The sequence below is a fragment of the Streptomonospora sediminis genome (assembly GCF_054778995.1).
Window position 1 is genome coordinate 1 of sequence record NZ_BAAGYZ010000030.1, and the last position, 55589, is coordinate 55589.

The following is a 55589-nucleotide window of genomic DNA, read 5'->3' on the forward strand; positions in this document are numbered from 1 at the left end:
CCGGCGGATTTCCGTTCGCCTTCCGTTTGGAAGGCGGCGGGCATCCGCTCTTTGTTATGTCTCCACTTTATCAGGCTCCCCGCACCCCGCCAAATCGGCGAATTTGCGGTTCAATCTGAAAAACTGCGTTGCCGCCACACTACACGCACTTTCCGCGTTCCGTGACGCCCTTGCCGAATACGGCGAGCACATCCGGACCGGGTCCGGCTCACTGCCGCCGACATGGCCGACTGCATCGGATCGGACCGCTGACAAGTACTGGGAGCACGCCCCTGCGGGCCGTGTTGTCCGTGTGTCGGACCTGCCGATACGCCCATCCGGAAGGATGTTCGGGTCTCGGCTGCGTTGCTCTGCCCAGCCTACCCGCTCGCAGCGATGACCGCGAACGGAGTTCCAAGGGAGTGCGGACCCTCGCACGGTGGTGGGCTCTGGCTTGCGCCAGGAGCACCGCCGTTTGGTGTTGTCCGCTTCAGCCCTTTACTTTAACCCCGCGCGCGAGGCGTATGCAAACCGGAGCCGGCCGCCCCTACTCGAACGCACCGCGGCGCTCGCCCATTCCCGCCGACCCCGGTGCGCAAGCCCGGCGGCACCCGTGCAGGCCGCAGCGGCCTCGACCGCTCGCGGTCGCCGGGTGCCGCCGGCGGCGCGGTTCAGAAAAGTTCGCCCAGCCGCTGCGCGATCCTGCGGAAGGCGATGCCGCGATGGCTGATGGCGTTCTTCTCCGCCGCGCTCATCTCGGCTGTGGTGCGGGTCTCGCCGTCCGGCACGAAGACCGGGTCGTACCCGAAACCGTTGCCGCCGCGGCGCTCGCTGATGAGCCTGCCACGCAGCACGCCTTCGGCGACCTCCTCGATCTCCTCGCCGGCGGCGGGTGCCGCATCGCGGGGGACGACCAGGGCCGCCGCCGCAGCGAACTCGGCGCCCCGGCGCTCCTCGGGCGTATCGGCCAGCTGGTCGAGGACGAGGTCGAGGTTGGCCGCGTCCTTGTCGCCGGTCTGCGTCCCGAAACGACCCGACCAGCGGGCCGAGAGCACCCCCGGCATCCCGTTGAGGGCGTCCACGCGCAGCCCGGAGTCGTCGGCGACGGCCGCCAGCCCCGTGTGGCGGGCTATCGCGCGGGCCTTCAGCAGTGCGTTGCCGGTGAAGGACGCCTCGGTTTCGGCCACCTCAGGGGCGTCGGGATAGCCGTCGAGCCCGACCACGTCCGCGCGCAGCCCGGCCGCGCTGAGGATAGCCTGCATCTCGGGCAGCTTCTTGGCGTTGCGGGTGGCCAGCACAACGGTGATGCGGTCGCTCATCCGGCCAGGGCCTTCTTCTGCATTTCGGTCAGTTCGGCGCAGCCTGTGACGGCGAGGTCGAGCAGGCTGTCGAGTTTGGCGCGGTCGAACGGAGCGCCTTCGGCGGTGCCCTGCACCTCGACAAAGGTGCCGTCGCCGGTGACCACCACGTTCATGTCGGTCTGGGCGACCGAGTCCTCCAGGTAGTTGAGGTCCAGCCGCGGCTGGTCCTGGATGACCCCGACACTGATCGCCGAAACCGAACCCTTCAGCGGGTTGTTCTTCAGATTGCGCTTCTTGCGCAGGAACTTGAAGGCGTCGGCCAGGGCGACGTAAGCACCGGTGATGGCCGCGGTGCGGGTGCCGCCGTCGGCCTGGAGCACGTCGCAGTCCAGGGTCACGGTGTGCTCGCCCATCGCCTTGAAGTCGATCACGGCGCGCAGTGAACGCCCCACGAGGCGGGAGATCTCATGTGTGCGGCCGCCGATCTTGCCCTTGACCGACTCCCGCGCGCCGCGGGTGTCGGTGGCTCGGGGCAGCATCGCGTACTCCGCGGTGACCCAGCCCTCGCCGGTGCCGCGCCGCCAGCGGGGTACGCCGTCCTCAACGGACGCCGCGCACAGCACGCGGGTGTCGCCGAATTCGATGAGGGCGGAACCTTCGGCGTGCCGCAGCCAGTTCCGGGTGATGGTCACTGGTCGTAGTTGGTTCGGAGCGCGTCCGTCGGGTCGTGCCATGCGCGAAAGCCTATCCGGGCGCGCCACTCACCGCGCCCGGCGGCGTACATGGAGCGCCGGCGCGCCCGAAGTATCCCTTGGCTTACGGTCCTGCCGCCGTGCGCCGGTAGGCGTCCGGAAGGTGACACCATGGGAGGCGCCGACGCGGTCCCCGATCGCGGGCGTCCTGAGTACCGACGGCAGGTAGAGGGTCACCACGCGATGAAATTCGTTCCGAGATACGTGTCCCGGACACGGTGGGCGGTCGCCACCGCCGCCGTCGCGCTGGCGGCCTCCGGCTGTACTTCGGCACCCGGCGCGTCCCCGGACGAGTCGCCCTCGGCCAGCCGCTCCGCGCCCGCACCCGGCTGGGCCGACGTCGGCGGCAAGCCGGTCGCCAGCCCCTCGGCCGAGACCGGCGCGGCGAACGCCGAGGGCGCTCCCTCCCCCGATACCGAGCCGGCGCCGCTGCCTGCGTCGTGCGGCGCAACGGGCATCGAAGACCACATGTCCGGCGTCCTCGCCCAACTCGACGATCCGGAGTTCACCGAGGTCCGCACGGAAAAGCGGCTGGAGTGCTCCTGGGCGGGGTTCGACGCCGAAGAGGGCAGCGAGGTCGTGATGGTGACGTTCGCCCCCGAGAAGAGCCTTGTTTCCTACCCCGGCCACATACCGGTTCAGGCGCAGCGCGACCCGTCCTTCTTCACCACCGAGGCGGTGGCCGAGATGGGCGGCGTCGCCAAGTGGGACACCGGCGAGATGTTCTCCGGGGTGAACCTGCACCTGCCGGGGCTGCTGGTGTCCACGACCGGCAATACGCCCCGGGTCGAGACCGGCGACCTGCTCGAAGCTGCCACGGCGGCCGCGCAGGAGCTGACCGAGGGCGGCACCGGCGGCTCCACCGGGTCACCGGCGCCAGCGGACGCCGCCGATCCGTCGCCGACGCTCCAGGCCGACAAGGGCTGACGCACTTGCCGGACGCTTGCGCAGCGGCGCCGGACCGGCCGCCGCCGCGCAAGCGTCCGGCGCCCTCGTGAAGCAGTCGGCCCACCTCGTTGCACGGGTCGGCTACACCGGGTTGAGCGCCGCCGCGCTGCCGACCTCGTAGACCCCGCCGGAACGGGCCAGGTCGATCGGGCCCGTGTAGGTGCTGCGTGCCTCGCCGAGCGTGCGGTCGTCGTCGTTCCAGGGCACCAGGTGGGTGAGCAGCAGGTGCTGCGCGCCGGCGCGTTGGGCGTGCTCGCCGGCTTCGCTGCCCGTGAGGTGCATGTCCTTGGGGTTGTCGCGGTGGTCGTGGAAAGAGGCCTCGCACAGGAAGAGGTCGGTTCCGGCGGCGAGTTCGACCAGCTCGTCGCAGGCACCGGTGTCGCCGCTGTAGGCGAGACTGCTGCCCTGGTGCTCCAGGCGGATGCCGAATGCGTCAACGGGGTGGTTGACCCGGCCCAGGCGCGCGGTCATCGGGCCGATGGCGGTCTCGCCGGGCGCGAGCTCGCGGAAGTCGAAGGTCTCGCGCATGCCCGGGTCGGGCTCCAGGCCGTAGGCCGCGGCCATGCGGTCGGCCACCCCCGGCGGCCCGTAAACGGGTATGGGGGGTTTCGGACCGCCTTCGGGATAGGTGCGGGCGACCCAGTATGAGCAGAGGTCGAAGCAGTGGTCGGCGTGCAGGTGGCTGAGGTAGACGGCGTCGATGCCGTAGATGTCGACGTGCTGCTGCAACACGCCGAGTGCCCCGTTGCCCATATCCAGCAGGAGCCGGAACCCGTCGGCCTCGACCAGGTAACAGGATGCGGGGCTGGCCGGGCCGGGAAAACTGCCCGAAGAGCCGATGATGGTGAGTCGCACGGTGCATTGCCTTTTCGCTGGGGTGCCTCCGCGGAGACGCACACGTGAAGCCGGTGTATCGCGAGGTGGGCCGCTGCGTGTTCTCCGTGTTACGGGTCTACCCCAATGACTCCACCGGCGGTACCAAATGTGGCCCGAGTCTCACGCGTGTTGAGTCACATGTGAACGCTTCACATCTGGCAACCGCTTCCGTTTTGCCAGGTCAGGACAGTGGAGTCGGATTTCGCGCCGCGTGTCAGCGCCCGCCCCGCGCCAGCTGGCGGCTCTGCGCCACGAGCGTTCCCTTCACATCCCACATATCCACGGTCTCGTCGAACCAGCCGTCGTTGACGGCGTCGGCGCGCACCCGGAAGGTCAGCGGGCCCGGTTGGGGGACGGCGCGCATGTGCCAGGTCAGCTCGACCGTGGGCGCCCAGCGCCAGGTGCCGAAGACGGTGACCACGGGCGGCATGGCGTCGACGGCCAGCGGCAGGAACAGGGCCGGGTCCTCGGCGGCGGGACCGCCGTCCTGCTCGCTGATCTGCACGTGGCCGGTGAGTTCGGGGACGGGGTCGGCGATGCGGCCGAGGAGCCGCTGCCAGGACTCGTCGGTGTAGAACTGGGAGACGCGGCGGGTGAACTCGGGGGCGTTTTCGACATCGGCGCGGGGATCGTAGGTGCGGCATTCGGCGATCGGGGGCACCGAGGGGGCGGCGGCCGCGTATTCGGGTACGGCACCGGTGTCGAGGGCGGCGGTGGCGATGGTTCCGCTGACGCACTCTTTGCCGTCCTGGCGCAGTGCGATGCGCACGGTGGCGACGGTGCGGCCGGCTTTGAGCACGGTGGCCTCGACGTCGGCGGGCCCGGCCGCGGCGGGGCGCATGAAGTGGAACGACGATGACACTGCGTGCGGGTGCGGGGAGGCCTCCAGCGCGGCCCGCTGCATGACGGCCATGAGGTATCCGCCGTTCATCGCCTTGCCGATGAGGTATCCGGGGTCGAGATCGGCGGTGTAGTGTCCTTCGCCTGCAGCGGCGACCGCGGTGGCGGTGTCGAATCTCGTCATGGCACCCATTGAACCGAATGCCGTTCCAGTACCGGACACCCGCCCCTGCCGGCCCGCACCCATGCCGGCTCCGCCAAGTGGGTGAACGCCTGCGGGCGGGCGCCCGGTGGGGTCACCGGATGCCCGCCCGCGTGCTGCCGGCCGCGGGTGGTGCGGCCGCGGGCCTCAGGCCCAGAGTTGGCCGTCGAGCCGTTCCTCGGCCTCTTCCAGGGTGCCCTCGTAGGCACCGGTGGACAGGTACTTCCATCCGGCATCGGCGATGACGAAGGCGATGTCGGCTTCGTCGCCCGCCTTGGCCGCCTTGGCCGCCATGCCCATGGCCGCGTGCAGCGCCCCGCCGGTGGATACCCCCGCGAAGATCCCCTCGTTCTCCAGCAGCTGCCGGGTGCGTTTCAGCGCGGCATCGGAGGGCACCGAGAACCGCGTGGTGAGCACCGACTCGTCGTAAAGCTCGGGCACGAACCCTTCGTCGAGGTTGCGCAGTCCGTAGACGAGTTCGCCGTAGCGGGGTTCGGCCGCGACGATGCTGATGCCGGGCCGCTGTTCGCGCAGGTAGCGGCCCGCACCCATGAGCGTGCCCGTGGTGCCCAGCCCGGCCACGAAATGCGTGATCTCGGGCAGGTCCTCCAGCAGCTCGGGACCGGTGGTCTCGTAGTGGGCACGGGCATTGGCCGGATTGCCGTACTGGTAGAGCATCACCCAGTCGGGGTGCTCGGCGGCCATGCCCTTGGCGACCCGCACCGCCTCGTTGGACCCGCCCTCGGCCGGGGAGAAGTGGATCCGGGCACCCCACATCTCCAGGAGCTGGCGCCGCTCGGCCGAGGTGTTCTCGGGCATCACGCAGACCATGCTGTAGCCGCGCAGCTTGGCGACCATGGCCAGGGAGATACCCGTGTTGCCGGAGGTGGGTTCGAGAATGGTGCAGCCCGGCGAAAGCCGCCCCTCTTTCTCGGCCTGCTCGATCATGTAGAACGCGGTGCGGTCCTTGATCGAACCGGTGGGGTTGCGGTCCTCCAGCTTCGCCCACAGCCGCACACCGGGCGAAGGCGACAGCCGGGGCAGGCCCACCAGCGGGGTGCGGCCCAGGGAGTCCAGCAGGGAGTCGAATCGCATGGCGGTCAGCGCATACCGCCCGCGACCGCGGGCAGGATCGTCACGGTGTCGCCGTCGGCCACGGGCGACTCCAGCCCGCCGAGGAAACGGACGTCCTCGTCGTTGAGGTAGATGTTGATGAACCGGCGCAGCTTGCCGTTTTCGACCAGGCGCTCCTGCAGGCCCGGGTGGCGCTTGTCGAGATCGGTGATGAGCTCGCCGAGCGAGGCGCCTTCGCCCTCGACGGCCTTTGCGTCGCCGGTCAGGTTGCGCAGGATGGTGGGGATGCGGACCTCGATGGCCATGAGCGTTTCTCCGTAGCGTGTGGACGTCTGCGTCTGTGTGGTGCGCCGCGCGGGTGCGGTCGCCGGCCGCATGGCCGCGGGTGGAGCCACGCGCGCACGCGCGCTCCTGCTCGCCTTTGGTTTCCAACAGGCGGCGCCGACCGGTGATTCCGCGCCCGCCTGCGGCCTGGTGGCCCGGTGGCGCCGCGCCGTGCCGGCCGCCGGTTCTACGCGGTGGGCTCGCCCTCGTCGGCGGTGATCTCGACCGGCTCCTCGGTCACCACTCCGTCCACGATGCGGTAGGAGCGGAACTCCTCGGTGTCGGAGTCGCGCGTGGAAACCAGCACGTAGTGGGCGTTGGGTTCGGAGGCGTAGGAGATGTCGGTGCGCGACGGGTATGCCTCGGTGGCGGTGTGGGAGTGGTAGATGACCACGGGCTCTTCGTCGCGGTCGTCCATCCCCCGCCAGACCTTGAGCTGCTCTTTGGAATCGAAGCGGTAGAAGGTCGGGGAGCGTTCGGCGTTGGCCATTTCAATGAACCGCTCGGGCCGGTCGCTGCCTTCGGGGCCGGCGACGACGCCGCACGCCTCGTCGGGGTGGTCGCGGCGCGCATGGGCGACGATCCGGTCGTAGATCGCCCGGTTGATCCTCAGCATGGGGCTCAGCCTAGCCGAGGAAATTTCCATACCCACTCACTGGGTATGACTTATCCGGCCCGCCCGCGACCGGTGTTCACGCCCCCGGCCGGTGCCCCTCGAACAGCGCTTGCACCAGGCTCTCCTGCAGCACCCCGAGCCAGTCGTAGAGGTGCATCGCGGTGGCGTCGGCCTCGGGCACCGCGGCCTCGCCGCGCAGGTAGGCGTCGTGGGCCTCCTGATCGATGCCCATCCGGGTGCCCAGGGCCAAGCGGACGTCGTTCAGCGATTTCAGCCACGCGTGCGCCCCGGCGCGGTCGAGTTCGATCCGCCCGCCGCCGGAGGCGGGCAGGGCGTCCATCAGCGACCGGGCGTTCTCGCGTTTGTGTTCCCGCAGGGTGTCCTCGGTAAAACGCCGGAAGTCGCCGGAGGCGTCGGCGTGGTCGCCGCTGTATGCGTCGGGGAACAGCCGCGCCAGCACCGGATCGTCGGGTTTCTCGGTGCTGTCGCCGATACCGAGGATGCGCTCGAACTCGTCCTTTTCCGGGGGCGGCTCGACGAGCTCCAGTACGAGCCCGGCCATGGCCCGCAGGATCTCGGCGTCGTCGGAGGAGAGGTCGATCGCCACTCCGCCGCCGACGGCTCGGAAACCTCGTGTCATCTGGAAAATCCGCCGTTCCGCCTGCCGTTGTGTTCTCGGTCTCCCGGGCGCCCGCCCGCAGCGACAGGCGCCCCGCGGCGGCACCGCGGGGGCGGGCGCGCCGGGTAAGGGCTATTTGTCCTGCTGCAACGTGGCCCACAGGCCGTACTCGTGCAGGATGGAGACGTCGCGCTCCATTTCCTCCCTGCTGCCGCTGGACACTACCGCGCGGCCCTTGTGGTGCACGTCGAGCATGAGCGAATGCGCCTTGCTTTTCGGGTAGCCGAAGACGGTCTGGAAGACATAGGTCACATACGACATCAGGTTGACCGGATCGTTCCAGACGATGGTCACCCATGGGAGGTCGGGCCGCACGTGCTCCTCGGTCTCCGGCCGCTCCAACTCGACCGGTGCCGTGCTCAAGGGTGGTTCACCTACCTTGCGTCCGCCGTTTCCGGCCTGCGTGCGATGCATTCGGCCGCCGCGGAGGGCGCCCGCTGAGGGCGGTGCGCCGCCGCGGCGCCTCTGCGGGGACAACGTGCGGCCGCCGCCGCGGGTTTCCGCCCGCTCACTCCATGGTGCCACTGTTGCGGAGCGGCTCTCGTGGGCAGTGTCATAGCAGGCGACCCATTTTGGTACCGGAAGACACAAACTAGGGTTGTGCGCTATGACCGATGATCCCAGCAGCGCGCTCCTCACCGACAGGTACGAGTTGACGATGCTGCAAGGCGCCCTGCAGAGCGGGGCGGCCGACCGGCGGGCCGTGTTCGAGATGTTCGCCCGCCGCCTGCCCGAAAACCGCGGCTACGGCGTCGTCGCCGGCACCGGGCGCTTCCTGGACGCCCTGGAACGTTTCCGTTTCGATACCGCGGCGCTGGACTACCTCGCCGACGCCGGCGGCATGGACGACACCACGCTGAAATGGCTCGCCGACTACCGTTTCTCCGGCGACATCTGGGGCTACGGCGAAGGCGACTGCTACTTCCCCGGCTCACCGATCCTCGTCGTCGAGGGCACCTTTGCCGAAGCGGTGCTGCTGGAGACCATTGCGCTGTCGGTCTACAACCACGACTGCGCCATCGCCTCGGCGGCCTCGCGCATGTCCCTGGCGGCCGGCTCCCGGCCCCTCATCGAGATGGGCTCGCGCCGCACCCACGAGATGTCGGCTGTGGCGGCGGCCCGGGCCGCCTACCTGACCGGCTTCGCCTCCACCTCCAACCTGGAGGCGGGGCGGCGCTACGGCATCCCCACAGCGGGCACCAGCGCGCACTCGTTCGTACTGGTGCACGGCACCGAGCGCGAGGCGTTCGAGGCGCAGCTGCGCGCCCTGGGCGCCGGCACCACCCTGCTGGTCGACACCTTCGACGTCGACGCTGCCGTGCGGACCGGCGTCGAACTGGGCGGGCCGACCCTGGGCGGGGTGCGGGTCGACTCCGGCGACCTCAGCCGCACGGCCTTCCGCGTACGCGAGCTGCTCAACGACCTGGGCGCCGCAGGAACCCGGGTCATCGTCACCGGCGACCTGGACGAGCACGCCATCCAGGCGCTGGCCGTCGCGCCGGTCGACGGCTACGGGGTCGGGACCGCGCTGGTGACGGGGTCGGGGGCACCCACCGCGTCGCTGGTCTACAAGCTCGTCGCCCGCGCCGCCCCGGACTCCGACGGCGAACTCGAACCGGTCGCCAAACGTTCGGTGGGCAAACCCAGCAAGGGCGGCCGCAAGTGGGGGTCGCGGCAGTTGGACGACTCGGGTGTCGCCACCGCCGAACTCGTCCACGAGCGCCCGCCCCGCGAGGAGCGGCTGCAGCGCCCGCTGCTGCGGCGGCTGGTCGCCGGCGGCGAAATCATCGGCCGCGAGCCGCTGGAGGCGGCACGCAAGCGCCACGCGGCGGCCGTCGCCGAGCTTCCGGAGTCGGCCCGCCGGATGCACCGCGCGGAGCCGGTCATCCCCACCCGATTCGAAGGCCGCGAAGAGGTCTGATCCCGGCCTGCCCGGGCAGGAACACGATCACAACCGGGTGCGGCGCGCGCCGGACGGGCACCGGACGCGATCGGCGCCGGAACCCGCGCCGCGCGCTGCGCCTCGGCGGAAGGAGAGCAGCAATGCGGGCATTGATCATCGTCGACGTGCAGAACGACTTCTGCGAGGGCGGCAGCCTGGCCGTGGACGGCGGGGCCGGGGTCGCCGGCGCCGTCTCCGCCTACGTCGCCGAGCACCGCGGGGAGTACGCCGGGATCGCGGCAACCCGCGACCACCACATCGACCCCGGCGCGCACTTCTCCGACAACCCCGATTTCGTCGACAGCTGGCCGCGGCACTGCGTCGCGGGCACGCCCGGCGCCGACTTCCATCCGCGGCTGTCGACCGGCCACATCGACGCCGTCTTCCGCAAGGGCCAGTACAGCTCGGGCTACAGCGGCTTCGAAGGCGAGGACGACGGCGGGACGCGCCTGGAGCAGTGGCTGCGCGATCGGGGTGCCACAGCCGTGGACGTCGTGGGGATCGCCACCGACCACTGCGTGCGGGCGACCGCCCTGGACGCGGCGGCGGCCGGGTTCGCCACCCGGGTGCTGCTCGGACTGACGGCGGGAGTCTCGCGGACGAGTACCGACGCGGCCCTGGCGCGGCTGGCCGAGAACGGGGTGGAGCTGGAGGGCGAGCCGGTCGTGGCGGCTTAAGCTCCGGCGGGGGCGGGCGGCGCACCGACCCTGCGGAAATGCCCAGATATCACAACTGAGACCGGCATTTCTGCATGATCAGCAATGGCGCACGAGCACCCCGCAACTAGCTCGGCCGGTCGGCCGTGAACAGGTAGTTGCGGTGCCCCTCGCGCACCCGGTCGGCCGGGCGCCAAGCCCGCCCCACCCACACGCGCATCCGGTAACCCAGCCCGGCGAGCCGCTCGGCAAGGTCGCCGGCGCGCGCCCCGTACTTGGCCAGGTGCCGGTCCTCGATCTCCAGCAGCAGCGCCGGCCGGTGGGTGCGCAGGGTCCGCTGCGCGCCGTCGAGGACCGCGAGCTCGGCGCCCTCGACATCGGCCTTGACGAAGTCGACCCGGCCGAGTCCGAGTTCGCCGGTGAGGGAGTCCAGCGCGGTGGTCCGCGCGGCGACACTGCGCTCGCCGGCGAACTCGGCGTTGGGGCCGACACCCTGCGCACCGGTGGTCAGGAAGGCGCGGCCGTGCACCGGAAGGCCGCGGCGCAGCGGCACACTCAACGTGCCCGCGCCGTCACCGGCGCCGACCGCGCGCTGCAGGACGCGCACGTTGCCGGCGTTGAGCGTGCGCGCAGCCGAGCGCAGGAAGGCGGCGGGCCCGGGCAGCGGCTCGACCGCGTAGACCCGCCCGCCGGCACCGGTGAGGCCGGCGAGCGTGAACGTGTAGAGGCCGAACTCGGCACCGATGTCGAGGCAGACGTCGCCCGGCCGGACGATTTCGGCCAGCCCGGCGACCTCGCGTTCCAGAAAGAACGTGTGCGGGGCAAGGCCGCGCAGCGCCGCCGACACCATTCGCACCCCCGCTGCCGCAGGCGGCCGCCCCGGCCCGCCGGAACGGGGTGTCCGGTTTGGTCCAGTGGTCATGCACGCTCACCTGCCCAGGAGTGACTACCGTGCGGAAACGGCCCGAGCAGGCGACTGTTCCGGGCGGTTCCGCACGAACGGCGTTGTGCGAAGCGACGGCGTTGTGCCGGGCGCCGCGGGTCAGTCGATACCGACCGCGGCGCGGACCTTGGCCAGGGTTGCGCCGGCGCGGGCGCGGGCACGTTGGGCTCCGGCCTCCATGATGGTGTCGAGTTCGCTGCCGGGCGCCATGAGTTCGTCGTAGCGCTCCCGCATGTCCCCGAACGCGGCGTTGAGCACCTCGAACAGCTCGTTCTTGAGCTCGCCCCAGCCCATGCCGCCGGCTTCCAGGCGCTTGCGGACGCCGTCGGTGTGCTCGGGGTCGGCGAAGCGGGCGAGCAGCTGGAAGGGGACCGAGGTGTCGGGGTCCTTGGGGTCCTCGACCGGGGTGGAGTCGGTGGGGATCCGGCGGACCAGCTTCTTCAGCTTGTTCTCCGGCATGAACAGCGGGATGTGGTTGTCGTAGGACTTGCTCATCTTGCGGCCGTCGGTACCGGGCAGGATGCTGCCTTCGCCCTCCGGGTAGGCGCCCTCGGGGATGGGGAAGCTGTAGTTGGCGCCGTAGACGTTGTTGAACGCGCGGGCGATGTCGGCGGTGTACTCGATGTGCTGGGCCTGGTCGCGGCCGACCGGGACGATATCGGCCTCCATCACCAGGATGTCGGCCGCCATCAGGATGGGGTAGTTGAACAGCCCCATGTTGATCCCGGCGTCCAGGTCGGTGCTGCCCGCGGCCTCGTTGCGGTCGCGCGCGGCCTTGTAGGCGTGCGCCCGGTTCATCAGCCCTTTGGCGGTGACGTTGGCCAGGATGGCGGTGAGCTCGAAGACCTCGGGAACACTGGACTGGCGGTAGACGATGGTGCGCTCGGGATCGAGCCCGCACGCGAGCCAGGTGGCGGCGACCGACCGGATGTCCTCGCGGAGCCTCTCCGGGTCCCTGACCGAGTTCAGCGAGTGGAAGTCGGCGAGGAAGTACAGGCTGTCATTGGACTCGGCCGCCGCCAGCGCGGGCCGGATCGCGCCGTAGTAGTTGCCGATGTGGGGCATGCCCGTGGTCTGGATGCCGGTGAGGTAGGTCTTGGTCGCTGCCATGCCGCCGAGTTTATCGGCGGACGGCACGGCGACCGCCGCCGCGCCGCGGGCACACCGGGCCGGCGAGCCCGATGGGCGGCGGACTAACCACCCGTCTCCGCCTGCGCCAGAATCTCGTTCAGCTCCGGCAACCCGATGTTGTCGACCACGAGGATGCCGGAGTCCGGCAGCAGCCACAGGCGCTGGAGATAACTGGACTCGGGACGCCCGCTCCCCTCCGAGCATGGCACCGCGTACTCGTTGTAGTAGGCGTCCAGACTGCCGATGGGGGCCAGCTCGGGCTCGTTCGGCTGCTCCGCCGCGCTTTGGTCGTAGGGCTGGAGTGCGGCTCCATCCGGACAAAGCGGCAGTTGCGAACTGGGGACGTAGTAGGTCTGCGGGTCGATGGGCGCGTAACCGGGGCCGCCCAGCTCGATCCCCTCGGGCCCCAGGATCTTGACGTGCTCGCAGCCCGCGGCACTGACGGTGGTCCAGGTCACTTCGGTGTCGCAGGAGCCGCCGCCGGGGAAGGCCGCCACCCATTCCCCCGGTCTGCCGCTTTCTCCTGCGGCGCCGAAGTTCTCCTGGATGCGCTGCACGTTCCAGTCGGCGGGGAAGCCGATCTCCATGGAGCGGAACCCCACCGACTGCGGGTAGTCGGACGGGGTGGGCGATTGCTCGGGAGCGGGCGGCGGCTCGGAGGTCCGGGCCGGTTCCGAGGACGGTTCCCAGGACGGTGACGGATCTTCCTGAGCGACGGGTACGACGGGCTGGTCGGTGAGCAGCCGGCCGACGGCCCAACCCCCGGCAACCACGGCGGTGGCGGTGATTCCGGCGACGACAGCGGTCACGCCCTTGCTCATCCCGAGGACGGTGCCTGCGCCGGCAGTGCCTGCGGCTCCCGCGCCAGCCGCTGCCGCTCCTCCGGCCGGGGCGGAGCCCGCGCCGGCACCCGAACCCGCCGTCGACAGCATGGCGGCCGCCGCGGTCCACGATCCGGCACCTCGGCCGCTCGCGGCGAACCCGCGCCAGGTGTCACCCAGCAGAGTGCGCAGCCGCGTCCGGGAATCGGGGCGGGTGGCGTCGGGCTCGGCAGCCACCGTCGCCAGGACGCCTTCCAACGCCTCGGCGGCCGTGGGCCGTTCGCCGGGGTCGACGGCCAGCGCGCGCTCCACCAGCGGCAGCAGTTCGTCGGGGACTCCGTCAACGTCGGCCCGGCCCTCGCGGGTGCGACGCAGCAGCGCGGCGGCCTCGCCGGCACCGAAGGGGTTGCGGCCGGCGGCGGCGTAAGCGACCAGGGCACCCCAGGCGAACATGTCGGCCGCGGTCGTAGCGGTCTCACCGCTCAGGCGCTCGGGAGCGATCCAGCCCGGGGTGCCGTAGACGCCCTCTTCGGGTGTCGCATCGGCGACGTCCCTCGCAATGCCGAAGTCCAGCACGCGGGGGCCGTGCGGGCCCACGATGATGTTTGCGGGCTTGATGTCGCGATGGACGATCCCGGCGGCGTGCACGGCCGCCAGCGCCTCGGCCGTCCCGGCTGCGAAAGCGGTAAGCGCCGCTCCGCTGAGCGGGCCGTATTCAGAGGTGTGGTGGCGCAGTGTGTCGCCGTGGACGAACTCCGTGGCCAGCCACGGCTGCGGGCCGGTGGTGTTGGCGCCCACGAAAGCGGGGGCACACTCCGCGTCGACCCGGCTGAGTAGGTCGGCCTCGCGGGCGAAGCGGGCCCGGTAGGCGGGGTCCAGGGCGTTGCCGGGGTGGATGACCTTGACCGCGGTGTGGTATCCGCGCCCGTCCAGCGCGCCATAGACGGCTCCCATGCCGCCCGCGCCGATGCGGCCCACCAACTGGAACGGACCGACGGCCGTGGGATCGTCGTCCCGCAGCGGAGCGAATCCCGCGGGGAGCGGAGTCTCCTCGGGCTGCGGGGAAGTGTCGCCCGGCGAGAAGGGGGGAAGTGGGACTGTCATGGTGATCCGTGGTACTAGCGGGTAGGGGGCGGCCGGCGCACGTCGCCATACCAGCCGGTACGGCGATGGCATACCCGGCGGCGGGCAGCCGCCTCGCGCCATGACCGGTATCGGCCGCCGGCAGCCGGAGAAGGCGCCCGACTGCCGCTACTCTCCCAGACCGCAAAGGCCGCATCGCCAACGCGGGCCGCCCCACTGGGTTTCAACCGACACCGGCAGGGGCGGCGGCACAGCTGCTCCGCATCCCCTACCGGCTCCACGGGCCTGGACTAAGCCCTGTTCGATAAGCCCTGATCGATCGGGACCGCCCGCATTCCGGTACCTGCGCGGCACACCGACCCTGCGGAAATCCCCAAAAATCAACGCTGAGACGGTCATTTCAGCATGATCATCAAGCCGCCGGCGCCGCCTGGGACTTGCCGGCGCGGAAGGCCGTCCAGTTTTCGTCCATGCGCGTGGCCTGCCCCTCGGTGAAGTGGTTCAGGCAGGCGTCGTCGCTGTAGTCCATGAAGTTGTGCACCGGGTCGTCACCGGCGCGGTCGGGGCAGGTGTCGCGGCCCTCGGGACAGCCGGACGCCTGCTCGCCTTCGTAGGGGGTGTCGTCGACGTAGTCGCCCGGCTCTTTGCAGCCGTTCTGGAAGGTGTGGAATAGGCCGAGCCAGTGCCCTGTCTCGTGGACGGCGGTATCGCCCTGGTTGTAGCCCTCCTGGCTGCCGCCGGGCAGCGTGCGGTAGTCGACGACCACCCCGTCGATCTCGGGATCGGAGGAGTAGTCGGCCGGGAAGGTGGCCTGGCCGAGGTAACCCTCGCCCATGTTGGTGACGTAGAGGTTGAGCGTGTCGGCACCGCCCTGGCGCAGGTTGCTCTTCATCTCGTTCTCGTGCGCGCCGTAGTCGTTGAACCACGTGTCGTTGGCAGTGCGGGTGACGTCCTCCAGGCGGAAGCCGAATCCCGTGTCGGCGCCGGCGAAGCCGCCGCTGAACGCCTTGTTCAGCACCGCCATCTGCTCGTCCACGGTGTTGTCGGAAACTTTGCCCGTGCCGTCCTGGGCGTGCACGTTGTGCACCACGACGGGCACCGTCGCGGCCCGGGCCTGCTCCGCCTGCGACGGCCCCTGCCGCGACCCCTCCTGTTCCCGCAGCGCCTCGCGCAACTGGCGTTCGTAGGCGGCGGCCTCCTCGGCGGTGAGGTGGTCGTGCGCGTCGCGGCGGGGAGCGCCATCCGCCGCCGCGGAGTCGCCGGGCGGGCAGTCGGCCGCGCGGTGGGCGGTGGCCTGTGCAGCGGCGGCGGGTGCGGCGGCCACCGCACCCGCGGCCGCGACCGCACCCGCCCCGGCCAGCAGTACGCCGAGCAGCCGCACCCCCGCGCCCGGTTTGCCGTCCTTCGTGGTCCTCAGGGTCTTTGCACCGTGTTTCATGCACACGGACAGTAGTTAGTTGATGGCGCCGCATCGTAGGCGGCATGCCCGCCTTGCGAAGTGTTTGCCGGTCCTTGCGCCCACGTTGCGCAACCCCGCCCGGTCGCGGCCGAAGACCATACGCGGCAGGCCCGGCCCCGGCCGCCGCCGGCCGGCGCACCGGCCCCGCCGCTACCGCTACTTGCCACCGGTCGCCCAGGTGCGGATCTTGGCGATGCGCGCCCGCACCTGGTCGGCGCTCGCCTGGGCGATCGGCGGGCCGCCGCAGACCTTGCGCAGCTCGGTGTGGATCATGCCGTGCGGCTGGCCCGTGCGGTGGTGCCACGCGCCCACCAGGCTGTTCAGCTCCTTGCGCAGCTCGGCCATGACCTCGTGGGCGGGCGGACCGGAGTCCTCCTGGCGCGGGGCCTTGCGCTCGTTGGCCTGCTGGTCGGCTTTGCGTTTGCGCAGCAACTGGTTGACCTGCTCGGGCTCCAGCAGCCCGGGCAAGCCCAAAAAGTCCTCTTCCTCCGGTGAGTCCGGCGTGCCGCCGCCGAACTCCGAGCCGTCGTAGAGCGCCCGATCGAACTCGGCTGAGGCCTCCATCGTCTCGAAGGGGAGCTCCTCGCCGGCGTCGGGCGTATCGCGCTTTTTGCGGGCCTCGTCGACCATGTCCTGCTCGGGGTCGAGGCCGTCCTCGTTCAGCGGGCGGTCCAGCGCGTGGTCGCGCTCGCGCTCCATCTCGCCGGCGTACTCCAGCAGCGTGGGTACTGAAGGCAGGAACACCGATGCCATCTCGCCGCGCCGGCGCACCCGCACGAAGCGGCCGACGACCTGGGCGAAGAACAGCGCCGTACTGGTCGAGGTGGCATAGACCCCGACCATCAGCCGCGGTACGTCGACCCCCTCCGAGACCATACGCACCGCGACCATCCACCGGTCGTCGGACTCGGCGAACCGCTTGATCTTCTTGCTCGCGGTGGGGTCGTCGGACAACACCACTGTGGCGCCGCGCCCGGTGATCTGGCGCAGGATGCGGGCGTAGGCGCGCGCGTTCTCGTGGTCGGTGGCCACGACCAGGCCGCCGGCGTCGGGGTGGCTGTGGCGGACCTCGGTGAGTCTTCGATCGGCGGCGGCCAGCACCCGCTTGATCCAGTCGCCCTTGGGGTCCAGAGCGGCCCGCCACGCCTGGGCCAGTGCGTCCTGGGTCAGCGGTTCGCCCAGCCGCGCGGCGAGTTCGTCGCCGGCCTTGGTGCGCCAGCGCATCTCCCCGGAGTAGGCCATGAACATGACCGGCCGCACGACCCCGTCGGCCAGCGCGGGCGCATAACCGTAGCTGTAGTCCCACGCGCAGCGCCGCACACCGTTGTGGTCCTGGACGTAGTCGACGAACGGGATCGGGTTGACGTCGGAGCGGAAGGGCGTGCCGGTCAGCGACAGCCGCCGCGCCGCCGGCTCGAACGACTCGCGCACCGCCTCGCCCCAGGAGAGCGCGTCGCCTGCGTGGTGGACCTCGTCGAAGATCACCAGCGTGCGGCGGGCCTCGGTGCGGTTGCGGTGCAGCATGGGGTGTGCCGCGACCTGCGCATAGGTGATGGCGGCGCCGATGTACTGCTTGCCCAGAGCGCCCTGGCCGTTCTTGAAGTCCGGGTCGATCGCGATGCCGAACACGCCCGCGGCCTCGGCCCACTGCTTCTTCAGGTGCTCGGTGGGGCAGACGATCGTGATCGACCGGATGGTGTGGCGGGCCAGCAGTTCGGCGGCGAGGGTCAGCGCGAACGTGGTCTTGCCCGCGCCCGGCGTGGCGACCGCCAGGAAGTCGCGCGGCTGCCTGCGGAAGTACTCCTCGAACGCTTCGCGCTGCCACTGCCGCAGACCGCTGAGCCGGTCTTCGGTATCGGTGTCGACAAGCGTCATGCTGCTGTTCCCCTGATGCTCACGGGAATGAGCGTATCGGCCCCGGTTGGCGCGCAGGCGGCGCGGCGTGGGGTGCGTTCGTCACGTCGGGGCCGGCAGCGGCCCGCTGCGCCGCCCGTGGTCAGCCGCCCGTGGTCTCGACGGCCCCGTCGTTGAAAGGCATGTAGGGGTCGATCGCCGGGAAGACGTAGAACCACAGCCCCGCCGCGGCTCCGGCCACCAGCACCAGCGCCAGCAGCAGTTTCACCGGCCACGGGCCCGGAAGGATGCTCCAGATCAGGCCGTACATCAGCGGGTCACGCCCCCTCGTCCTGGGTCTCCGGGGCCATGTCGGCGATGTTCTCCGGCATGCCCTCGTCCTTGGGCCGGGTATCGGTCAGCTCGGCGTGCACGATCAGCCGGTGGGTGTTGTTCAGCTTGGGCGCGCAGGTGGTCAGGGTCAGCAGCGAACGCTGGGGGTCGTCGTTGTTCTCGGCGTTGAACGGGTCGGGGTCGACCACCTCGACGTGGTCGGGCGTGACGGTGCGCTCGTCGATGACCTTGTAGGTGTAGAAGTTCTCGGCGTCCTCGACCACGATCTCGTCGCCGTTCTCGACCAGGTTCAGGTCCCAGAAGATGCCGGGCGTGCGGTGCCCGGCCACGGAGTAGTTGCCCTGCTCGCCGGCTGCCGCGGCGTCGCCGCCCGAGACGTCGTCGTCGCCGTAGTGCCCGGGGCTGTAGCGGATGTCCTCCTGGGAGACGCCGTTGACGACCACCCACTTCAGATCCAGCTCGGGGATGTAGAGGCGGCTGTTGGCCGCGCCGGGCATCGCGCCGGAGTCGGGACCGCGGTCCTGCTGCTCGGACTGCTGGGCCCAACTGTCCTCAAGGCCCTGCGAGAGCTGCTGCTGTTGCTGGTCGGTCTGGAACTGCTTGCCGTAGACCTCGTAGGCGGCGAAAAACAGCATCAGGATCCCGGCGGTGAACAGCAGTTCGCCGAATCCCCGCACGATTCCGCGGGCGAGGCCGCCGCCGCTGCCATTGCCATCACTGCGGCGCTGCGGGGGTTTCCTGCGGCGCCCGCGGGCTTGGCTCCGTCGCCCGGCGTGGCGCGACTGCCGCTCACTAGTGGAGACCATGTGACCTACCGTTGGTTGCCGCCGCACCGGCCGGCCCGCACACGGCGTGCGGGTGGCGTGCCGCGATCCTTCGGGGGCGGTGGGGCGGGTGTTGGAGTCGGGTGACCTCGGCGGCGCATTCGGCACGCGCGAACGCGTTTCTCCCCGTTGGGCCGAATACGGCGATTGGTTCACAGTGGAGGGTACCGCGCCGGGAGCCCGCACACATCAGGCATTGCGAACACGGCAGCGGGAATCCGCACCTGTTTCCCGTGTTTCCCGTACCGGATTCGCGCAGCGGCGAAAGGGCCGCGCGCATTGCCGCACCGCCCGATCGGAGCCGGGACGTGAGGAGGGGCGCAGGGCAGCGCGCTGCGTCGCGGCCGGCCAAGGCGGTGCGGCCCCGCGGCCCCTGGATCGCAAGGCCGATCGGCCCGCGAACCGCGCTACTTCATCATCTCCGCGTAGATCTCCTTGCACTCCGGGCATACCGGGAACTTCTTCGGGTCGCGGTTGGGCACCCACACCTTGCCGCACAGGGCGATCACCGGGCTGCCGGTGATGGCGCTCTCGGTGATCTTGTCCTTCTGCACGTAATGCGCGAACCGTTCCCGATCGCCATCGTCGTGCGAAATGTCCGGCTCAGTCTCACTGTCCGGAAGCACCTTGCTGTTGACAACGTCCATTGCCATGGGCCCTCACACCTCCTCCTTGCTCGTTCCACGGTATCCGGCGGAGCCCGCACTCAGTTCAGTGTCGGGTCGTCGGGAAAGGTCGATACCAAGGCGAGATCCCCGCCCTGGCGCCGCAGCACACGCGGCCACAGCGAGTCGGGGGCGGCGGAGAACACGTCGTCGGCCACCGCCGGAACCACATACCACGCGCCCTCGCTGATCTCGCCGGTGAGCTGGCCCGCACCCCACCCCGCGTACCCGGCGAAAACCCGGAGCCGGCCGAGCGCGCCGCCGAGGATCTCCGGCGGGGTATCGAGGTCGACCACGCCGAGGCCGTCGACCCGCGACCCCTCGTGCGGTGCGCCCTCCAGCGGGCGCCAACCCAGCGGGGAGTGGTCGCCGCCGGGCATGCCCAGCGCCAACCCCGCCCCGGTGCCCACCGGACCGCCGGAGAACATCACCGCGGGCTCGGTGGCGAAACCGCTCCAGTCGACCAGCACCTCGCCCACGGCCAGTTCGAGAGGGCGGTTGACGATCACACCGAGTGTGCCCTCGTCAGGGTCGTCGTCGACCACGAACACGACCGCCCGCCGGAAGTTGGGATCCTCCAGAAGGGGGGTCGCCACCAGGAGGCTCCCGGTCAGAGTCGGCTCTTCCATGCTCCACGTTTACCCGCATCGCCGCCCGGAATCCAGTGCGGCCGGACACGGACCGCGTCCAAAACGGGGGCCCGGCGCACATCCGGCCCGGCGCTCACTCGCCCGGGTGGGAGACGCCGGCGCCCGCTGCGCGCCCGGTGCGCCGCGCCTGCTCGCGCAGCGCCGCGTCGCGGACGGCGGTGGACACCTGCTGGGACAGGTCGGGCTGGAAGACGCTGGGGATGATGTAGTGCGGACCGAGTTCGTCGTCGGTGACAACGTCGGCCAGCGCCTTGGCGGCGGCCACCATCATGTCGGAGTCGACGTGGTCGCTCTGGGCATCCAGCAGGCCGCGGAACACCCCTGGGAACACCAGCACGTTGTTGATCTGGTTCGGGTAGTCGCTGCGTCCGGTGGCCACCACGGACGCGTGCAGGTGCGAGACCTCGGGGTCGACCTCGGGGTCGGGGTTGGCCAGCGCGAAGATGATTGAGTCGTCGTTCATCTCGGCGATGTCGGCGCCGTCGAGCACGTTGGGGGCCGAGACACCGATGAACACGTCGGCGCCGTTCACCGCGCCCGGCAGGTCGCCGGAGTAGCCCTCGGGGTTGGTGTTCTCGGCGATCCAGGCCAGCGTGGGATCGAGGTCGCCGCGGCCGGTGTGCAGGGCACCGTGGATGTCGCAGACGACGATGTGCTTGGCTCCGGCGTGCATGAGCAGTTTGAGGATCGCGGTACCGGCCGCGCCGGCACCGGACATCGCGATGCGGACCTCGCTGAGGTCCTTGCCCACCACCCGCAGCGCGTTGCGCAGCGCCGCCAGCACCACGATCGCCGTACCGTGCTGGTCGTCGTGGAAAACCGGGATATCCAGCAGGTCGCGCAGCCGTTCCTCGACCTCGAAGCAGCGGGGAGCGGAGATGTCCTCCAGGTTGATGCCGCCGAATCCGGGCGCCATGAGCTGCACGGTGCGCACAATCTCGTCGACGTCCTGGGTGTCCAGGGCGATGGGCCAGGCGTCGATGTCGGCGAAGCGTTTGAACAGCGCCGCCTTGCCCTCCATCACCGGCATGGCCGCCTGCGGTCCGATGTTGCCCAGCCCCAGCACGGCCGAACCGTCGGTGACCACCGCGACGCTGTTGCGCTTGATGGTCAGCCGCCGCGCGTCGTCGGGGTTGGCCGCGATGGCCTGGGAGACCCGCGCGACCCCCGGCGTGTAGGCCATGGACAGCTCGTCGCGGTTGCGCAGCGGCACCTTCGACTTCATCTCGATCTTGCCGCCGAGGTGCAGCAGGAAGGTGCGGTCGCTGACCTTGTGCACGATGACGCCCTCTATCGCGCCGAGGGCGTCGACGATGGCCTGGGCGTGGTCGGTGTCGCGCGCAGCGCAGGTGACGTCGATGCGGATGCGCTCGTGGCCCGCAGAGGCGACGTCGAGGGCGGTGATGACGCCACCCACGTGCTCGACGGCATTGGTGAGGCTACCCACCGCGCTGCCGTGTCCGTCGAGTTCCAGACGAATCGTGATCGAGTAGGAAACGCTGGGAAGGGTGGCCACGAAATGCTCCTCATGCTCCTGTCGAACCGCGGACCTGCCGCGGAGGCCGCCTTGGCCTGCCGCTGCGGCGGGGGAAGCACGGCGGAGGCAGGGCCGCGGTCATGGCTGGCGCCGGATGGCCGGATGGCCGGCAGGCGCCGGCCCCGAGGCGCAGCGGCGGGCGGCCGACCGGGCGACGCACCGGGGCGCACCCCTCATAGTGCCATCACCAATGATCTCTCGGTGCGGTTCGGCCGTGAGAAAACGGACACGGGCATCGTATGGCGTATCCGGCGCGCGCCGCGAGCGGGCCCATCCGCCGGGTCCGGCCGAGTGGATGGGCCCGGACCGGGCGGCCGGGGTTGCGGCAGGGACCAGGTGGCCCGGTGGGCGCCCCGGCGCCGGACCCGGCCGCCGCCGGGCCCGTTCGAAAAGCACACCTACCGGGCGCGTTCGCGGGCCAGCCGCTCCAGCAGGTCGGCGCAGGTCTCCAGCGCGAAGGCGGTGGAGTCCAGCACCACGTGGTACAGCGAGGGCGATGCCGGATCCACCCGGTAGAAGCGGCGCACATAGGCCGTGCGGGCGCGGTCGTTGCCGCGCAGGTCGCGCGTTGTAGGCGGATGCCACGCCCCGCCGGCGGCACCTGTATCGGCCGCGTCCTCGGCGGTGTCGGCCGCGTCGGAACCGGCGGCCTGCTCGCGCAGCCCGGCCGCCTGGGCGAGCCTGCGCTCGGGCGGGCCGTCGAGCCGGACGTGCAGCGCACGGGGGTCGTCGGCGAGCACACAGGCGCCCGCGCGCCCCAGGACCACTCCCCCGGCCTCGGCGACTTCGCGGATGACCTGCTCCGTGCGGTCCACGAACTCCTGGTCGAACAGCAGCTGCCCGCTGCCTTCGGTGGCGCGGACGTAGGTCATGTCGATGCTGCCGGGCGTGACCGCGGGCAGTCTGGCCGCGCCGGCGAGCAGGCGCTGGAACCCGCTGGGTGCGCGGTCGTCGTGTTCGAGCACGTCCTGCAGAGAGCACCCGATGCCGCGGGCGACGGCCGCGGGGATCGCGCGGTCGACGAAGGCGACACCGAGCCGCTCGGCAAGGGCCGGACCGACAACACTGCCGCCGGCCCCGAAGGGCGCCGATATCGTCACCACGTACGTCATCGTTCTCACCGCCCGGATCGGCCCCGGTGCCGGCGGTATCCGGCACCCGTGCCCCGGTGGTACCCGGCGCGGGGCGCCCGGCCACCTGGACCGCCGAAGCTCTTGGCGGCGGCGCCCGCCGCGGGGGTCGGCCGGCCCCGCCGAACGCACGGTCCGTGTGCAACGCACGGCCGGTGGTTCGGCGGGGCCGGACCCGCCGCTGCGCCCGGAGCCGCGGCTCCGGGCGGGCGAGCGGCGGCGCAGCCTGTACGGCTCTGTTCCGGCCCGGCGCCCGCCGGACCGGACCGGCTGCCGGCCCCGGTCTAGAACAGGGCGGAGGTGAGCGCGCGCCGGGCCTTGGCGACCCGCGGGTCGCCGGGCGGCAGGACCTCGAACAGCGACAGGAGGTGCCGGCGCGCGGTGTCGCGGTCGTCGCCGCTGGTACGGCGCACCGTGGAGACCAGGCGGTCGAAGGCGTCCTCGATCTTGCCGCCGTAGAGGTCGATGTCGGCGACGTCGATCTGCGCCTGCACGTCCTCGGGGTTGTCGGCCGCGGCCTGGCGGCGGGCGTTGGCGTCGAGCGAGCGGACGCGGCCGACCAGGCGGATGTGGGCCAGCTTGAGCTTGGCCTCCTCGTCCTTGGGGTCGGCCTCGACCGCCTTGGCGTAGACGGCCTCGGCGGCCTCGAAATCGCCGCGCTGGAGGGCTTCCTGCGCCTCAACGTCGGCGGCGGTCTGCTCGCCGGCGGGCCCGGCCCCTTCCTGCTCTTCGCCGCCCTCCTGGGGTTCGCCCAGGCCTTCGTAGTCCTCGGGCAGGACGCCCTGCTGGCGCAGGCCGTCGAAGATCTGGACGAGCCACTCGCGCAACTGGTCGTAGGTGGCCGGACCGCCGGGGCCGGGCACGACCTGGCCGCCGATCACCATGGCGACCGTGGGCACCGCCTGCACCCGCATGGCCTGGGCGATCTGCGGGCTGGCCTGCACGTCGACCTTGCCGACCGCCCACCGGCCGCCGGCCTCGATCGCCAGGCGGTCGAGGGCCTTCTCGACCTGGTCCGACTGCTCGGAACGTGTCTGGAGCACCGCCAGGACGACGGGCGCGTTCATCGAACGCTCAAGGAGCTCCTGCTGGAAGTTCTCCTCGTTGATGTCGATGGCATAGGGATTTACGTTGCCGGACGACGCCTCGGCCTGCCGCTTGGCCTCGCGATCCAAGGCCGCCTTGCGAGCTCCGAGGTCGACCGCGCTCTGCATGGAGAAGTCCGAAGGCTGCATGCCTCCATCCTGCCGCATTGCCGACGGTGCCGGTGAAGGATCGCCGCCGCCCGCCGCGGCCGGAGACGGCCGCGATCGGGGCACACGGCCCGGGTGGCGCCCGGCGGCCCCGGGGCCCCACTGCGGCTGCCGGGGCGCCGGGGTTACCACCGTCACATGCGCGGGTTCTCGGTGTAGGTGCCGAACTCCGCACCCATGGTCCAGCAGATCTCGCTGAGGGTGGCTTCGGCGCGGGCGGCCTGCAGGATGACCGGGATGAGGTTGGGGCGTTCGGGGTCGCGCACGGCGGCGAGCAGGTCGGCCAGTGCGGTGTCGACGGCGGCCCCGTCGCGTTCGGCGCGGCGCTCGGCCAGGATCCGTTTCTGCTCGCGTTCGATCTCGTGGCTGATGCGCAGGGTCTCGACCTCGCCGGTGACCGAGGCGGTATGGCAGTTGACACCGACGATGCGTTTCTCGTCCTTCTCCAGCGCCTGCTGGTAGGCGAACGCCGACTCGGCGATCTCGGAGGTGAACCAGCCGTTGTCGATGCCCGCGAGGATGCCCGAGGTGATGGGGCCGATGGCGTGTTCGGCGCCGGCGCCGCCGCCCATGCGCTCGATGCGTTCGAACGTGCGCTCGGCCTCGTCCTCCAGGCGGTCGGTCAGCGCCTCGACGTAGTAGGAGCCGCCGAGCGGGTCGGCGACGTTGACCACGCCGGTCTCCTCCCGCAGCACCTGCTGGGTGCGCAGCGCGATCTCGGCGGAGCGTTCGGTGGGCAGGGCCAGGGTTTCGTCCAGGGCGTTGGTGTGCAGCGAGTTGGTGCCGCCGAGCACCGCCGACAGCGCCTCGACGGCGGTGCGCACCACGTTGTTGTAGGGCTGCTGGGCGGTCAGCGAGACACCGGCCGTCTGAGTGTGGAACCGCAGCCACTGGGCGCGTTCGTCGGTGGCTCCGAAGCGGTCGCGCATCCAGCGCGCCCAGATCCTGCGGGCGGCGCGGAACTTGGCGGCCTCCTCGAAGAAGTCGATGTGGGCGTCGAAGAAGAACGACAGGCCGCGGGCGAGCCGGTTGACGTCCAGCCCGCGCGACAGGCCGAGTTCGACGTAGCCGAAACCGTCGGCGAGGGTGTAGGCCAACTCCTGGGCGGCCGTGGCCCCGGCCTCGCGGATGTGGTAGCCGGATACCGACAGCGGCTTGAACGCGGGGATGTGTTCGCCGCAGTACTCCATCAGGTCGCCGATGAGGCGCAGGTGCGGCTCAGGCGGGTAGAGCCACTCTTTCTGCGCGATGTACTCCTTGAAGATGTCGGTCTGCAGGGTGCCGTTGAGCTTGGTGGTGTCGGCCCCTTGGCGCTCGGCGGCGACCAGGTACATGCAGAAGACCGGGATGGCGGGGCCGCTGATGGTCATGGAGGTGGTGGTTTCGGCCAGCGGGATGCCGTCGAAGAGGATGTCCATATCGGCGGCGGAGTCGACGGCGACCCCGCAATGGCCGACCTCGCCCAGCGCAATGGAGTCGTCGGAGTCGTAACCCATGAGGGTGGGCATGTCGAAAGCCACCGAGAGCCCGCCGCCGCCGGACTCCAGGATCATCCGGTAGCGCTCGTTGGTCTGGCGCGCGTTGCCGAACCCGGCGAACTGGCGGATGGTCCAGGGCCTGCCGCGGTAGCCGCTGGCGTACAGGCCGCGGGTGAACGGGAACTCCCCCGGCCAGCCGATCCGCTCGAAGCCGGGGGCCTCGGAATCTTCCGGCGGGCCGTAGACCGGCTCGACCGGTTCGCCCGAGAGGGTGGTGCGGGATTCCGGAGCGGTGCTGCCCCGCCCGCCGGATCCTGGGGTGCGCGCGGCGTCGTAGCGCGCCTGCCAGCGGGCGCGGCCCGCAGCGATGTCTTCAGGCTTGGCCATACCTCAATAGTAGGACGTCCAACTAAACCTGCATAGTGGTTCCCGGGCGGTGTGCGCCCGCTCCCGGGGCGCCGGCGGGTGCCTGCACTGTCTGCACCGCCTACTCCGCTCCGGTACCGCCGGAAGCCGGGTCGGGCCCGGTGGCGCCGGAACCGCCGCTGCGCTCGGCGGGGAAGTCGCCGAACTCCACGCGGAGCTTGGCCAGGACCGAGTGGATGTGCCATGCCTCCTCGCCGGAGTAGCAGTCCAACCCGAAGTCCATGGCGATCAGGTCGCGGGTGGCCTGCTCGACGACCTCGCGGCCGCTGGCGCTGATCTCGGCGAGCGTGCCGCGGCCGTCGCTGGGGTTGGGCCTGCGGTGCACGAACCCTTGGCGCTCCAGCCGGTCGATGGTGTTGGTGACGCTGGTGGGGTGGACCATCAGCCGCTCGCCGATCTTGCCGAGCGGCAGCGCGCCCGTCGAGCTGAAGGTGAGCAGCACCAGCGCCTCGTAACGCGCGAAGGTCAGCTCGTAGGGCTTCAACGCGGTGTCGAGCTGGCCGATAAGGATCTGCTGGGCGCGCATGATCGAGGTGACGGCGGCCATCGACGGGTTGGCTCCCCACCGCCGCGACCAGTTGTCGTGCGCGCGCTCGATGGGGTCGAACGGAAGATTCAGCGGGTTACCCACGCGGCTACTGTACCGACCTGCGGACCGCGACTGATCGTGTGCTCAAGGCCACCATCCGCCGGTGCCGGGCCGCCCGCCCTACCGGTTCTCCAACGCCGCCAGCACCGTATCGGCGGCCGCGTACGGGTCTCCTCCGGCGGCCACCTCATCGGCGAGTTTGTCCAGCGCGGCGTGCCCGCTCACGTCGGCCAGCCGCCGGGTGAGCACCTCCATGGCGATGCCCTCGATCTCGCGCCGGGCGCGGGCGCGGCGGCGCGCGTTCAGTCCGCCGGAGGTGTCCAGGTGGTCGGCGTGCTCGTCGAGGTGGGCCAGCAGATCGGCCACGCCTTCGCCATCGGCCGCGGCCATGCTCACCACCGGCGGCTTCCATTCGTGGGGTTCCCGGTCGACCTGGGCGACCATCTGGCGCAGGTCGCGGACCGCGGCCCGCGCGCCCTCGCGGTCGGCCTTGTTCACGGCGAGGATGTCGGCGACCTCCAGCACCCCGGCCTTGCCCGCCTGCACACCGTCGCCCATGCCGGGCGCCGACAGCACGACGGTGGTGTCGGCGTGCGCGGCGATGTCGACCTCGGCCTGGCCCACCCCGACGGTCTCGACCAGCACCACCGCGAACCCGGCCGCGTCCAGCACCCGCAGCGCGTGCGGCGCCGCCCAGGACAGCCCGCCCAGGTGGCCCCGGGTGGCCATCGACCTGATGTAGACGCCGGGGTCGGTGGCGTGCTCCTGCATCCGGACCCGGTCGCCGAGCAGGGCGCCGCCGGTGAACGGCGAGGAGGGGTCGACAGCGAGCACCGCGACGCTGTCGCCGCGTGCCCGCAGCGCCTTGACCAGTGCGCTGGTCGAGGTGGACTTGCCCACCCCGGGCGCGCCGGTCAGCCCGACGATGCGCGCGCGGCCGGTGTGTTCGGCGAGCCCGGCGACGATCGCGCGCAGCTGCGGCGCGGAGTCCTCCACCAGGGATACCGCCCGCGCCAACGCCCTGCGGTCGCCGTGCAGCACCCGCTTGACCAGGTCTTCGCCCTCCATCGGGCTCCCTTCACACTTGCCGCCGCGCCGCTTGGGCATCCGAGTATCCCAACCCCGGCCACCGGACGCACCCGGCGGCCCCGGGTTGAACGGGAAGCGGCCTGCGGGGGAACGGCCGCACGGCGCCCCCGATCAGCGCCGCCCTCCCGCGGGTAGCAGGTGGCAGATTGCAGGTAGCAGCAGCGCGGGCCGGCGCCGGACAGCCGGAACCATGGACCCCCGGATAAGGGAAAGAGGCGCACCCATGGCGTTCACCGAAGAAGAGGCGGCGTATCTGCATTCGCACCCGATGGGCCGCCTGGCCACCGTGGCGGCCGACGGCCAACCCGACGCCGTTCCGGTCGCGGTCGAGTTCGACGGCGACCGTTTCTGGGTCGGCGGCGGATCGACCGTGACCCGCACCCGCAAGTTCCGCAACGTTGCCGCCGGCTCCGACCAAGTCGCCCTGGTGATCGACGACATGGTGTCCTTCGACCCGTTCGCCGCCCGCGGGATCCGCATCTACGGCCGCGCCGAGCAGCCGTTCGAGCGCGAGGGCATGGTCGGTCCGGGCGCCTACATGCGGATCACGCCGACCGTGTCGTGGAGCTGGAATCTCGCGGGCGAGCCGGTCGGCGAGAACTGGTACGCGGCCAAGCGCACCGTGCACGGAGACGGGGACGGGGGCCGGTAGCCGGGAGCCCTGGCGCTCAGTCCGCGTCGCCGGTCGTGCCGTCGGTCTGCTCGCGCAGGATGTCGCCGTGGCCGGCGTGGCGGGCGGTCTCCTCGATCATGTGCAGCATGATCCAGCGCAGCGACAGCCGCGTGTTCCGCAACTCGTCGTGGGCGAAGGAGTCATCGAGGGAGAACCGGGCGGCGGTCGCGCGCGAACGTGCGCATTCGCGCTCGTAGGCCGCGGTCAGCGACGCCAGGGTGGCGTCTCCGGGCACGCCCCACGAGTACCCGGGGTTGGCGGGGTCCAGACCCAGCTCCGCGGGATCGCGGCCTGCCACGATCCGCTGGAACCAGTTGCACTCGACGATCGCCAGGTGGTGCAGCAAACTCGCCAGGGTCGTATCGGAGGGGACCAGGCGCCGGTGCGCCTGCTCCTCGGTGAGGCCGTTCGCCCTGTGCACGACAACCCAGCGGAGGTAGTCGAGGAAGGTCTCCAGCGACTCGCGTTCGCCACCGGTGGCCACGCCGAGCACCGCCCGCCGGGCCGAGTCCAGGTCGGTGATGGCGGCACCGCCCTGGGAGCCGCCGGCGGCGGCCGCACCGTTCGGTTCGGCCGCGTCGGGGCCGGAGGCCGCGGAGGTGGTCTGCGGGGCGGAGTCATCACGCATACCCGCAAACCTAAACGCACCGGCCCGCCCGCGGGAAGCCCGGCGAGCGCCGGAATCCGCCGCAAGCGCGGGCTTCGCGGGCCTGCCGCGGCGGCGCGGGAACCGGCCGCCGGGCCGGCAGGGCTCAGGCCAGCACGGTGCGGACGATGGCGCCGGGGGCCGCCCCCGCCCGTGCGGCGAGGGTGCCGCCGGGCCGCCACACGCCCGAGTGCCCCAGGGCGGCCGAGTAGCCGCCTCCGGTGGAACCGGCGAAGCTGCTCACCGCGACCCACATCCCGTGCTCGGAGGCCGCGCGGACGGCGCGGGCCTCCTGGGTGGCCGCCGCATCCGCGTGTTCGAGGACCGCGGCGACGTAGACGCCGGCCCCCAGCGCCGCGGTGTCTGCGGCGTGCTGGGCGGCGCCGAGGTCCTTGCACACGGCCAGGCCCAAGCGGTGGCCGTCGACGTCGAGTACGGCCGGGCCCGGTCCCGGCTCGAACCGGTCGGGTTCGGCCCCGCCGAGCCACACCTTGCTGTAGGCGCGGGCCGCCCCGGAGCCGTCGACGGCCAGCATCGCGATGTGCTCGGCACCGTTCTCGGCCCGCACCGGGGCGCCCACCAGCGCGAGCGCGCCCGCCCGGGCGCACGCCAGCACGATCGGCGCGATCCGGGGGTCGTCGGGCGCGATGGCGGGGGCGTCCAGCTCGTAGCCGGTCAGCGACAGCTCCGGGAAGACGACGACCCGGGCGTCGGCGGCGCGGATGGCTTCGGCGTGCACGGACGCGTTCGCCGTTACGTCGTAGGGCACGCACGGGGGTTGGGCGACCGCGATGACCAGCGGCTCGCCAGTGCCGGGGGCGTGCGGGCCGCCCGGTCGGCCCGGTTGCGGGCCGAGGGGGTGCGCCGCGCCGCTGTCCATGGCCGGCCCCGCCCTCAGGCGCCGGGCACGGTGAACAGCAGCGCGTCGCCCTGGCCGCCGCCGCCGCACAGTGCCGCCGCGCCGAGGCCGCCGCCCCTGCGCCGGAGTTCGTACACCAGGTGCAGGGCCAGCCGGGCGCCGGACATGCCGATGGGGTGGCCCAGCGCGATGGCGCCGCCGTCGGGGTTGACGAACTCCGCATCCTCGCCGATGCCGAGGTCGCGCATCGACTGCACGGCCACGCTCGCGAATGCCTCGTTGATCTCGATGAGGTCGAGGTCGGCGACGCCGGCGCCGGCCTTGCCCAGGGCGCTGCGGATGGCGTTGGACGGCTGGGACTGCAGCGCGTTGTCGGGGCCGGCGACGTTGCCGTGCGCGCCCACCTCCGCCAGGATCTCGCAGCCCAACTCCTCGGCCTTGGCGCGGCTCATGACCACGACCGCGCACGCGCCGTCGGAGATCTGCGAGGAGGAACCCGCTGTGATGGTGCCGCCGGGGTCGAAGGCCGGCCGCAGTTTGCCCAGGCTTTCGGCGGTGGTGTCGGCGCGTACGCCTTCGTCCTCGGTGACCAGGCGGTCCTCGCCCTTGCGCTGGGGTACGCGCACCGGTGCGATCTCGGCTTCGAAGCGCCCGTCCTCGGTTGCGGCGGCCGCGCGCTGGTGGGAGCGGGCGGCGAAGGCGTCCTGCTCTTTGCGTCCGATGCCCAGGCGGGCGTTGTGGCGTTCGGTGGAGGCACCCATGGAGTCGCCGTCGAAGGCGTCGGTCAGCCCGTCGTGGGCGGTGGCGTCGAGCACCTCGACCGATCCGTACTTGTAGCCGTGGCGCGCCTTGGGCAGCAGGTGCGGCGCGTTGCTCATCGACTCCATGCCGCCGGCCACGACCACGTCGAACTCGCCGGCGCCGATGAGCTGGTCGGCCAGTGCGATGGAGTCGAGCCCGGACAGGCACACTTTGTTGATGGTCAGCGATGGCACGCTCATCGGGATGCCGGCTTTGACCGCCGCTTGGCGGGAGGGAATCTGGCCCTGTCCGGCCTGCAGGACCTGGCCCAGCACGACGTAGTCGACCTGCGCGCCGCCGATCCGGGCGCGGTCGAGTGCGGACTCGATGGCGGCGGCACCCAGTTCCACCGCCGAGAAGCCGGACAGCGACCCGAGCAGGCGGCCGACGGGGGTCCGCGCTCCACTGACGATGACGGATCCGGGCATTAGCGAGCCTCCGTTGGGTTGGTGCGCACCTTGTCTGCCACGATACAAATATGCCCTATTTCGGGCTTGTTGGGAGGTGGATTCCTTGCTGACCCGCATCGACCACGTAGGCATCGCTTGTGTCGACCTTGACGCGACCGCCGATTTCTACCGCAGGGTGCACGGCTTCGAGGTCGCCCACGAGGAGGTGAACGAGGAGCAGGGGGTGCGCGAGGCCATGCTCCGGGTCAACGGTACCGACGACGGTGCGGCCACCTACCTTCAATTGCTCGAACCGATCCGCGGTGACTCCCCCGTTGCCAAGTTCCTGGCGCGCAACGGCGAAGGGGTGCACCACATCGCGTTCGGCACGGGCGATGTCGCCGGGGATGCCGCGGAGATCGGCGGCAAGGGGGTGCGGGTGCTCGACGAGTCCCCGCGCCGGGGGACGGCGGGTTCGGCCATCTCGTTCCTGCACCCCAAGGACTGCGGCGGGGTGCTGACCGAGCTGGTGCAGGCGCCCGTTACCGAACCGTAGACCGCCGACCGGCGGTGCCCGCAGCGCTGCGGGTGCTCCGTGCGCTGCGCCCCGCCCGCTGCGGCGGCAACGGCGGCGGATGCGCGCAGGGCCGTGGAGGACACCCGGGCTATGCTGGGGGCATACTGCGATGCGTCCCTCCGCGGATGCGGGCTGCAACGAAACCGTCACATCCGGCATCGTCGCACGTCCCAGCCTTACCGGCGTGTTCCAACCCCCATCCGTGTGCCGGAAACCCTCCTCTGCGGGGCGTTGAGCTTGATAAAGTCTGCTAGCTACCGGGACTTCCGGTACGAACCGTCCCCTGCCCGTCACGCCCCGCCGAGTCGGGCACGCTGCGCTATATGTCGATATAAATCGGCAAGACTCCTCAACTCCGCATTCCGTACCAATGGCACGAACTCGCCCACGGGCGCCTTGCGCCCGGAGTACCCTCCCTGGGAGTACTTACCCCTGGGAGTACTTGCGATTCCGCTGGATCGTGGCGAGAGGAGCGGCCGCACGCGCCGATGCCGGTTCGCCCGCGACTCGACACGAACACCCGTAATGTAGCCGTCTCGTCACTCGTTCAGGATTCCGCCACATGTCGTCGTCCGATATTGAAGCCCAGCTCACCAATTTCTTCGAGGAAGGCAACCAGGCCACTGAGTTCGACGTGGTCCTGCGCGGTTACGACCGGCAGCAGGTGATGTCCTTCGTCGACCAACTCAAGTCCGACCTGCAGCAGGCCCGGGAAGACTCCGAGCAGAGCCGGAACGACCTTGCCGAGGCCAAGCGCCAGCTCCAAGAGCAGGAACGCCCCACGTACTCCGGTCTGGGGGCGCGCATCGAGCAGCTGCTGCGCCTGGCCGAGGAACAGGCGACCGAGCTCGTGCAGGGTGCTCGCGCCGAGGCCAACGACATCAAGTCCGAGGCCAAGATCGAGGCCGCCGAGATGCGTTCGGCCGCCGAGAACGAGGCCAACGACCTGCGCACCACCGCCCAGCGCGAGGTCGACGAACAGCGGGCCTCCGCCGAGAGCGAGGCCGAGGAGATCCGCACCACGGCCCGCCGCGAGGCCGACGAGCTGACCTCCACCACCGAGCGCGAGGTGCAGAAGAAGCGTTCGGCCGTCGACCACGAGATCGCCGAGAAACGCGCCACCTTCGAGGGCGAGATCGCCAAGCTGCGCACCACCACCGAACGCGAGTGCGCTCAGGCGCGCGCTTCGGCCAAGCGCGAGCGCGATGAAACCCTGCAGACCGCCAAGCGCCAGGCCGACGAAATGCGCGCCCAAGCGCAGCGCACCCTGGAGGAGAGCGAGGCCAAGCGGGCACAGGAGGAGGCCGAGTTCGAGATCCAGCTCGCCGGCCGCCGCGAAGAGGCCGAGCGCCAGGACGCCGAGCGGCTGGCCGCCGCCCAGGCCGCCACGCAAAAGCTGGTCTCCGAGGCCGAGGAGCGGGCCGCCAGCGCCGAACAGCGGGCCACCAAGGCCAGCACGCAGGCCGAGCAGACCCGCCGCGACGCCGAGCACCACGCCAAGCAGCTCGTCGCCAACGCCAAGAAGAACGCCGACCAGATCACCGCCGAGGCCAAGTCCAAGGCCGATCACATGGTCAGCGACGCCAAGTCCGAGTCCGAGCGCATCATGGGCATCGCCCAGCAGGAGGTCGACGAGAAGAGCCGCCAGCGCGACAGCATCCAGTCGCACCTGGACCAGCTCCGCCAGCTCCTCGGCGGTGGTGGCGGCGGCGACGCGGCCGCTGCTCCCGCGGCGCCGGCGCCCGCCCAGGTGGCCGCCTCTTCCGAGCAGCCCGCGGCGATCGAGTCGCAGGGCCAAGGCCAGGGGCAGGGCCAGCAGCAGGCCGCGCCGGCCGCCAAGCAGCCCGTCGGCGCGGCCGCGGGCGACAAGGACGACGAGGACTGGTGGCAGGAGTAGCCACCGGGTCGGCGTCCAGCGCCGGTGCAGCCGGGCTGCACCGCGAGTAGACGGCGAAGGCCCCGGCCCCCGGATTCACCGGGCGGCCGGGGCCTTCGCATGTTTCGGACCGGCGGCGCAGCGTGCCCGCCCGCCGGGGCGGCCCGGTCGGCCGGCACCGCTCCTCTGGCCGCGGACCGGGTTCGACCGGCTGTCAGCCCGATTGGACGTCGCGCTCGTAAGGGCCGTCCCACTCCACCGGAAGCGGGACCTCGGCGCCGGGGGCGACGTGTTCGACGATATGGTTCAGCACGGTGCGGACGTAGGGCTCGCCCACCCACAGGTGCTTGGCGCCCTCAACCGCGACCACCTCGGCCTGGCCCACGCGCGCGAAGCGCTTGCGGGCCTCGTCGGGCCGCAGGTAGTCGTCGAACTCCGGGATGAGCGCGACCACCGGCTTCCCGGAGTCGGCCCACACGTCCAGGTCGCCGTCGGCGGTCCGGTGCAGCGGCGGCGACAGCAGGATCGCGCCTTCGACCTCGGGGTCGCAACCCCACTTCAGCGCCAGTTCGGTGCCGAAGGACCAGCCCAGCAGCCACGGCCGCGGCAGCCCTTCGAACTCGGCGTACTCGATGGCCGCCGCCACGTCGTAGCGCTCGGCCTCGCCCTCGCCGAACTCGCCCTGGCTTTTGCCGTGCCGCGACTCGGTGCCGCGGGTGTTGAAACGCAGCACCGCCACGTCGGCCAGCGCGGGCAACCGGAAGGACGCCTTGCGAAGCACATGGCTGTCCATCATCCCTTCGGCGGTGGGCAGCGGGTGCAGGCACACAAGGGTGGACTGCGGCGGCCGGCCCTCGGGCAGGGCCAGTTCACCGACGAGTTCGAGGCCGTCGGCGGTGTGCAGGGTGATGGGGCGGCGCTCAGCGGGCAGCACCGTTGTGGCGCGGATCTGCATGGGTCCTCGGTTCACTGGGGTGGCGGCGCGGCGGCGGGCACCTGCCGCGCCGGACGGCGGCCGGAGCGGGGTCAGCGCCGCGGATGGCGGGCGCCGCGGTGGGCGCGGCGCTCCCAGCAGGACGAGTGCCAGTGGCGGCGGTCCTCGCCGTCGCCGAAGGGCCGCCAGGCCACCACGTGCGGCATGGCGGGCGGGATGTCCTGCTGGCAACCGGGGCAGCGGTAGGTCTTTGTGGCGGCCGACCCGGTGATGCGGCGCAGGGCCCATTCGCCGTCGGGGCCGTTCTCGCGGCGCTCGGCGCCGGTGATCCGTTGGAACACGGTGTCGGCGTCGTTCGGCTGGCTCTGGCCCCCTCGGCGGCGGGGCGTATTGCGGCGCGGACTCACGCTTCCAGGGTACGGGCGGCGCCGGAGCCGCTCCGACACCAGGTGGTGTCTGCGGCCCCGGACGGGCGCAATGGTGTCAGCGCGCTCAGCGCAAGGTGGCGCGGTCGTCGGCCAGCAGTTCGGCCAGCAGCGGCGCCCACTGCGCCGGGTAGCGGTGGGCCAGGGACATACTGCTCAGCACCCCGGCGACCCAATCGGTGCCGCGTTCGTCAAGGAGCTCCAGCGGCCCTTGCGGGTAGCCGCAGCCGAAACGCATGGCGGTGTCGACGTCGTCGGCGGTGGCGTAGCCGTCGCCGACCATCCGCAGCGCGTCGTCGATGTGCGGTGCCAGCAGCATGCCCGCGAGGTCGAAGCCGTTCGCCCCGCTGCGCACCCGCTCGGCCGGCGCCCCGGTGGGCACGGCCTCGGCCGGTTCGGTCTCGCGGCCGTGGTCGTAGAACCCGCGCCCGGACTTGCGGCCCAGGCGCCCGGCGGCGACCATGCGGCGCAGCAGCGGGGAGGCGGCGTAGCGGGGGCTGCGGAACTCCTCCCACAGCACGTCCAGCACCGCCAGGCACACGTCCAGCCCGACCAGGTCGGCCAGGGTGAGCGGGCCCATCGGCAGCCCGGCGCCGGCGGTGACGGCGGAGTCGATCTCCTCGCGCGAGGCGATCCGCCGCTCGTAGACCGAAACGGCGCCGTTGATGAACGGCACCAGCAGCGCGTTGGCGACGAACCCGGCGCGGTCGGTGACCACCACGGGGGTCTTGCCGATGCGCTTGGCCATCTCGGCGGCGATGTCGACGGTGGTCTGCGCTGAGGAGATCGTGCTGACGACCTCGGTCAGTTTCATCACCGGCGCGGGGTTGAAGAAGTGCAGGCCCACGACCTTGTCCGGGCGGCCGGTCAGCGCGGCGATCTCGGTGACCGAAAGCGAGGAGGTGTTGGTCGCCAGAATGGTGCCCGGCGGGCAGATGCGGTCAAGGTCGGTGAACACGTCGCGTTTGAGGTCCATCCGTTCCGGAACGGCCTCGATGGCGAAGTCGGCGTCGCGCAGTTCGTCGCGATCGGTGCTGAAGGACATGCGGCCGAGGATCGTGCTCTGCTCCTCGGGCTTGAGCTTGCCCCGGTCCACCGCCTTGGCCAGCGACCTGTGCACGTGGCCGCGGCCGCGTTCAACAGCGCCGGCGTCGATCTCGACGCCCGTTACCTGGAACCCGGCGCGGGCGAACACCTCGGCGATGCCGGCACCCATCGTGCCCAGGCCGACCACTCCGACCTTGTCAAATTCCTGCATGCGCCCAGCCTACGCGCCTGCGGCAGGGACGCGGCAGCGAGGCCGCGGCCGCTGGCAGGCCCCCGCGGCGCCGTCCGGGGAGTCCGGCGCCGCGGGGTGGTGTTGGGGTGCGAGTCAGGCCCTCAGCAGTCGACGAGCTCCGGAGACTGGTTGAGAAGCTGGGCGCGCGGTGTAACGAACTCCTCGTAGGCGGTGTCGGCGCCGGGCTTGAACAGCGCGACCTTGTGGCAATTCTGGAAGGCCAGCCGCATCCCGAAGTGGTTCTCGACGGCGGCGCGCATGGCGTCGCTGGCAAGCAGCCGCAGCAGCTGGCCGCGCTCGGCCTCGCCGGGCGGCGGCACCTCATTGGCTTCGAAGGGGGCATCGCCGGCCGTCGCGCGCTCGGCCAGCCCGCTGACCACGCTCCAGGCGTAGGGGAGTGATTCGCGGATACAGGCGATGAAGTCGGCGTTGTCGACGGGGCCCTGCTCGGCCTTTTGCAGGAGTTCCGGCGAAACCGTCAGCGACATGGACGTCCCTCTCTTGGTTGCGACTGGTGCCAGGCGTGGCGGCAGAGGCGCGGAAGCCGCGCAGGTGCGCCGGCTCCGGCCGTTGCCGAAGATCGTGCGGCACCGGTCTGCGACGTTAGTTCCCGGCACGCGGCGCGTCACGGCGCCGCAGGGCCACATCTGGGTATCTCCAACGCTACACGAAAATGGTTATCATTTTCGCGGCATGCTCGCGGATTGGGGAAATCGCGCGCCGGAACCGATCGGTGCCGCCCCTGCACGCGCCGCCCCGCGGCCTCCTCCGACCGCGCGCGGGCCGGACCGACCGCCGCGCACCGCCCGCAGCAACCCCTGCGCGCAGCTAGGATCGTGCAGCGTGAGACTCGTGATCGCCAGGTGCAGCGTCGACTACGCCGGCCGCCTTACCGCCCATCTGCCCATGGCCCCCCGGCTGCTGCTGTTCAAGGCCGACGGCTCGGTCTCGGTACACGCCGACGACCGCGCGTTCAAGCCGCTGAACTGGATGAACCCCCCGTGCTCGGTGAAGGAGGCGCCGCAGGACGACGGGACCGAGGTGTGGACCGTCACCCACGGCAAGTCCGGCGAAAAACTGGTGCTGCACATCGAGGAGATCCAGCACGACAGCTCCCACACCCTGGGCGCCGACCCCGGCCTGCAGAAGGACGGCGTCGAAGCGCACCTGCAGGAGCTGCTCGCCGAACACATCACCACGCTGGGCGACGGCTATACGCTGATCCGCCGGGAGTACCCCACCGCCATCGGCCCGGTCGACATCCTCTGCCGCGACGGCGACGGCGCCACGGTGGCCGTTGAGCTGAAGCGCCGCGGCGACATCGACGGCGTCGAACAACTCACCCGCTACCTGGAGCTACTCAACCGCGACCCGGCGCTCAGCCCGGTCAAGGGGCTCTTCGCCGCCCAGGAGATCAAGCCGCAGGCCCGCGTACTGGCCGCCGACCGGGGAATCGGCTGCGTAACGCTCGACTACGACGCGCTGCGCGGCATCGAGCCCGATACGCCGCGCCTGTTCTAGGGCCGGGGTTGGGGCGGGGCCGCGCACAACCGTCAATAACACCACAGATCACCGGCGCCGCGGAAGGCATCTGGCAGGATGCGGCAAACTCGGGCATACCACCTTGCTCCACGCCACACAGCAGTGACAGGCTGCACGGTACCTCGCACGATTAGCGCCCGTCTCATCACCCTGAGTAGACGGGTGTCCGCAGCAGGAGGACGCCAGTGCCCACAAGTCAATCCGGACCCTCCCCCAGTGTCCGGCGCCGCCTCCAGCCGACCGCCAAGCGCCTCGCCTGCGCGGGAGCCTCGGTCACGCTGGTGCTCGGCCTCGGCCTCGCCCCCGGTAGCGCGCACGCCGACAAAGCCGTGCTGCCGACTCTGGTCACCACCGACGGTATCCGCGAACACATCGAGAACCTGAGCACGATCGCCGAGTACAACGGCGGGAACCGGGCCACCAACACGCCCGGCTACGACGTTTCCGCCGACTACGTGATCGACCAGCTGGAACGCGCCGGCTACCGCCCCAAGCGCGACACCTACGAGTACGAGCTGTTCGAGGAACACTCCGATGCCGTACTCACCCAGACCGCCCCCGACGAACGGAAGTTCGCCGTGGACGAGGACTTCACCACGATGTCCTACTCCGGCGCGGGCGATGTGACCGCCGCCGGGGTACCCGTCGACTACAGCGGTACCGACAGCGGGTGCACCGCCGAGGACTTCGCCGGATTCCCGGAGGGCGCGATCGCGATCATCAAGCGCGGTTCGTGCACGTTCCAGGCCAAGACGGAGAACGCGGCAGCGGCCGGCGCCGCCGGCGTGGTCATCGCCAACAACGTCGAGGGCCCGCTGAACGGCACGGTCGGCGAGGAGTCCGCCATCCCGGCGGTGGGCGCCACCACCGAGACCGGCGACGCGCTCGCCGCCGCGGGCGACTCCCTGGAGCTGCGGCTGAAGGTCGACTCCTCGGTGACCACGCAGACCTCCTACAACATCGTCGCCCAGACCCGCGGCGGCAAGCGCGACAACGTCGTCATGGTCGGCGCGCACCTCGACAGCGTTCCCGAGGGCCCCGGCATGAACGACAACGGCAGCGGCGTGGCCACCATCCTGGAGACCGCCCAGCAACTGGCCAAGCTCGATGCCCCCAACAACCGGGTGCGGTTCGCCTTCTGGGGAACCGAGGAGCAGGGCCTGGTCGGCTCCACGAAATACGTCGAGGGGCTGAACGAGCGCCAGCTCGACCGCATCGCGCTCTACCTGAACTTCGACATGGTGGGCTCGCCCAACTACGGCCGCTTCATCTACGACGGCCGCGGCGAGTTGGAGGGCTCGCTGCCGCCGCCCTCGGGATCCGGCGCCATCCAGAAGCTCTTCGAGGACTACTACGAAGAGCAGGATCTGGTGACCGAGCCGACCGAGTTCAGCGGCCGCTCCGACTACAGCGCCTTCATGGAGGCCGGGATCGCATCCGGCGGCCTGTTCAGCGGTGGAGACGGCACAAAGACCGAACAGCAGGTCGAGTACTACGGCGGTACCGCCGGCGCCGACTTCGACCCGAACTACCACACGCCCCAGGACGACATCGACAACATCAACTGGCAGGCGGTCGAGGAGCTCTCGGCCGGGGTCGCGCACTCGGTCGAGACCTATGCCGGCAGCACACTGCCGGTGAACGGTGCGGCTCCGCGGAACTTCGACGCCCGTAAGTTCGATCCCGCCCGAGCGGGCGACCTCTGGCTGCGGTGAGGGCCGGCGGAGGCCGGTGAAACACCGTGCCCGCGGGCGGGAGACAGGTCAACCCGCCCGCGGGCACTGCTGTGGCCGCCATCCGGTCCGGCGGAACGCTCCCTGCGCCGCACCGCGATCGGCCGTTGCGCACGGCACCGGCCCCCCGACCGGTCCGCGCGGCTGAACGCGGGAAGCGGCGCACCCGGCCCTCGGGTGGCCCCCGCCACCACACCCGGGGCGGGCCGCGCTGCGGCCACCAAAGGCTAAACACATAGTGTAGCCATTCCCATGCATAAAGTATCACCACCGGCCGGCGGCGGGAACCGGTCCGCGGCGGCCGGCTCGCGGCAACCTAGAGTTGGGCCATGACGAAACAGGACTCTGACACTCCGGTCGTGCTGTCCAAGATCTACACCCGTGTCGGCGACGACGGCACCACCGCCCTGGGCGACATGAGCCGCACCGCCAAGACCGACACGCGCCTGGTGGCCTACGCCGACGTCGAAGAGGCCAACGCCGCCATCGGGACCGCCCTCGCGCTGGGCGGCGACATAGCCGAGGACGTGCGGACCATGCTCGTCCGCATCCAGAACGAGCTGTTCGACCTGGGCGCCGACCTGTCCTGCCCCGTCGCCCCGCCCGGTGAAGAGCCCGAGTACCCGCCGCTGCGCGTGGAGCCCGCCTACATCGAGCGCCTGGAAAACGAGTGCGACCGCTACAACGCCGACCTGCCGACCCTGCGCAGCTTCCTGCTGCCCGGCGGGTCCCCGGCGGTGGCGCTGATGCACCAGGCGCGCGTGGTCACCCGCCGTGCCGAACGCGGCGCCTGGGCGGCGCTCCAGGAACACGGCGAGACGGTGAACCCGCTGACCGCGCGCTACCTCAACCGGCTCTCGGACTTGCTGTTCATCCTGTGCCGGGTGCTGGGTGCCGACGGCTCCGAGGTGCTGTGGAAGCCGGGCGGCCGGCGCTGAAGGCCGATCCTCAAGCGGCGCGGACCGCCGAGGCGGTGCCGCGCCGCCCTCAGACGTTGCCGAGCTCGCGTTCCACGGCCTCGACCTTGCTGCTGAGGCCGTCCGCGACGCCTTCGCGGATGTCGGCTTTGAGGGTCAGGCTGACCCGCGGCGAACCTTCGCCCGCGGCGGCGACGGCGCGTTTGACGACGTCCATCACCTCGTCCCACTCGCCCTCGACGCTGGTGAACATCGCATCGGTGCTGTTGGGCAGGCCGCTCTCGCGCACAACGCGCACGGCGCGGGCCACCGCGGGGGCAACGGAGTCGCCGCCCGAACCCATCGGAGTTACGGAGAATGCCACGATCATGCCGCCAGCTTAGTCGGGCGGCCCGGGCGGATCCGGTTGGGCGCGGCGGTGCGTGTCGCGGCCGCACGCCGCCCGCCCAGGGGCCGAGCGCGGCCCGGCGGTGCTGAGGGTCGGCTGTGCTGAGGGTCGGCGGGGGTCAGGACTGCCAGTGGGTCCCCGGCGGCATCGATTCCAGCCACGACAGGAAACCGGTCAGCGCGCTGTCGGTCATGGCGAGTTCGCAGACCGGTTCGGCGGGATCGGAACCGTCGGCCGCGGCCCAGGCCACCTCGATCACCACCAGGTCCAGTGTCAGCTCGCGCAGATCGCCCGGGGTGGGGTCGCGCCGGCCCAATACAACAAGGCCGCGGCGCGACAGCTCTGCTGTCGGCCGCGGCCAGAGTGAAAGGACCCGGTACCAGCGCAATTCCTCGCTGCCGTACCGGCCGAGTCCCATGCGCCAGGGGGAGGCCTGGGAGTCGGCGCCCATCCGCAAATAGCACTCGACGGCACCGCCGCCGCGCTCCAGGAAGTAGCGGCGCCCGGTTATGGCGAGCAGGACGGCAACGGCCGCGATGAGGAGCACGATGAACAGCCATTCCGCCGCTCTGAACCACGGTTGGCCGAAAATCAGCTCCTGCACCGGCGCATCTCCCCTTGCTCAGCGCCTGCCCGCGCCGCTCATACGGTTTCCCCGGCGGCCGCCAGGCGGCTGCGCGCCCGTGCGGCCCGCGCCTGGGCTTCCTCATCCTCCGCGGAGATCCCTTGCGTTTCGGCGTCGCTCAGCGCCGCCCTTGCCCGCTCGGTGTCGACATCCTCGGCCAGCTCGGCGATCTCGGCCAGGATGGACACCCGGTCCCCCAGCGTCACGACCATGAAGCCGCCGTGGACCGCCGCGCGGACCTCGCCCTTCTCCCGGCCGCCGATCACACGCACCACGGCCCCCGGGGCGAGCAGCGCCAGCACCGGGGTGTGTCCGGGCTGCACACCGATCTCGCCCTCGGTGGTCTTGGCGATGACCATGTCGCCCTCGCCGGCCCACAGCTCCTGCTCTGGCGAGACGATCTCGACGAAAAGCTTCTTCGACACTGCCACAAACTCCTCTGCTAGTGGGCGGATTCGCGGGACGCGGTCGGCCGCCGGTGCCGACCGCGTCCCGCTGAACGTCTAGCCCTGCAGCGTCTTGGCCTTCTCGACGGCCATCTCGATGTTGCCGACGTCGAGGAACGCCTGCTCGGGCAGGTGGTCGTACTCGCCGTCGCAGACCGCCTTGAACGAGGCGATGGTCTCCTCCAGCGGGACGAACACGCCCGGGTTGCTGGTGAACTTCTCGGCCACGAACATGTTCTGCGAGAGGAACCGCTCCAGGCGGCGCGCGCGCTCGACGGTGATCTTGTCCTCTTCGGACAGCTCGTCGATACCCAGAATCGCGATCTGGTCCTGCAGGTCGTTGTTGCGCTGCAGAATCCCGATGACCCGCTGGGCGACGTCGTAGTGCTCCTGGCCCACGTACTGCGGGTCGAGGATGCGCGAGGTCGACGCGAGCGGGTCGACAGCCGGGTAGATACCCTTCTGCGAAATCGGCCGCGAAAGCTCGGTGGTGGCGTCCAGGTGGGCGAACGTGGTCGCCGGAGCCGGGTCGGTGTAGTCGTCGGCGGGCACGTAGATCGCCTGCATCGAGGTGATCGAGTTGCCGCGGGTCGACGTGATCCGCTCCTGCAGCACGCCCATCTCGTCGGCCAGGTTGGGCTGGTAGCCCACCGCCGAGGGCATGCGGCCCAGCAGCGTCGAGACCTCCTGGCCGGCCTGGGTGAACCGGAAGATGTTGTCGATGAACAGCAGCACGTCCTGGTTCTGCACATCGCGGAAGTACTCCGCCATGGTCAGCGCGGACAGCGCCACACGCAACCGGGTGCCGGGCGGCTCGTCCATCTGGCCGAAGACGAGCGCGGTGTCGGGGAGGACCCCCATCTCGCCCATCTCCAGGAACAGGTCGGTGCCCTCGCGGGTGCGCTCGCCGACACCGGCGAACACCGACACACCGCCGAAGTTGCGGGCGATACGGGTGATCATCTCCTGGATGAGCACCGTCTTGCCCACACCGGCACCACCGAACAGGCCGATCTTCCCGCCGCGCACGTAGGGCGTGAGCAGGTCGATGACCTTGATGCCGGTCACCATCATCTCGGTCTTCGACTCAAGCTGGTCGAAGGGCGGGGCCGTGCGGTGGATGGGCCAGCGGTCCTGGATGTCCAGGTCGGCCTTTGCCACGTCCATGGGCTCGCCGAGGGCGTTGAACACGTGGCCCTTGACCACGTCGCCCACCGGCACGCTGATCGGTTCGCCGGTGTCGCGGACCTCGGCGCCGCGCACCATGCCGTCCTGAGGGGCCAGGCTGATGGTGCGGACCAGGTTGTCACCCAGGTGCTGGGCGACCTCCAGGGTCACGGTCCGCTCCTCGCCGCCGAGGGTGACATCGGTGTGCAGGGCGTTGTTCAGGGGAGGCAGGGCGCCGACCGGGAACTCCACGTCGACGACCGGGCCGGTGACCCGGGCGATCCGCCCGGTGGCCGTGCCAGGCGCGGCCGTCCCTTCAACAGTCGCAGTCAATTTCTTACTCACTTCCCGCGCTGGCACCAGCGAGCGCGTCAGCGCCGCCGACGATCTCGCTGATCTCGTTGGTGATCTCCGCCTGGCGGGCTTGGTTGGCCTGGCGGGTCAAGGTGTGGACAAGCTCCTCGGCGTTGTCGGTGGCCGCCTTCATGGCGTTGCGGCGCGACGCCTGCTGGGAGGCGGCCGACTCCAGGAGCGCGAAATAGATCCGGTTCGCGACGTACTGGGGCAGCAGCCGGTCCAGCGCCTCCTCGGCGGAGGGCTCGAACTCGTACAGCGGCAGGGGGCCCTGCTCGGCCTCCAGCACCTTCGGCTCGACCTCTTCGACCTCCAGCGGCAGCGCGCGGCGGGCCGTGGAGTTCTGGGTCAGCATGGACACGAACTCGGTCGAGACGATGTGGATCTCGTCCACGCCGCCCTCGGTCGCGCTGTCCATGGTGAACCGGTCCATCAGGACCTGGCCGATCTCCTTGGCCTCCAGATAGGTCGGGCGCTCGGTGATGCCCTCCCAGGTCTGCTCCATGGGGCGCTGCCGGAACTGGTTGTAGGCGATGCCCTTGCGGCCCACCACGTACTGGAGGACCTCTTTGCCCTGGTTGCGCAGCAGCGCGGTCAGGGACTCGGACTCCTTGATCGCGTTGGCCGTGAACGCGCCGGCGAGCCCCTTGTCGCTGGTGATGACCAGGACGGCGGCCCGGGTCGGGGTTTCGGACTCGTGCAGCAGCGGGTGATCGCTCACCCGCTGGGCCAGCGCCGAAACCGCCCGGGTGATCTCGCGCGCATAGGGCTCGGCCGCCTGCATCACCCGTTGGGCACGGGTGATGCGGGTGGTGGCGATGAGCTCCATCGCGCGGGTGATCTTCGCCATCGACTTGGTCGAGCGGATCCGCCGGCGGTAGACGCGAAGCTGTGCTCCCATGGGCTACTTCCCGCTGCTCTTGGCGACCTTGATGGTCTCTTGGCCGACCTTGCTCTCCTCAAGCGCCTCCGCTTCGGCCTCGGAGCCGAGCACGGTGCCGGCCGAGGTCTGGAAGGTCAGCTTGAACTCCGCGATCGCGTCCTTGACGGCGGCCTCGGTCTCGGGCGGGAACTTGCCGGTCTCGCGGATGTTGCCGAGGAGCTCGGCGTGCTCGCGGGAGAGGTAGTCCAGGAAGTCCGCCTCGAAGCGGCGCACGTCCTCGGTCGGCACGTCGTCGAGCTGGCCGTTGGTGCCCGCCCAGATGGAGACGACTTCCTGCTCCATCGGGAACGGCGCGTACTGGCCCTGCTTGAGCAGCTCCATGAGCCGCTCGCCGCGCTCCAGCTGCGCCTTGGACACCGCGTCCAGGTCCGAACCGAAGGCGGCGAAGGCCTGCAGCTCGCGGAACTGGGCCAGGCCCAGCCGCAGCGAACCGGTGACGTTCTTCACCGCCTTGGTCTGGGCCGCACCGCCCACACGCGAGACCGACACACCGACGTTGATCGCCGGGCGCTGGCCCTGGTTGAACAGGTCGGTCTCCAGGAACACCTGGCCGTCGGTGATGGAGATGACGTTGGTGGGGATGTAGGCCGAGACGTCGTTGGCCTTGGTCTCAATGATCGGCAGGCCGGTCATCGACCCCGCGCCCATTTCGTCGGAGAGCTTCGCGCAGCGCTCCAGCAGGCGGGAGTGCAGGTAGAAGACGTCGCCGGGGTAGGCTTCGCGGCCCGGCGGGCGGCGCAGCAGCAGCGAGACCGCGCGGTAGGCCTCGGCCTGCTTGGTGAGGTCGTCGAAGACGATCAGCACGTGCTTGCCGTCGTACATCCAGTGCTGGCCGATGGCCGAACCGGTGTAGGGCGCCAGGTATTTGAAACCGGCGGGGTCGGAGGCGGGGGCGGCGACGATGGTGGTGTACTCCATCGCGCCGGCCTCCTCCAGCGCACCCCGGACTCCGGCGATGGTCGAGCCCTTCTGGCCGACGGCGACGTAGATGCAGCGGACCTGCTTCGCGGGGTCGCCGGACTCCCAGTTGGACTTCTGGTTGATGATCGTGTCGATGCCGATCGCGGTCTTGCCGGTCTGGCGGTCGCCGATGATCAACTGCCGCTGGCCGCGGCCGATGGGGGTCATCGAGTCGATGGCCTTGATACCGGTCTGCATGGGCTCGCCAACAGGCTGGCGCTGCATGACCGAGGGGGCCTGGACCTCGAGGTCGCGGCGCTCGGTGGTCTCGATCTCGCCCTGGCCGTCGATCGGCTTGCCCAGCGGGTCGACGACCCTGCCGAGGAAATTGTCGCCCACCGGCACCGAGAGCACCTGGCCAGTGCGGCGCACCGACTGGCCCTCTTCGATCTGGGAGAACTCGCCCAGGACGATCGCGCCGATCTCGCCGATCTCCAGGTTCTGGGCCAGGCCCAGGGTTCCGTCTTCGAATTGCAGCAGCTCGTTCGCCATCGCCGAGGGAAGACCACCCACGCGCGCGATCCCGTCACCCGAGTAGGTGACTGTGCCGATCTCTTCGCGTGCGGCGGCGTCGGGCTCGTACGACTGGACGAAGCGCTGCAGCGCGTTCCGGATCTCCTCCGGCCGGATCGTCAGCTCCGCCATCTCACGTATGTCCTTGCTCTCGAGTGGCGCCGCGTTGCCCGGCGCCGGTGCGTTCTGCTTGGGGGTGGATCGTCGCCTCAGCCGGCCAGGCGGCGTCGGACCTCGTTGAGCCGCCCGGCGATAGTGCCATCGATGACTTCGTCGCCTACACGGATGGACATACCGCCCATGATCGAGGGGTCGACGTCGATGTTCAGGTGGATCGGCCGCCCGTAGGCCCGGGACAGGCTCGCGCGCAGGCGCTCTTGCTGGCCCTCGCTCAGCGGGAGCGCCGTGCGCACCAGCGCCACATAGCGCTGGGCACGCTCGGCCACGAGCTGCCCGAAGTACTCCAAGCCGACTTCCAGGGTACGTCCCCGCGGATGCGTGACGGCCTGGCTGACCAGCGTGGTCGTGGCCCGGTCGGCCTTGCCGGCGAGCAGCTCGGCGACGAGTTCGCCCTTGCGGTCGGCGGGGACGGCATCGTCGGTCAGTGCTGCACGCAGCTCGGCCTCGCCGGCGAGCACCCGGCCGAACCGGAAGAGCTCGTCCTCCAGCTCGCCGAGCCGCTGCTCGGTCTCGGCGGCTGCGATGGTCGCGAAGACCGCCGCCCGCTCGATCGCGTCGACAAGGTCGCGCTGGCGCGACCAGTGGGCCTGGACGACGTCACCGACCACCATGACGGTGGACGGCGACACCTTCGACTCCAGCAGCTCGCCGACCAGGCCGGATTTGGCCTCGGCCGGGTTGGCCGGGTCGGCCAGCCACCGCCGCAGGGAGTGCTCCTGTCCCAGGAGCCCGACGACCTCGAAGAGTTCGCGGCCCAGTGCGGCGGTATCGGCCGACTCCAGCACGGTGCCGAGGCGTTCGGTGACCGCCTCCAGGGAGGCGCGGCTGATGCCCCGCATCAGCGCGCCCCGGCCTGGGAGGCGTTCTCGCCCTGCTCCAGCTCGTCCAGGAACCGGTCGACGACCCGGGTCTGGGCGGCGCTGTCGCTGAGCGTCTCACCGACGATCCGGGCGGCGAGATCGGTGGAAAGGGACCCGATCTCGGTGCGCAGCTGCGCAAAGGCGTGCTGGCGGTCGGCCTCGATCTGGGCGTGTGCGGCGTCGATGATCCGCTGCGCCTCGGTCTGGGCCTCTTCGCGCGCCTCGGCGATGATGGAGGCGCGCTGCTCCTTGGCCTTCTCCAGCTCCCTGGCGTACTCGCGGTGCGCCTCGTCCAGCTTCTCGCGGTACTGCTGGCGGATCTCCTCCGCCTCCGCTTCCGCCTTCCGCGCGCGGTCGATGCCACCCTCGATCTGGTTGGCCCGCTCGTCGAGGGCGGACATCAGCCGCGGCCACATGCGATAGACGACCAGGGCGAACAGGAAGAGGGCGATCGCGCCGAAGGTGAATTCGTCCCAGTGGATCCGCAGGATATTTCCCTGCTCGGCTGCCAGGTTCATATGGCTGGCATCTCCTCCGCGTTGATGGCCGTCTTACTGCTGGATGATCGCGAGCACGAAACCGAGAATGGCGAGTGCCTCGACGACGGCGAAACCGAAGATCATCTGGGTCTGCAGCACGCCGCGGGCCTCGGGCTGGCGGGCGATGGCCTGCACGCCCAAGCCGAAGATGAGACCGACGCCGATGCCGGGGCCGATGGCGGCGAGGCCGTAACCGATGGTCGCGAGGCTACCGGTGATTTCCATTGAATTCCCTTACTCGAACTCGCCGGCGGGTATGGATTCCGCCGGACTGGCGTTGCTTTTCTACGGGGTTGGTGCCGGACTGCGCGCACCGGGCCTCAGGCCGCTAGTGCGAGGTCTCCATTGCCTGGCCGATGTAGACGGAGGAAAGGAGAACGAACACATAGGCCTGGACGGCCATGATGAACAGTTCAAAGACGGTGAAGATCAGGAATCCGATCAGCGCGATTCCGGAATACCCCACCGATACCGCACCGAGCGCAGCGCCCATCGGCGTGGTCGGGTTGAACATGTAGAACCCGCCGGCGGCGAAAACCGCCAGGAGCAGGTGGCCCGCCAGGATGACCGCGAAGAGCCGCAGTGCGTGGGTGAGGGGCCGGATGAGGAAGTTCGACAGCGCCTCGATCGGCGTGACCAGGATCAGCAGGTACCAGGGCACCCCGGCCGGCATCGTGTGCGCCTTGATGTGGGCCCCGAGACCGTTGCGCCGGATGCCGACGCCGTTCCACAGCACGTAGACGAACAGGGCCAGCATGGCGGGAATCGCCAGGTTGGAGGTCACCGGCAACTGCAGGCCCGGTATCAGCCCCATCACGTTCATCGAGAAGATGAAGATGAACAGGGTCACCATGATGGGGACGTACTTGTCGCCCGCCTTGCCCATGGTGTTGCGGGTGATCTGGTTGCGGATGAACTCCACGAAGAGCTCGGCCACGCTCTGCAGCCGGCCCGGCACGACCTTGGCGTTGCGGGTGGCGAAGTACCAGAACCCCGCAGCCAGCAGCAGCGCGACGATCAGGACCAGCAGGTACTTCGTGATACCCGAGGTACCGGGAAGCCCGAACTCCAACCAGGGTTCGGGAAAGAACAGGCTGGTCGAGGGGGGTGTAAAGCCGCATCCGTGGGTGTTGAAGATGTGGCAGCCTTCTTCGGACGCGGCGCTGTGCAGGCCGGCGGCCACGTTGCTGTGTATGTTCACCGCTCCTCGCTCGCTACACGGCCGACGCACACGGCGGCCACATCGGCGTCGTGACGCAACTCAATCCTCGATGTTTTCGGGCGGTACCGCGCCGCTCACGTGGAGACGCCGGCTACCGGACTGGACGTTCAGGATCCGAAGAGATGGGAGAAGAACCTCATACCGCCGCGGCTGGGACGTTCGGGGGGATCGCCGCCTGCACGGTTGTTCGTCTCGCTCCGGAAGATAGCAGTAGGCGAATCTTGTTCGCACATCGCCCTTAGCGGGCGTTTTCGCCGGATTCACCGGTCGCTCCCGGCACCGACACCGGTCCGGGGATCCGTGGACTCGGGGCCATCGGAGCCGTCATCACCGTCGGGACCCTCGTCGCCATCGGCGTCTTGACCGAAAGGCTCCACCGTCAGCCGCCGCACCCGCACGCCGGCAATGGCCTGGCCCGCGAGCCAGACGATTACGCAGGCCAGCGCGGTCCACGCAAACGAGTAGTGGTGGAAGGCCGTGGTTCCGCCGAACATGACCAGCGCCACTGCCAGCACACCGATCTTGGTCGTATAGACCAGGAAGGCGATGGGCAGCAGCAGATGGGGATGGTGCTGCCCGGTCCAGGCGATGGCGTAAGCGGAGACGGCAAAGAACGCCAAGACCAGCAGCGCCGCCAATACGGCACCGATGAGGCCCGGCACACCTGCCATGACTGAGGAGGCGACTGCGGCCGCCACACCGACGGCGGCCGTGGGAATCGCGGCGCCGCGGAGAATCCGGGCGTCGTGTTCCTGCATGAAAGAGACTCCGGTGGCTGTGCTGTGTGGGGTGCTTGCTCGTGAAAGCTATCACAAGGATTCGGGCACCCGAACACGGGTGGCCTTCACGGTCACCTCACCCGCGTCCGCGGTGTACACAGCACCGGGGTATGCACGCAGCTCATCAGGTTTGTCGCCGCAGTCGTTCGACCGCAGGTCATGTGCCGTTCGGCTGGATTCGGCCTCCAGGTTCAGACGGGTTCAGGGGTTTCGGTTCGCAGCGGGCCGGGTCGATGGATGATCGCCGAAGCGGTTGCCGCCGAAGCGCGGAGCCTGCGCCGGCCGGGGATGCCCGGCGGTGCCAGGAGAAGTGATCACCGTCTCGCCCCCTACTCCGCGGCCACCGACGAGGACTCCGCGGACGCCTGCTCCCGGGTCCCCCGCGCCGCGCGGCGGCGCCGCAACCGCGGCAGCGTGATAAGCCCCACCGCGCAGGCGGCCACCAGCAGGGCCACGGTCAGCACCACGAACGGGGTGTCGAACACCGAGAGCGACACCGAGGCGAAGGCGATGATGGCCGCCCACAGGTACATCAGCAGCACCGCGCGGGCGTGGGAATGGCCCAGCTCCAGCAAGCGGTGGTGCAGGTGCTTCTTGTCGGGGGCGAAGGGCGACTTGCCGGCCAGGGTGCGGCGCACCACGGCGAGCACCAGGTCGGCCAGCGGCAGCGCAATGACCAGCAACGGCAGTGCCACCGGCAGGAACAGCGCGATGCCGTGCACACTGGTGCGGCCTTCGGGGTAGAACTGGCCGGTCACGGTAATGGTGATGGAGGCCAGCAGCAGCCCGAGCAGCATCGCGCCGGTATCGCCCATGAACACGCGGGCGGGGTTGAAATTGTGCAGCAGGAAGCCGATACAGACCCCGGCCAGGATGATCGCGATCATGGCGGGGTAGGACTGCCGCTCGAAGCCCTGGTCGATGGCAGCGACGTAGTAGTACGCGAAGAACGCGAACGCCGAGATGGCCACGATGCCCGCGGCCAGGCCGTCCAACCCGTCGGCGAAATTCACCGCGTTGATGGTGACCACGATCAGCAGCACCGAGATCAGCGCACCCAGCCACGGCCCCAGGGAGAGTTGGGTGCCCGGCATCGGCAGCCACAGCATCTGCACGCCGGAGTACACCATGATGCCCGCCGCCAGGGTCTGGCCCGCGAGCTTGGGAACCGCCCCCATGCCCCACCGGTCGTCGATGATCCCGATGACGACGATCACGCCGCCCGCCAGCAGCAGCCCGCGCCAGGTGTTGTAGACGAAGACGTCCTGCAGGTGCGGCAGCCGGTAGGAGATCAGCAGGGCCGCGGCGAAACCGCCGTAGATCGCGATCCCGCCCATGCGCGGGATGGGCTCGCTGTGCACGTCGCGGTCGCGCACCGGGGGCACCGCGCCGATGGCGATCGCCGCTCGCCGCACAAAGGGCGTGAGCAGATAGGTGACCGCCAGGGCGATGACAAAGGTGAGCGCATACTCACGCACGGCGTGTCAGGTGCCTTCCTCGAATCGGGCGCCGACGGCTGGGAGCCGGCGGAGGCGGTCGGCGGTTCGGCGCCGGCCGGGGATTGCTGCTTGCGGTCGCCGGAGGCGGCACGGCCGCGATCGGGCGATCGGCGCGGACGGCGGGCTGCCAACAGCCGCTCGGCGGGCCCGGTGGTCCACCGCGGGCGGCTGATCGCGACGCGGTACGAGCGGCGCCGAACACGGCCGCCGCTGCCAAGACCGCGGTGCAGCCGAACCTAGCACTACCCGGCGGCGGTGCGCGGCAACACAAAGCGATCACAGAGCGTGAAAAGTGTGTTCCACGCCATCTGCGGCGACCACCCGGAGCAGCTGCTCCGCCGAGGGGTACCGGCCGCGCGGCACGGCGGTGCGCGCCTTGGTGATCGCCGCGGCCACCTGCACGGCAGGGCCCGGCACGCAACTGTGCGCCCGCATGGTACGGGACGCGCACAGCCACACAGCCGCTGCGCACCAGTGCGATCGGGCGCTGCGGTCCAGCCCCGGCACACGGGCCCGGGACCGGGTGCGCACCCGCGCTCAGCAGCGTCCCCGACCGGGCCGCCGTGCCCGCCGGCCCGGATTGCGCACGTCCGGCGGCACACCGCCGGGCCCGGTTCCGCGCCCGCCGCGCTCCGTAGCCACCGCCGGTGCACGCGCAGGCCATTTTTTTGCGCTTTCTTAGCGCCGGCCGTCACCGCGGGTCGCCGCCGAGCGCTGCCGGGGCCGCGGTGCCCGCCGGTTCCGGGAGCCGGAGCCGGGGGCACCGCGGCGGGCACAGGCCGTCAGTCCGAGTCGCGGGCCGGCCGCTGCTCGGGGCCGGCGGCGCCGACCGGGTCGCCACCGGTACCGCCCGCCGCGGTCTCCGCGGGCCGGCCGGCGCGCTCCTCGTCCTCCGTGTGTTCCCCGTGGGGCGCGGGCGCGCCGCTGCCAGCGGCGGCGTCCGGCCCCTCCGCCGCCTCCGGGCGGTCCGCGGCGTCCGCGGTGTCCGCAGCGGCGGTGCCGGTGGTGGTGTCGGCGGTGCCGCCGGCGGCCGCGGTACCCGTTGCGGCCCCGGCGCCCGCTGTACTCGCAGCGCTCTGCGGCGCGCTCTCGGGGCTCTCGCCGGACTCCGCGGGCCCGGCGGGGACGGTGCCTTCGGAGGGGCGCTCCGCCGCGCTCTCAGTGCTCTCAGCGCCGTCGGTGCCGTCTTCGGCGCCCTCCTCGACCTCGCCCTTGGCCCTGCGCTTGGGAACGCCGATCACCGTGCCGCAGACCGAGCGCAGGCGCTGGACCGGAATCGCTCCGTCGCGCAGCACGCGCGGGACCGCATAGGTCAGGTCGACGATGGTGGACGGTGTCTCGTCGTCGCACGCTCCGCCGTCGAGGTAGACCGCAACCGCGTCGCCCAGCTGCTTTTCGGCTTCCTCGGCCGTAGTGGCCGCCGGGTTGCCGGACACGTTGGCGCTGCTGACGGCCATGGGCCCGACCTCCTTGAGCAGCTCCAGGGCGACCGGGTGCATCGGCATGCGCACCGCCACGGTGCCCTTGGTGTCGCCGAGGTCCCACGACAGGCTCGGGGCGGCCGTGCAGACGATGGTCAGCGGCCCCGGCCAGAACTCCTCGATGAGGTCCTGGCCGTAGTTGCCCAGGTCTTCGATGAGTGCCTGGGCCGCGCGCACCGAGCCCACCAGAACGGGCGGCGGCATGTCGCGGCCGCGGCCCTTCGCGCCGAGCAGCCCTGCGACGGCGTCGGGACTGAACGCGTCGGCGCCGATCCCGTAAACGGTGTCGGTCGGCAGCACAACAAGCTCGCCCCGGCGGACGGTCGACGCCGCGTCGGCGATGCCGTCCTTGCGCCCCTGCACGTCAGCGCAGTCGTAACTGCGGCTCACCTGAGGTCACCCCATCTCTTGTCGGCGCCCGCCGGGCGCGCAGGGCCGCCTGGGCCCCTCATCGGATCCGTTGTTCGTCGGGTATCCGCGTTGCGGTGAATCGTCGCATTCCGCGGATCCGTGTCCCGCACCGCGGCACCACTCCCGCCGACCGCCGGCCTGCGCACCATCAGTCGCCGCCCCTGCGCATGACGACGAAGCGGTCGCGGTGGGCGAGGTCCTTGCGGTTGCGGACATCGCACCAGCCCTGGTCTTCGGGGAAGAGCCGGGGAATGTCGATGCCCTGGCCGTCGCCGTGTTCGATCGCCATGGCGCCGCCGGGGCGCAGCAGCCTGCGCCCGACCGCCTCAAGGTCGCGGATGGTTTCGAGGCCGTCGTCGCCGGCCCACAGCGCCGCGCCGGGATCGTGGTTGCGGACCTCAGGCGGTACGTGCGCGGAGTCGGCGGTGGGCACGTAGGGCGGGTTGGAGATCAGCAGGTCCAGCCGCCCGTCCAGATCGGGCAGCGACCCGCGCAGATCGCCGCGGTGGGCGGTGATCCGGTCGGCGTGCCCGCTGGCCTCGATGTTGCGTTGGGCCCAGCCCAGCGCACCGGGGTCGAGTTCGACGGCGTGCACCCGCGAACGGGGCACTTCCTGGGCGATGGAGATGGCGATGGCGCCCGACCCGGTGCCGAGGTCGGCGACCAGGGGGTCGGCGACGTCCATGGCGCGCAGGGTGTCGATCGCCCAGCCGACCATGATCTCGGTTTCGGGCCGGGGTACGAAGACACCGGGGCCCACCTGCAGTTCCAGGTAGCGGAAGAAGGCGCGGCCGGTGATGTGCTGGAGCGGTTCGCGCGCGGCCCGGCGCGCCACGCACTCCCAGTAGAGCGCGTCGAAGTCGGAGTCGGCGACCCCGTGCAGCTCTCCTCGACGGACGCCGTGCACGAACGCCGCGAGTTCTTCGGCGTCGGTGCGGGGCGAGGGGACGCCCGCATCGGCCAGCCGCAGCGTGGCCCGGGCGACCTCGTCGAGCAGGAAGTTCATGACTCCGCCTGCTCCAGCCTTTCCTTGGTGTCGGCGTCGATGAGCGCCTGCAGGACCCCCTCCAGGTCGCCATCGAGGACCTGGTCAAGGTTGTAGGCCTTGTATCCGACACGGTGGTCGGAGATGCGGTTCTCCGGGAAATTGTAGGTGCGGACGCGCTCGGAGCGGTCGACCGTGCGCACCTGGCTCTTGCGTTCGGCGGCGGCATCGGCGTCGGCGCTGGCCTGGGCCTCGGCGTACAGGCGGGCGCGCAGGATGCGCAGCGCCTGCTCCTTGTTCTGGAGCTGGCTCTTCTCGTTCTGGCACGACACCACGATGCCGCTGGGCAGGTGGGTTATGCGCACCGCGGAGTCGGTGGTGTTGACGCTCTGCCCGCCCGGCCCGGAGGAGCGGAAGACGTCCACGCGCAGATCGTTGTCGTGGATCTCGACCTCGACGTCCTCGGCCTCGGGCACGACGAGGACCCCGGCAGCGGAGGTGTGGATGCGGCCCTGCGACTCGGTGACGGGTACGCGCTGGACGCGGTGCACTCCGCCCTCGAACTTGAGCTGGGGCCAGACGCCCTGGCCGGCCTCGGGGGTGCCCTTGTTCTTGAAGGCGATGGTGATGTCCTTGTAACCGCCCAGTTCGGAAGGCGTCGAGTTGATGATCTCGGTCTTCCAGCCCTTCCGCTCGGCGTAGCGCAGGTACATGCGCACCAGGTCGCCCGCGAACAGGGCCGATTCCTCGCCGCCCTCGCCGGCCTTGACCTCCATGATGAGGTTCTTGTCGTCGGCGGGGTCGCGCGGGATGAGCAGGTAGTGCAGGCGTTCGGTCAGCGACTCGCGGCTCTTGGCGAGCTGCCGGGCCTCCTCGGCGAAGGCCGCGTCCTCGCCGGCGAGTTCGTTGGCGGCCTCGATGTCGGACTCGACCTGCATCAGTTCGCGGTAAGCGGCGATGATCGGCGTGAGCTGGGAGTAACGCTTGCCCAGGGAGCGCGCCTGCGCCGGGGAGGCGTGCACGGCGGGATCCGCGAGCTGCTGTTCCAGCTCGTAGTACTCGCCCAGGAGGTCGTCCAGCTTCACTTCAAGTCCAGCTTCCGTCGATGGCGTGGTTCTTCGAGAGCGTGCCCGGTTGCCGGCGGCTCCGCACGCCGCACGGTCCGGTGGCCGCGCCCGCGCGGGCCGCAGCGGCCGGGCCGGCAGCACCGGCCGCAGATGCGGCGACCGATAAGCAGCGGCGCCGGCCGCGCGGACCGAACACGTCGGAACCGCGCGCCCCGGCGCCGCCTGCGGAGCTACTTGGCGGAGCGCTTGCCGAAGCGCTTCTCGAAGCGGGCGACCCGGCCGCCGGTGTCCATGATCTTCTGCTTGCCGGTGTAGAACGGGTGGCAGGCAGAGCAGATGTCGGCCCGGATTTCACCCGACGAGGCGGTACTGCGGGTGGTGAAGGTGTTCCCACACGTGCAGGTGACGTGGGTGAGAACGTACTCGGGGTGAATGTCGGCTTTCACGTGGATCTCCTCGCTAGTGGCGGTCGCCGGGCGCACACGGCAGAGCGCGCGGTGCTGCGCGCCGCATCGGGCTGCCGCTCTGATGGCGTGAACCGGTACCGCGGCGGTCGTATACCAGTTTGCCAGACCTCCGAACAAGAACCGACCAGCGGCTATTCCCCACGTCCCGGCTGCGCGGGCGGCCGGCCGTTCGAACGGCCGGATGCGCGGTCGGGCGAGCGGGCGCGGGCCGCTGCGGAACCCGGCCGTGCAGCATCCGCCCGCCCGGTCCGGGCGCTCGCTACGGGCGTTACGCCGCCGGTTCGGCTGCGGTCAGAAACCCGCGGATGTACCCGGCCACGGTGTCCAGGTGGCTTTCGAGCAGGAAGTGCCCGCCTCCGGCGACAAGGTGGATCTGTGCGTCCGGCAGGTCCCGGGCAAAGGCGCGGGCTCCGTCCGGGCCGAAGATCTCATCGCCTGCGCCCCAGACCGCGAGCAGCGGCACGCGGTGCTCCCGGAAGTATTCGTGCACCCGGGGGTAGAGCGGCCGGTTGTTCGCGTAGTCGCGGAACAGGGCGAGCTGCACGAGATCGTTGCCCGGCCGGTTGACCTCGCGGTGGTCGGCGGCCCAGGTGTCGGG

At 70.8% G+C, this 55589-nt stretch carries 56 protein-coding genes and 1 pseudogene (1 of these 57 running past the window's edge); 9 read left to right on the forward strand and 48 right to left on the reverse strand.

The window, feature by feature from the left end; translation table 11 throughout:
• Positions 1-650: 650 nt before the first annotated feature.
• A complete protein-coding gene (gene rdgB / locus ACYVD5_RS08285; protein WP_461000351.1) occupies positions 651-1298 on the reverse strand; it encodes an RdgB/HAM1 family non-canonical purine NTP pyrophosphatase in 648 nt (215 codons plus the stop codon).
• Positions 1295-1972, reverse strand: a complete 678-nt coding sequence (rph, locus tag ACYVD5_RS08290) for a ribonuclease PH (RefSeq protein WP_461000352.1) — start codon at positions 1970-1972, stop codon at positions 1295-1297. Before rph ends, rdgB begins: the two co-directional genes overlap by 4 nt.
• A gap of 264 nt (positions 1973-2236) precedes the next feature.
• Between rph and ACYVD5_RS08295 the strand changes: the two genes are divergently transcribed.
• Positions 2237-2959: a hypothetical protein gene (locus tag ACYVD5_RS08295; protein WP_461000353.1), complete on the forward strand. Its 723-nt coding sequence runs from the start codon at positions 2237-2239 to the stop codon at positions 2957-2959.
• A 102-nt stretch (positions 2960-3061) separates the two neighbouring features.
• Here the strand turns inward: ACYVD5_RS08295 and ACYVD5_RS08300 are convergent, their stop codons facing one another.
• The 7 genes from ACYVD5_RS08300 to clpS all read right to left on the reverse strand — a co-directional run bounded on the left by ACYVD5_RS08300 (position 3062) and on the right by clpS (position 8005).
• On the reverse strand, positions 3062-3835 hold the full coding sequence (locus ACYVD5_RS08300; RefSeq protein WP_461000354.1) for an MBL fold metallo-hydrolase: 774 nt from the start codon (positions 3833-3835) through the stop codon (positions 3062-3064).
• 235 nt (positions 3836-4070) lie between these two features.
• Positions 4071-4880, reverse strand: a complete 810-nt coding sequence (locus tag ACYVD5_RS08305) for a thioesterase family protein (RefSeq protein WP_461000355.1) — start codon at positions 4878-4880, stop codon at positions 4071-4073.
• A gap of 165 nt (positions 4881-5045) precedes the next feature.
• A complete protein-coding gene (locus ACYVD5_RS08310; RefSeq protein WP_461000356.1) occupies positions 5046-5993 on the reverse strand; it encodes a PLP-dependent cysteine synthase family protein in 948 nt (315 codons plus the stop codon).
• A gap of 5 nt (positions 5994-5998) precedes the next feature.
• Positions 5999-6277 (reverse strand): MoaD/ThiS family protein, encoded by a 279-nt coding sequence (locus ACYVD5_RS08315; protein WP_461000357.1) that lies wholly within the window; start codon positions 6275-6277, stop codon positions 5999-6001.
• 206 nt (positions 6278-6483) lie between these two features.
• Positions 6484-6912 (reverse strand): M67 family metallopeptidase, encoded by a 429-nt coding sequence (locus ACYVD5_RS08320; RefSeq protein WP_461000358.1) that lies wholly within the window; start codon positions 6910-6912, stop codon positions 6484-6486.
• A gap of 76 nt (positions 6913-6988) precedes the next feature.
• Positions 6989-7552: a DUF2017 domain-containing protein gene (locus ACYVD5_RS08325; protein ID WP_461000359.1), complete on the reverse strand. Its 564-nt coding sequence runs from the start codon at positions 7550-7552 to the stop codon at positions 6989-6991.
• A 111-nt stretch (positions 7553-7663) separates the two neighbouring features.
• Complete coding sequence (gene clpS / locus ACYVD5_RS08330) at positions 7664-8005, reverse strand: ATP-dependent Clp protease adapter ClpS (RefSeq protein ID WP_461000360.1); 342 nt, start codon at positions 8003-8005, stop codon at positions 7664-7666.
• 193 nt (positions 8006-8198) lie between these two features.
• On the opposite strand from clpS, the gene ACYVD5_RS08335 reads away from it, so the two are divergent.
• Positions 8199-9512 carry a nicotinate phosphoribosyltransferase gene (locus ACYVD5_RS08335; RefSeq protein WP_461000361.1) on the forward strand — a complete coding sequence of 438 codons (1314 nt, stop codon included), beginning with the start codon at positions 8199-8201 and terminating at the stop codon, positions 9510-9512.
• Between the two features lie 122 nt (positions 9513-9634).
• Entirely contained in the window at positions 9635-10210 is a 576-nt protein-coding gene (locus ACYVD5_RS08340) for an isochorismatase family protein (RefSeq protein WP_461000362.1), read from the forward strand.
• Between the two features lie 106 nt (positions 10211-10316).
• Here ACYVD5_RS08340 and ACYVD5_RS08345 read toward each other — a convergent pair whose 3' ends face one another.
• From ACYVD5_RS08345 to meaB, 15 genes are all read right to left on the reverse strand, one after another.
• Positions 10317-11111 (reverse strand): FkbM family methyltransferase, encoded by a 795-nt coding sequence (locus ACYVD5_RS08345; protein ID WP_461000363.1) that lies wholly within the window; start codon positions 11109-11111, stop codon positions 10317-10319.
• Positions 11112-11231: 120 nt separating this feature from the next.
• Positions 11232-12242, reverse strand: a complete 1011-nt coding sequence (locus ACYVD5_RS08350; protein ID WP_461000364.1) for a tryptophan--tRNA ligase — start codon at positions 12240-12242, stop codon at positions 11232-11234.
• 83 nt (positions 12243-12325) lie between these two features.
• Complete coding sequence (locus tag ACYVD5_RS08355) at positions 12326-14188, reverse strand: serine/threonine-protein kinase (RefSeq protein WP_461000365.1); 1863 nt, start codon at positions 14186-14188, stop codon at positions 12326-12328.
• Between the two features lie 391 nt (positions 14189-14579).
• Positions 14580-15605, reverse strand: a complete 1026-nt coding sequence (locus tag ACYVD5_RS08360) for a zinc metalloprotease (protein ID WP_461000366.1) — start codon at positions 15603-15605, stop codon at positions 14580-14582.
• Between the two features lie 177 nt (positions 15606-15782).
• Complete coding sequence (locus tag ACYVD5_RS08365) at positions 15783-17501, reverse strand: DEAD/DEAH box helicase (protein ID WP_461000367.1); 1719 nt, start codon at positions 17499-17501, stop codon at positions 15783-15785.
• A 121-nt stretch (positions 17502-17622) separates the two neighbouring features.
• Positions 17623-17790, reverse strand: coding sequence for a hypothetical protein (locus ACYVD5_RS08370; protein WP_461000368.1), 168 nt, complete (start codon positions 17788-17790; stop codon positions 17623-17625).
• Positions 17791-17797: 7 nt separating this feature from the next.
• Positions 17798-18619 (reverse strand): class E sortase, encoded by an 822-nt coding sequence (locus ACYVD5_RS08375; RefSeq protein ID WP_461000369.1) that lies wholly within the window; start codon positions 18617-18619, stop codon positions 17798-17800.
• Between the two features lie 425 nt (positions 18620-19044).
• The gene (locus ACYVD5_RS08380; protein ID WP_461000370.1) at positions 19045-19290 is read right to left on the reverse strand and encodes a DUF3039 domain-containing protein; all 246 of its coding nucleotides are present in this window, start codon (positions 19288-19290) and stop codon (positions 19045-19047) included.
• 53 nt (positions 19291-19343) lie between these two features.
• Positions 19344-19931, reverse strand: a complete 588-nt coding sequence (locus ACYVD5_RS08385) for a YqgE/AlgH family protein (protein WP_461000371.1) — start codon at positions 19929-19931, stop codon at positions 19344-19346.
• 94 nt (positions 19932-20025) lie between these two features.
• Positions 20026-21468: a malic enzyme-like NAD(P)-binding protein gene (locus tag ACYVD5_RS08390; protein WP_461000372.1), complete on the reverse strand. Its 1443-nt coding sequence runs from the start codon at positions 21466-21468 to the stop codon at positions 20026-20028.
• 419 nt (positions 21469-21887) lie between these two features.
• Positions 21888-22601, reverse strand: coding sequence for a cytidylate kinase-like family protein (locus ACYVD5_RS08395; protein WP_461000373.1), 714 nt, complete (start codon positions 22599-22601; stop codon positions 21888-21890).
• A 302-nt stretch (positions 22602-22903) separates the two neighbouring features.
• Positions 22904-23854, reverse strand: a complete 951-nt coding sequence (locus ACYVD5_RS08400) for a co-chaperone YbbN (RefSeq protein WP_461000374.1) — start codon at positions 23852-23854, stop codon at positions 22904-22906.
• Between the two features lie 152 nt (positions 23855-24006).
• Positions 24007-25737 (reverse strand): acyl-CoA mutase large subunit family protein, encoded by a 1731-nt coding sequence (locus tag ACYVD5_RS08405; RefSeq protein ID WP_461000375.1) that lies wholly within the window; start codon positions 25735-25737, stop codon positions 24007-24009.
• A gap of 100 nt (positions 25738-25837) precedes the next feature.
• Positions 25838-26407, reverse strand: a complete 570-nt coding sequence (locus ACYVD5_RS08410; RefSeq protein ID WP_461000376.1) for a MarR family winged helix-turn-helix transcriptional regulator — start codon at positions 26405-26407, stop codon at positions 25838-25840.
• A 78-nt stretch (positions 26408-26485) separates the two neighbouring features.
• Positions 26486-27433 carry a methylmalonyl Co-A mutase-associated GTPase MeaB gene (gene meaB, locus ACYVD5_RS08415; protein WP_461000377.1) on the reverse strand — a complete coding sequence of 316 codons (948 nt, stop codon included), beginning with the start codon at positions 27431-27433 and terminating at the stop codon, positions 26486-26488.
• A gap of 244 nt (positions 27434-27677) precedes the next feature.
• On the opposite strand from meaB, the gene ACYVD5_RS08420 reads away from it, so the two are divergent.
• Positions 27678-28106: a PPOX class F420-dependent oxidoreductase gene (locus ACYVD5_RS08420; RefSeq protein WP_461000378.1), complete on the forward strand. Its 429-nt coding sequence runs from the start codon at positions 27678-27680 to the stop codon at positions 28104-28106.
• 16 nt (positions 28107-28122) lie between these two features.
• Here the strand turns inward: ACYVD5_RS08420 and ACYVD5_RS08425 are convergent, their stop codons facing one another.
• From ACYVD5_RS08425 to ACYVD5_RS08435, 3 genes are all read right to left on the reverse strand, one after another.
• The gene (locus ACYVD5_RS08425) at positions 28123-28755 is read right to left on the reverse strand and encodes a DinB family protein (RefSeq protein ID WP_461000379.1); all 633 of its coding nucleotides are present in this window, start codon (positions 28753-28755) and stop codon (positions 28123-28125) included.
• A 124-nt stretch (positions 28756-28879) separates the two neighbouring features.
• Complete coding sequence (locus tag ACYVD5_RS08430) at positions 28880-29653, reverse strand: carbon-nitrogen hydrolase family protein (protein WP_461000380.1); 774 nt, start codon at positions 29651-29653, stop codon at positions 28880-28882.
• 14 nt (positions 29654-29667) lie between these two features.
• On the reverse strand, positions 29668-30861 hold the full coding sequence (locus ACYVD5_RS08435) for an acetyl-CoA C-acetyltransferase (RefSeq protein ID WP_461000381.1): 1194 nt from the start codon (positions 30859-30861) through the stop codon (positions 29668-29670).
• Between the two features lie 85 nt (positions 30862-30946).
• On the opposite strand from ACYVD5_RS08435, the gene mce reads away from it, so the two are divergent.
• Both mce and ACYVD5_RS08445 read left to right on the forward strand, forming a co-directional pair.
• Positions 30947-31378: a methylmalonyl-CoA epimerase gene (gene mce / locus ACYVD5_RS08440; protein WP_461000382.1), complete on the forward strand. Its 432-nt coding sequence runs from the start codon at positions 30947-30949 to the stop codon at positions 31376-31378.
• Positions 31379-31961: 583 nt separating this feature from the next.
• Positions 31962-33296 (forward strand): DivIVA domain-containing protein, encoded by a 1335-nt coding sequence (locus ACYVD5_RS08445; protein ID WP_461000383.1) that lies wholly within the window; start codon positions 31962-31964, stop codon positions 33294-33296.
• Between the two features lie 193 nt (positions 33297-33489).
• On the opposite strand, the gene ACYVD5_RS08450 is transcribed toward ACYVD5_RS08445, so the two are convergent.
• The 4 genes from ACYVD5_RS08450 to ACYVD5_RS08465 all read right to left on the reverse strand — a co-directional run bounded on the left by ACYVD5_RS08450 (position 33490) and on the right by ACYVD5_RS08465 (position 36401).
• Positions 33490-34230 (reverse strand): alpha/beta hydrolase, encoded by a 741-nt coding sequence (locus tag ACYVD5_RS08450; RefSeq protein WP_461000384.1) that lies wholly within the window; start codon positions 34228-34230, stop codon positions 33490-33492.
• A gap of 71 nt (positions 34231-34301) precedes the next feature.
• A complete protein-coding gene (locus tag ACYVD5_RS08455; protein WP_461000385.1) occupies positions 34302-34616 on the reverse strand; it encodes an ATP/GTP-binding protein in 315 nt (104 codons plus the stop codon).
• A gap of 85 nt (positions 34617-34701) precedes the next feature.
• The gene (locus ACYVD5_RS08460; protein ID WP_461000386.1) at positions 34702-35892 is read right to left on the reverse strand and encodes a 3-hydroxyacyl-CoA dehydrogenase; all 1191 of its coding nucleotides are present in this window, start codon (positions 35890-35892) and stop codon (positions 34702-34704) included.
• Between the two features lie 122 nt (positions 35893-36014).
• Positions 36015-36401 (reverse strand): SCO5389 family protein, encoded by a 387-nt coding sequence (locus ACYVD5_RS08465; RefSeq protein WP_461000387.1) that lies wholly within the window; start codon positions 36399-36401, stop codon positions 36015-36017.
• 355 nt (positions 36402-36756) lie between these two features.
• On the opposite strand from ACYVD5_RS08465, the gene nucS reads away from it, so the two are divergent.
• The 3 genes from nucS to ACYVD5_RS08480 all read left to right on the forward strand — a co-directional run bounded on the left by nucS (position 36757) and on the right by ACYVD5_RS08480 (position 40126).
• Positions 36757-37434, forward strand: a complete 678-nt coding sequence (gene nucS, locus ACYVD5_RS08470; protein WP_461000388.1) for an endonuclease NucS — start codon at positions 36757-36759, stop codon at positions 37432-37434.
• A 206-nt stretch (positions 37435-37640) separates the two neighbouring features.
• Positions 37641-39170, forward strand: a complete 1530-nt coding sequence (locus ACYVD5_RS08475) for a M20/M25/M40 family metallo-hydrolase (protein WP_461000389.1) — start codon at positions 37641-37643, stop codon at positions 39168-39170.
• 347 nt (positions 39171-39517) lie between these two features.
• Positions 39518-40126 (forward strand): cob(I)yrinic acid a,c-diamide adenosyltransferase, encoded by a 609-nt coding sequence (locus ACYVD5_RS08480; RefSeq protein ID WP_461000390.1) that lies wholly within the window; start codon positions 39518-39520, stop codon positions 40124-40126.
• Between the two features lie 49 nt (positions 40127-40175).
• Here ACYVD5_RS08480 and ACYVD5_RS08485 read toward each other — a convergent pair whose 3' ends face one another.
• The 17 genes and pseudogenes from ACYVD5_RS08485 to ACYVD5_RS08565 form a co-directional block, all read right to left on the reverse strand.
• The gene (locus tag ACYVD5_RS08485) at positions 40176-40475 is read right to left on the reverse strand and encodes an MTH1187 family thiamine-binding protein (protein WP_461000391.1); all 300 of its coding nucleotides are present in this window, start codon (positions 40473-40475) and stop codon (positions 40176-40178) included.
• A 136-nt stretch (positions 40476-40611) separates the two neighbouring features.
• Positions 40612-41097 (reverse strand): DUF2550 domain-containing protein, encoded by a 486-nt coding sequence (locus ACYVD5_RS08490; protein WP_461000392.1) that lies wholly within the window; start codon positions 41095-41097, stop codon positions 40612-40614.
• A gap of 38 nt (positions 41098-41135) precedes the next feature.
• A complete protein-coding gene (locus tag ACYVD5_RS08495) occupies positions 41136-41543 on the reverse strand; it encodes a F0F1 ATP synthase subunit epsilon (protein WP_461000393.1) in 408 nt (135 codons plus the stop codon).
• Positions 41544-41621: 78 nt separating this feature from the next.
• Positions 41622-43064, reverse strand: coding sequence for a F0F1 ATP synthase subunit beta (gene atpD, locus ACYVD5_RS08500; RefSeq protein WP_461000394.1), 1443 nt, complete (start codon positions 43062-43064; stop codon positions 41622-41624).
• Positions 43065-43068: 4 nt separating this feature from the next.
• Positions 43069-43986, reverse strand: coding sequence for a F0F1 ATP synthase subunit gamma (locus ACYVD5_RS08505; RefSeq protein WP_461000395.1), 918 nt, complete (start codon positions 43984-43986; stop codon positions 43069-43071).
• A 3-nt stretch (positions 43987-43989) separates the two neighbouring features.
• Positions 43990-45633 carry a F0F1 ATP synthase subunit alpha gene (atpA, locus tag ACYVD5_RS08510; protein ID WP_461000396.1) on the reverse strand — a complete coding sequence of 548 codons (1644 nt, stop codon included), beginning with the start codon at positions 45631-45633 and terminating at the stop codon, positions 43990-43992.
• A gap of 77 nt (positions 45634-45710) precedes the next feature.
• Positions 45711-46520 carry a F0F1 ATP synthase subunit delta gene (locus ACYVD5_RS08515; RefSeq protein WP_461000397.1) on the reverse strand — a complete coding sequence of 270 codons (810 nt, stop codon included), beginning with the start codon at positions 46518-46520 and terminating at the stop codon, positions 45711-45713.
• On the reverse strand, positions 46520-47059 hold the full coding sequence (gene atpF / locus ACYVD5_RS08520; RefSeq protein WP_461000398.1) for a F0F1 ATP synthase subunit B: 540 nt from the start codon (positions 47057-47059) through the stop codon (positions 46520-46522). Before atpF ends, ACYVD5_RS08515 begins: the two co-directional genes overlap by 1 nt.
• Before the next feature lie 33 nt (positions 47060-47092).
• Entirely contained in the window at positions 47093-47305 is a 213-nt protein-coding gene (gene atpE / locus ACYVD5_RS08525; RefSeq protein WP_461000399.1) for an ATP synthase F0 subunit C, read from the reverse strand.
• Between the two features lie 103 nt (positions 47306-47408).
• Entirely contained in the window at positions 47409-48251 is an 843-nt protein-coding gene (atpB, locus tag ACYVD5_RS08530; RefSeq protein ID WP_461000408.1) for a F0F1 ATP synthase subunit A, read from the reverse strand.
• A 311-nt stretch (positions 48252-48562) separates the two neighbouring features.
• A complete protein-coding gene (locus ACYVD5_RS08535) occupies positions 48563-49060 on the reverse strand; it encodes a hypothetical protein (protein WP_461000400.1) in 498 nt (165 codons plus the stop codon).
• A 350-nt stretch (positions 49061-49410) separates the two neighbouring features.
• Complete coding sequence (locus ACYVD5_RS08540) at positions 49411-50559, reverse strand: MraY family glycosyltransferase (protein WP_461000401.1); 1149 nt, start codon at positions 50557-50559, stop codon at positions 49411-49413.
• Between the two features lie 1106 nt (positions 50560-51665).
• Positions 51666-52451, reverse strand: a pseudogene (locus tag ACYVD5_RS08545) (L-threonylcarbamoyladenylate synthase); the annotation flags it as partial.
• Positions 52452-52620: 169 nt separating this feature from the next.
• Positions 52621-53478 carry a peptide chain release factor N(5)-glutamine methyltransferase gene (gene prmC, locus ACYVD5_RS08550; RefSeq protein WP_461000402.1) on the reverse strand — a complete coding sequence of 286 codons (858 nt, stop codon included), beginning with the start codon at positions 53476-53478 and terminating at the stop codon, positions 52621-52623.
• Positions 53475-54542: a peptide chain release factor 1 gene (gene prfA, locus ACYVD5_RS08555; RefSeq protein WP_461000403.1), complete on the reverse strand. Its 1068-nt coding sequence runs from the start codon at positions 54540-54542 to the stop codon at positions 53475-53477. The genes prmC and prfA overlap by 4 nt, the downstream gene beginning before the upstream one ends.
• Positions 54543-54754: 212 nt before the next feature.
• Entirely contained in the window at positions 54755-54970 is a 216-nt protein-coding gene (gene rpmE / locus ACYVD5_RS08560) for a 50S ribosomal protein L31 (RefSeq protein ID WP_461000404.1), read from the reverse strand.
• A gap of 289 nt (positions 54971-55259) precedes the next feature.
• On the reverse strand, positions 55260-55589 hold the end of the coding sequence (locus ACYVD5_RS08565; protein WP_461000405.1) for an alpha/beta fold hydrolase. 546 nt of this gene lie beyond the right edge of the window; 330 of the gene's 876 nt are visible here — the last part of the coding sequence; the start codon falls outside the window, past its right edge; it ends in the stop codon at positions 55260-55262.

What these genes read in the sequence shown, in the direction of transcription:
- ACYVD5_RS08535 (WP_461000400.1), bottom strand. Translation starts at nt 49,060, where the DNA reads ATGCAGGAACACGACGCCCGGATTCTCCGCGGCGCCGCGATTCCCACG.
- clpS (WP_461000360.1), bottom strand. Translation starts at nt 8,005, where the DNA reads ATGCATCGCACGCAGGCCGGAAACGGCGGACGCAAGGTAGGTGAACCA.
- ACYVD5_RS08355 (WP_461000365.1), bottom strand. Translation starts at nt 14,188, where the DNA reads ATGACAGTCCCACTTCCCCCCTTCTCGCCGGGCGACACTTCCCCGCAG.
- ACYVD5_RS08480 (WP_461000390.1), top strand. Translation starts at nt 39,518, where the DNA reads ATGACGAAACAGGACTCTGACACTCCGGTCGTGCTGTCCAAGATCTAC.
- ACYVD5_RS08485 (WP_461000391.1), bottom strand. Translation starts at nt 40,475, where the DNA reads ATGATCGTGGCATTCTCCGTAACTCCGATGGGTTCGGGCGGCGACTCC.
- ACYVD5_RS08340 (WP_461000362.1), top strand. Translation starts at nt 9,635, where the DNA reads ATGCGGGCATTGATCATCGTCGACGTGCAGAACGACTTCTGCGAGGGC.
- ACYVD5_RS08370 (WP_461000368.1), bottom strand. Translation starts at nt 17,790, where the DNA reads ATGTACGGCCTGATCTGGAGCATCCTTCCGGGCCCGTGGCCGGTGAAA.
- atpA (WP_461000396.1), bottom strand. Translation starts at nt 45,633, where the DNA reads ATGGCGGAGCTGACGATCCGGCCGGAGGAGATCCGGAACGCGCTGCAG.
- atpF (WP_461000398.1), bottom strand. Translation starts at nt 47,059, where the DNA reads ATGAACCTGGCAGCCGAGCAGGGAAATATCCTGCGGATCCACTGGGAC.
- atpE (WP_461000399.1), bottom strand. Translation starts at nt 47,305, where the DNA reads ATGGAAATCACCGGTAGCCTCGCGACCATCGGTTACGGCCTCGCCGCC.
- ACYVD5_RS08430 (WP_461000380.1), bottom strand. Translation starts at nt 29,653, where the DNA reads ATGGACAGCGGCGCGGCGCACCCCCTCGGCCCGCAACCGGGCCGACCG.
- ACYVD5_RS08320 (WP_461000358.1), bottom strand. Translation starts at nt 6,912, where the DNA reads ATGCTGAGGATCAACCGGGCGATCTACGACCGGATCGTCGCCCATGCG.
- ACYVD5_RS08375 (WP_461000369.1), bottom strand. Translation starts at nt 18,619, where the DNA reads ATGGTCTCCACTAGTGAGCGGCAGTCGCGCCACGCCGGGCGACGGAGC.
- ACYVD5_RS08515 (WP_461000397.1), bottom strand. Translation starts at nt 46,520, where the DNA reads ATGCGGGGCATCAGCCGCGCCTCCCTGGAGGCGGTCACCGAACGCCTC.
- ACYVD5_RS08445 (WP_461000383.1), top strand. Translation starts at nt 31,962, where the DNA reads ATGTCGTCGTCCGATATTGAAGCCCAGCTCACCAATTTCTTCGAGGAA.
- ACYVD5_RS08450 (WP_461000384.1), bottom strand. Translation starts at nt 34,230, where the DNA reads ATGCAGATCCGCGCCACAACGGTGCTGCCCGCTGAGCGCCGCCCCATC.
- ACYVD5_RS08335 (WP_461000361.1), top strand. Translation starts at nt 8,199, where the DNA reads ATGACCGATGATCCCAGCAGCGCGCTCCTCACCGACAGGTACGAGTTG.
- ACYVD5_RS08400 (WP_461000374.1), bottom strand. Translation starts at nt 23,854, where the DNA reads ATGCAGCCTTCGGACTTCTCCATGCAGAGCGCGGTCGACCTCGGAGCT.
- ACYVD5_RS08395 (WP_461000373.1), bottom strand. Translation starts at nt 22,601, where the DNA reads ATGACGTACGTGGTGACGATATCGGCGCCCTTCGGGGCCGGCGGCAGT.
- ACYVD5_RS08325 (WP_461000359.1), bottom strand. Translation starts at nt 7,552, where the DNA reads ATGACACGAGGTTTCCGAGCCGTCGGCGGCGGAGTGGCGATCGACCTC.
- ACYVD5_RS08360 (WP_461000366.1), bottom strand. Translation starts at nt 15,605, where the DNA reads ATGAAACACGGTGCAAAGACCCTGAGGACCACGAAGGACGGCAAACCG.
- ACYVD5_RS08420 (WP_461000378.1), top strand. Translation starts at nt 27,678, where the DNA reads ATGGCGTTCACCGAAGAAGAGGCGGCGTATCTGCATTCGCACCCGATG.
- ACYVD5_RS08310 (WP_461000356.1), bottom strand. Translation starts at nt 5,993, where the DNA reads ATGCGATTCGACTCCCTGCTGGACTCCCTGGGCCGCACCCCGCTGGTG.
- rdgB (WP_461000351.1), bottom strand. Translation starts at nt 1,298, where the DNA reads ATGAGCGACCGCATCACCGTTGTGCTGGCCACCCGCAACGCCAAGAAG.
- ACYVD5_RS08425 (WP_461000379.1), bottom strand. Translation starts at nt 28,755, where the DNA reads ATGCGTGATGACTCCGCCCCGCAGACCACCTCCGCGGCCTCCGGCCCC.
- ACYVD5_RS08385 (WP_461000371.1), bottom strand. Translation starts at nt 19,931, where the DNA reads ATGGAAGAGCCGACTCTGACCGGGAGCCTCCTGGTGGCGACCCCCCTT.
- meaB (WP_461000377.1), bottom strand. Translation starts at nt 27,433, where the DNA reads ATGGAGGGCGAAGACCTGGTCAAGCGGGTGCTGCACGGCGACCGCAGG.
- prmC (WP_461000402.1), bottom strand. Translation starts at nt 53,478, where the DNA reads ATGAACTTCCTGCTCGACGAGGTCGCCCGGGCCACGCTGCGGCTGGCC.
- ACYVD5_RS08305 (WP_461000355.1), bottom strand. Translation starts at nt 4,880, where the DNA reads ATGACGAGATTCGACACCGCCACCGCGGTCGCCGCTGCAGGCGAAGGA.
- ACYVD5_RS08505 (WP_461000395.1), bottom strand. Translation starts at nt 43,986, where the DNA reads ATGGGAGCACAGCTTCGCGTCTACCGCCGGCGGATCCGCTCGACCAAG.
- ACYVD5_RS08365 (WP_461000367.1), bottom strand. Translation starts at nt 17,501, where the DNA reads ATGACGCTTGTCGACACCGATACCGAAGACCGGCTCAGCGGTCTGCGG.
- ACYVD5_RS08435 (WP_461000381.1), bottom strand. Translation starts at nt 30,861, where the DNA reads ATGCCCGGATCCGTCATCGTCAGTGGAGCGCGGACCCCCGTCGGCCGC.
- ACYVD5_RS08405 (WP_461000375.1), bottom strand. Translation starts at nt 25,737, where the DNA reads ATGGCCAAGCCTGAAGACATCGCTGCGGGCCGCGCCCGCTGGCAGGCG.
- ACYVD5_RS08345 (WP_461000363.1), bottom strand. Translation starts at nt 11,111, where the DNA reads ATGACCACTGGACCAAACCGGACACCCCGTTCCGGCGGGCCGGGGCGG.
- ACYVD5_RS08380 (WP_461000370.1), bottom strand. Translation starts at nt 19,290, where the DNA reads ATGGCAATGGACGTTGTCAACAGCAAGGTGCTTCCGGACAGTGAGACT.
- ACYVD5_RS08460 (WP_461000386.1), bottom strand. Translation starts at nt 35,892, where the DNA reads ATGCAGGAATTTGACAAGGTCGGAGTGGTCGGCCTGGGCACGATGGGT.
- ACYVD5_RS08315 (WP_461000357.1), bottom strand. Translation starts at nt 6,277, where the DNA reads ATGGCCATCGAGGTCCGCATCCCCACCATCCTGCGCAACCTGACCGGC.
- ACYVD5_RS08465 (WP_461000387.1), bottom strand. Translation starts at nt 36,401, where the DNA reads ATGTCGCTGACGGTTTCGCCGGAACTCCTGCAAAAGGCCGAGCAGGGC.
- ACYVD5_RS08350 (WP_461000364.1), bottom strand. Translation starts at nt 12,242, where the DNA reads ATGGCAGCGACCAAGACCTACCTCACCGGCATCCAGACCACGGGCATG.